Raw genomic sequence first — 57,089 nt, 5'->3', positions numbered from 1 at the left:
TGCCACCCTGAAGCGCCAGCCGGACTGGGTCGGGGATAAGCTGCCAGAACACGCGGATATCCTGTTTATCTCTCACCTGACCGATCCGGAAGAGGCTGCGACCGGGCGGGATCTCTATTTTGGCGAGATTCCCGCGCTCTACGCTGCGCAGCAGGAGGCAAGCTGCGTAGTAGCGCTTCTGAACCATACCCAGGCGCGGCTGGAGGTGCTGACGAAGCAGTGGCGGCCCACCGGGGTGCCACGGGTCGTGCTGGGCCGTACTGCGGGCCCGGTGCAGGAATGGCGCATGGCGGCACGGTTGCGGCGGGCAGTGCGCCACTTGTCGCAGGCAGGCGCTCACGGCGATGGGGATATTGCAGCGTTTCTGACGGGGGCGCCGGTGACGGGCCCCAGCCTGACGGCGTTGCGCAGCGCAGACCAGATCGAGAAGTTGGTCCGGCGGTTGCGCCCGCGCTTTCTGGTTTTCACTTTAGAAGGCCATGCCTGGGAGCGTCTGGCGATGTCTGCTGCGCGGCGCGCCCATCCGGGTATTTACTGTATTGGATACCATCACACGGTTCTCTTTCCGAAGATGGCCGCACCCGGCTGGCGGCTTGGGGGCAGGTATGATCCCGACGCGGTTCTGACAGCCGGAGAAGTGTCTGCGGAGTGGTTTGCAGCGCAAGGCTTTCCGGTCCTGCCCCTGGGATCAGTGCGCCGCCAGTCCCAGCCGCCCGGTCTCACCTCTGACACGTTGCCAGAAAGCCCACTTTGCCTGGTCGCCCCGGAAGGCATTCTTGGGGAAGCAAAACAGCTCTTTCAGGCGGCGTTTGTGGCGGCCAGACACAGCCCGAATCTGCGCCTACGCCTGCGGCCGCACCCGGTCTTGTCGCGCTCTGCGTTAGAAGCGAAGCTGCCCGCCCTGCGGCACCTGCCGCCGAATGTCGTCTGGTCCGGCGCGGATCTGGCGCGCGATCTGGCGGACTGCGACGCCTTGCTCCATCGCGGTAGCACGGTTGCGCTGACCGCCGGGCTGGCAGGGTTGCGCCCGGTGTACTTACGCGCGGAGGGAGAGTCTGTTTCCCTTGATCCCTTGGAGGCCTGTCTGGGCGCATGGCATCAGCAAATCGGGTCCGGCAGCATGTTGTCGGAAATCTTGCAAAGCCCGGCTCCGCAAGAGGCGCGCGCGGCACTGCAAAGCTATTGCGAGCGCTACCTCACCCCGCCCCGAATATCCGCGTTGCACGAGATCATCGATCTTATACACACGGGCGCAAACAGGACCGGAACCTCCCATGAAGCGCGCACTCCAGGCCGATGAGATCTGTGTGATCACCCCCACGAAAGGGCGTCCGGTTCAGCTGAACCAAATGCTGAAAACCCTGGCCGCGCAGACGACACCGCCTGGCCAGGTAATCATCGCTGATGGGGGGCGGGATGTCGAAGATCTGGTGAGGGGGTTTACCAATTGCCTGAACGTGATGTGGCTGCCCTGCCCCGAGCCCGGACAGATCGTGCAACGTAATCATGCCATGGAGTTTCTCGCGCCACAGATCTGGGCGGTGGCGTATATTGATGATGATATCCAGTTCTCCCCGGAGGCCTTCGCAGAGATCCGCGCGCATTGGAATGCGCAAGAGTGCGCTCCCGCCGGGATCAGCTTCAACCTGACGAATATGCCAGAGCAGATCCCATCGCTGTTCCGCAGGTTTTTCGCGATGAATTCGCGCCCCTTTGGTCGGGTCTGGCGGTCGGGTTACAATGCGCCGATTTCGGGCCTGGATCGGTCGATCCGCTGCCAGTGGTTGTTGGGTGGCGCGACGTTGTGGCGCCGCGATATTCTGGAAACCTATGAAAATCCTGTCGGGCCTGTCCCTTGGGCAATCTGCGAGGACCTGATCTTCAGCTATCCCATCGGCAAGACGCAGCCCTTGCTGGCATGCGCCGAGGCCCGCGCTTTGCATGTCGATGACGTACCGCCGCAGAGCTATGAGAGAGCGCGCGCGCGTACGCGCACGGCCGTGCTGTGGCGGGCCTTTTTCGTGGATCAGAATGCCGATCTGTCGAAACTGGGGTTTCTATGGATGTTGTTTGGGCAGGTCCTGGGGCGCAGTATTGGATTGTGGCGCAGAACGCCCGAGGCACGCGGACAATGGATGGGAACGCTTCAGGGTTTTGCACATTGCCTGTCCTGCAGCCTGCTTGGGCACCGGGTTGTCCCATGACACACGCCTCTTCGTCGTCCGGGCGCGCAAAGATCGCCATGATTGTCCATGCGACCTTCATGGTGCAGTCGTTCCTGATCCCGCATCTGCGGCGGCTTGGAGAGCGGTATGACCTTACCCTGATGGTACCGACCGGCGCGCCAGAGGCCCTGGCCCCGTTCGATCTGCCGGTAAGGTTCCAACCCATTCCCATCCGCCGGGACATTTCCCTTGGGACCGACCTGAGAACCTTATGGGTGATCTGGCGCCTGTGTCGCCGCCACAAGTTCGACATGGTGCATACGATCACGCCAAAAGCCGGTCTTCTGGGTATTCTGGGGGCCTGGCTCGCGCGTATCCCGATCCGGGTGCACACGTTCCAGGGCGAGGTCTGGTGCACCAGCACGGGTATGAAACGCCGCCTACTCCGCGCCCTGGATGTGCTGGTCGCTCGGTTATGCACAGATATCATCGTGGTTAGTGCCTCGGAACGTGATTTTCTTCGAACTGAGGGAGTGCTGGGGCCGGAGCAGGGGCATGTGCTGGGTGCGGGCTCCATCGGCGGTGTCGATCTGGCGCGCTTTAGGCCCGATGAGGCGGCGCGGGCCCGGCGGCGGGCTGAGCTTGGTTTCTCCGAGGAAGATGTGGTCTTTATGTATTTAGGGCGCCTGAAGCGTGAAAAGGGTGTGATGGTGCTGGTCGAAGCCTTTGCACAGCTTGCACCGCGCTACCCCAATCTCAGGTTGCTTATCGTTGGACCAGATGAAGACGGTCTTGGGGATACGATCCGCTCTGTTCTTTCGGAGACGGCGGATCGGCTGGTTCTTTTGCCGTTCACCGCAACGCCCGAGTCCGAGATGATTACAACGGATGTCCTTGTTCTCCCCAGCTTCCGGGAAGGTTTTGGCGTGGTGATCATCGAAGCCGCGGCTCTTGGGCTGCCCAGTATCGGATCGCGAATTTACGGCATTTCCGATGCGATTGTCGAAGGAGAAACTGGGTTGATGTATCCCTCGGGTGATGCCGGGGGGTTGAAAGAGGCTATGGCAAAGTTGATGGCTCATCCTGAGCGACGCCAGAAGATGGGACATGCCGCCGCAGTGCGCGTCGAAGCAGAGTTCTCACAAAGTGAGATACTGGCTCATTTTCTGGACTTCTACGCTGGACACTTGTCCGGGGATCGCGAACACTGAACCTCGTCTTTACGATTTGACGGCTTTTTTCGCTCCTCCACCCTCGCATCGTCTGGTCACGGGACATCCGCCCTAATAAGATACTCAAAACGCACAAGCGGATGTATTAATGCTGGAAAATTCGACCATTCTGGTTACCGGAGGCACAGGGTCCTTCGGCCATAGATTCGTGGCCATGACCTTGGCGCGCTATGATCCGAAGAAAATCATCATCTTCTCGCGCGACGAGATGAAACAATGGACGATGGCGCAGCGATATCAGGACGATCCTCGGGTCCAGTTTCTGATCGGCGATGTTCGTGACCCTGAGCGTCTGAAGCGCGCCCTCGATGGCGTGGATTACGTCGTGCATGCTGCGGCCACCAAGATCGTGCCCACGGCTGAATACAATCCGATGGAATGCATCAAGACCAACATTAACGGGGCAATGCATCTGATCGACGCCTGCATCGATCACGGGATCGCCAAGGTGGTGGCACTGTCCACGGATAAGGCGAGCAACCCCATCAACCTTTATGGGGCAACCAAGCTGGCCTCAGACAAGCTGTTCATCGCCGCCAATTCCTACAACAACCAGCATAAGACTATGTTTGCGGTGGTGCGCTATGGTAATGTGATGGGCTCGCGCGGGTCGGTCATTCCCTTCTTTCAGTCCCTGAAAGACGCCGGCGAGCTGCCGATCACCGATCCCCGGATGACCCGCTTCATGATCACCCTTGAACAGGGGGTGGAACTGGTATGGCACGCCTTTGAAGACACCAGGGGCGGCGAGATTTACGTCAAGCGCATCCCCTCCATCGGCATCGAGGATATCGCACGGGCGGTGGCGCCCGAAGCCTCGCACAAGATCATCGGCATTCGCCCAGGCGAGAAGATCCACGAACAAATGATAGGGCCGGAAGATGCGCCCTTCACCTATGCCTATGACGGGCATTATAAAATCCTGCCGGCGATTCACGGCTGGGCCAGCTCGGTCGAGCGCATCGGCAATGGCAAACTGGTTGCCCCGGATTTCACCTATTCTTCTGACGTCAATGATGAATGGATGAGTGTCGAGGAGTTGCGCGGCTGGATTGAAGAAAACACCGGTTCGATCGGGCGCATGTGACCTGAATGCCCCGCCGCCTGCTTATCACCGGGGGAAGTGGCCTGTTGGGGTTGAACTGGGCTTTGGCTAAGCGACAGGAATGGGAGGTAACCCGTGTCGAGCATGCACGGCAGTTGCAGCTGTCCGGCACGAAAGCCATGCAGATCGATCTGAGCGATACCGCTGCGATCCGGCAGGGCCTAGAGCAGGCCGCGCCCGATCTCGTAGTGCACACCGCCGGGCTTACCAACGTCGAAACGTGTGAGGCAGATCCAGATCTGGCGATGGCCCTGAATGCCCAGGCATCTGGGAAGATCGCCGAAACATGCGCACGCCTCGGGGTTCCGCTGGTGGCGATCTCGACCGATCACCTGTTCGGCAAGGCACCGGGCCCCTACACCGAAGCGTCCGAGCAAACCCCCCTGAATGTCTATGCCGCGAGCAAGGCTGCGGGGGAACGTGCCATTCAGGAGGCTTTCCCCAAGGCCCTGGTCGCCCGCACCAATTTCTTTGGATGGGGACCTTCCTTCAAGCCGTCCTTCTCGGATGTCATCCTGCACGGTCTGCGCAGCGGCCAACCCCTTTCGCTGTTTGACGACGTTGTATTCAGCCCCATTCTGATGGAGCGTCTCATCGAGGTTGCACATCGTCTTGTCGACCAGGGGGCGCATGGGGTTTTTAATCTAGTAGGAGAGGAAACCGTGACCAAACACCTGTTCGGCTGCCGCCTTGCGGACCATTTCGGGCTGCCGCGCGAACTGATTTCGGCGGGAAAGCTTTCGGCCAAGTTGGATCTTGTCACCCGACCGCATGACATGGGACTCACGACCGGCAAGCTCAGAGCCGCACTTGGAGAACCGGTCGGTGATCTCGACGCGTTCTTCAGCGCACTGAAACGCGCGGAGACCGCGCCGCTCACACAGGAAATACAAGCCCTATGATACCTTACGGCAAACATCATATTGACGAGGATGATATCCAGGCTGTGGTCGATGTGCTGCGGGGTGACTGGCTCACACAAGGCCCGCAGGTTGACATGTTTGAGGCGGCGTTCAAAGCCTATACCGGCGCGGAATACGCTGTGGCCGTGTCCAGCGCGACCGCAGGTCTGCACTTGGCCGCGATGGCGGCGGGCTTGTCGGCGGGCGATACGCTCGTGACCTCTCCTATCACCTTTGTCGCCACTGCCAATGCCGCGCGATATACGGGCGCGAATGTGGCTTTTGCTGATATCGACTCGGCGACGCTGAACATGTCGCCCGAGGCACTTGACAAGGTGCTCAGCCAGACACCGGGTGCCAAGATGGTGGTGCCGGTCCATTTCGGCGGCCTACCCTGCGACATGGAAGCCATCTCGGCTGTCGCCAAGCGCCATGGTTGCCTTGTGGTCGAGGACGCGGCCCATGCCCTGGGCGGAACCTACGCAGATGGCAATATGGTAGGCGAGGGCGGGTTCTCGCACATGTCTGTATTCTCATTCCACCCGGTCAAGGCCATCGCAGCGGGCGAAGGCGGCATGATCGCAACCAATGACGAGGCGCTGTACCGGCGTCTGATCCGGCTGCGCAGTCACGGGATGAACAAGCTCGACGATCCGTTTCTAGATTTGGATCTGGCGTTTGACAGCAACGAGCGCAACCCGTGGTATTACGAGATGCAGGAGTTGGGGTTTAATTATCGCATCACTGATCTGCAATGCGCTTTAGGAACCAGCCAGCTGGCCAAGTTACCCGATTTCGTTGCGCGACGCCGGGCCCTGGCGGCGCGCTATGACACAAGGTTTGCGGAGTTCTCGCATATCAAGCCTGCGCAGCCGATGGCGCGCGATCGCTCGGGTCTCCATCTCTATGTCGCGCGCTTCGATTTCCACGCTTTGTGTATGACCCGGCGCGAAGTGATGCTACATCTGCGCGCGCAGGGGATTACGACGCAGGTTCACTACATCCCCGTGCCCGCGCATCCCTATTACCGCGCGCAGGGCTTTGATCCCCAGGATTATCCGGCCAGCTGGGGCTACTATCATGAATGCCTGAGCCTACCGCTATTCTATGACCTGACGGATGACCAGCAGGATCACATCGTCGGCGTCTTGAAGGGTCTTGACGGGTGAAGCTTGCACTAGGGACCGTTCAGTTTGGGCAAGACTATGGGGTCGCCAATTGCTCTGGTGTGCCGGATGACGCGGCCCTTGCCGAGATCCTGGAGCTGGCTCGCACGCACGGGGTCGAGATCCTTGATACCGCGATCCTCTATGGTAGCGCCGAGACCCGTCTGGGGCAGATGGCAATCACGGATTTCGGGATCGTCACCAAGCTGCCCCCACTGGATGCAGACTGCCCGGACATCGGAACCTGGGTCGCGCGCCATATCGATCAGAGCCTCACGCGTTTGCGTCGTGACAGGCTGGACGGGCTTTTGTGCCATAATGCGGCCGATCTTTCGCATCCGGCGCTTGCCGCCGCATTCCGCGCGGCCAAGGCTAGCGGAAAAGTCCTGCGCACCGGGGTATCGATCTATGATCCGGAAGACCTTGCGCTGCTGATCGACATGGAAGCACTGGATCTTGTGCAAGGGCCGCTGAACGTTTTCGACCAGCGCATTATCTCCAGCGGGTGGCTGGCCCGGCTCGCGGAGCGGGGCATCGGCTTCCACGCCCGGTCTGTATTCCTGCAGGGAAGTCTTCTGATGCCAGCCGAAACCCGGCCCGCCTATTTTGCGCGTTGGGCGGAACATTTTGCGGCCTGGGAGGCCTGGGTGGCTGAAACCGGGCGCAGCCCGCTCGCAGCGGCGCTGACCGCGCTTGGACAAATCGCAGGGGTGGAAGTCGTGGTTCTGGGGGTTGAGCGCGCCGTGCAACTGTCCGAAATCCTGGCCGCGATGGCCCAAGAGCCGCTGCCTTTGCCCGGGCACCTGTCCAGCGCCGATACCAATCTGATTTGTCCCGCTAACTGGAGCCTCCCGTGACGGTTATTGCCATTGTCCAGGCCCGGATGGGGTCTTCGCGCCTGCCCGGAAAGACGCTGATGCAGGTGGGGGACCGCCCGTTGATTGATCTGTTGCTGGAGCGTCTGGGCAGGGCCAAACATGTCGACAAGATCGTAGTTGCGATCACAACGGCCCCTCCGGATGACGCGCTGGCGGCGCATTTAGGCACACTACGTGTGCTCTGCGCGCGTGGCTCGGAAGAGGACGTTCTGGAACGCTATTGGCAGGCCGCCCGTCAGGCGGGTGCACAGCCTCGGGATGTGATTATCCGGGTGACCGGAGATTGCCCGCTGGTTGATCCGGCGCTCGTGGACCGACTTGTCGAGGCCTATCTCGGGCAGGATGCCGACTATGTCTCGAACGTGTCCCCGCCGAGCTTCCCCGACGGTCTGGACCTGGAGATGTTTTCCTTTGCCGCGCTCTGCCGCGCCCAAGACGAGGTAGAAAGCGCCTATGACCGCGAACATGTGACGCCTTATCTGCGCGAAAGTGGTGCCTTCACCACCCATAACGTTTCCCATGCCGAAGACCTGTCGGCGCTGCGCTGGACCGTTGATGAACAGCACGATCTGAATGTCATCCGGAATGTGGTGGATGCCTTTGCCCCGCGCACCGACTTCACCTGGACCGAGGTGCTGGAGCTGACGCGCCAGCGCCCGGACTTGTTCAAAGCCAACGCGTTTATCACCCGCAATGAAGGTGCCGACATGGGCCGTGGTCAAAAACACTGGAAACACGCCAAGAGCTTGATCCCGGGCGGCAATATGCTGCTGTCTAAGCGGGCCGAGATGTTCCTGCCCGATCAGTGGCCGGCCTATTTCAGCCGCAGTCAGGGCTGCATAGTCTGGGATATGGATAACCGGAGGTTGATCGACACGCTCTTGATGGGGGTCGGGACCAACACGCTGGGCTATGCCCATCCCGAAGTCGACGCCGCTGTGCGCGCAGTCATCGATGCCGGTAACATGACGACGCTGAACGCCCCCGAGGAGGTGTGGCTGGCCGAGGAATTGTGCAAGATGCATCCCTTTGCTGATATGGCGCGGTTCTGCCGGTCCGGCGGCGAGGCCAACGCGGTGGCCATTCGGATCGCGCGCGCGGCTTCGGGCCGCGATCAGGTGGCCCTATGCGGCTATCACGGTTGGCATGACTGGTATCTGGCCGCCAATCTGGGCGACGAGGAAGGACTGGACGAACATCTTCTGCCAGGCCTGAAACCCCGTGGGGTGCCGCGTGATCTGCGGGGCTCGGTGCATCCGTTTCGCTACAACAGGATCGAGGAACTGGAAACCTTGCTGGCAGCCCACCCGATCGGGGTGATCAAGATGGAGGTTTCGCGCAATGAGGGCCCCGGTCCGGGCTATCTGCAAAGGATCCGCGCGCTGGCCGATCAATATAGGGCAGTGCTGATCTTCGATGAATGCACCTCGGGGTTTCGGGAAACCTTTGGCGGGCTACACAAGAAGTTCTGTGTTATGCCCGATCTTGCCGTTTTCGGCAAGGCGCTTGGCAATGGTTATGCCATAACCGGCGTGATCGGGCGGCGCGAGGTGATGGAAGCGGCGCAATCGAGCTTCATTTCCTCGACCTTCTGGACCGAGCGGATCGGCCCGGCCGCAGCTTTGGCGACACTGAAAGTAATGGAGCGCGAACGCAGCTGGGAGCAGATCACCGCCATCGGAGCCGAAATTCGCGCCGGATGGATTGCGGCGGCCGCCCGTCACAGTGTGCCGATCAAGACCAGCGGGTTGGACGCTTTGTGCGGCTTCTCTATCGTCTCGCCACATGCACAGGCCTATAAGACGCTGATCACCCAAGAGATGCTGAAACGCGGCTATCTGGCGGGCGATACCTTCTATGCTAGCCTCGCGCATACGCCGGACATTCGCGCCGCCTATCTATCGCATATGGACGAGATGTTTGCGCTTGTGGCACGGTGCGAAAGCGACGGGCGCGACCCGGTCACGCTGCTGGCCGGGCCGGTTGCCCATAGCGGCTTCAAGAGATTGAACTGATGTATGGTGATTTACTTGTCATAGCTGCTCATCCTGATGACGAGGTTCTGGGTGCGGGCGGCCTGATGGCACGCCACGCGGCAGCAGGCCAGAAGGTTCAGGTGGCCTTTCTTGCCGACGGCGTCGGATCGCGCCACAACGCGGATATCGGTATTGAGGAATTGGCCCGGAGGCGCGCAGCCTGTGATGCTGCCTGCGCCATCCTTGGAGCCGAGGTTCTGGAGTATGGCAGCTTCCCTGACAACGCAATGGATCGGGTGTCGGTGCTCGATGTGACCCAGTCTGTCGAGGCGCTGATTGCGGCTCACAAGCCGCGCACAGTCGTGACCCATCATATCGGCGACGTAAATGTCGATCACCAGATGCTGCACAAGGCGGTTGTCACCGCCTGCCGTCCCCAGACCGGGCATCCAGTCCGTCAGGTGATGTTTTTCGAGGTGCCGTCGAGCACCGAATGGCAGGTACCCGGCAGCGCGCCGGCGTTCGCGCCCAATTGGTTCTGCGACATTACCGAGACCTTGCCTGCCAAACTGGCGGCGATGCGAGCCTATGCCGAGGAACTGCGCGACTGGCCTCATCCCCGGTCCCAAGCAGGGATCGAAGCCCTGGCGCGGTGGCGCGGCGCAACTGTCGGTGTTGAGGCGGCCGAGGCCTTTATTCTCGGTCGATACCTGGATTGAACTCGTCGCTGCGCCTCGCCTTCCGGGTCGATGGGTCGCCCGAGATCGGAGCGGGCCACCTCATGCGCTGCCTAACCCTTGCGCGCGGAGCGCTGGCGCGCGGCGATCAGGTCCTGTTTGCAAGCAAGCCCCTGCCCGACGAACTTCGAGCAAAGATTGTAGCACAAGGCATCCGCTTTCTGGACCTGCCCCCCGAGGTTTCTGAAGATGATGACGCGGTTGCGTGTCTGGCCGATCGCGGCTTTGCACAAGCCAATTGGGTCGTTCTGGATCATTATGGGCTGGGGACAACCTGGCAAGAGAGGGTGCGTGTGCCCCGGAGACGGCTCTGTGTTTTCGAGGATATGCCCAATCGCGTGCATCACGCCGATCTACTGCTTGATCCGACCTATGCGCCGCAGGACGCTGACCGGTATCGAGGTCTTGTGCCGGAAACCTGCCAACTATTGCTGGGACCGGCCTATGCCCTGGTTCGACCGGAGGTTCTGGAGGCACGGACCGAACGTAGACCTCCCCCGACCGCGTCTGCGGAATGGCGCATCTTTGTGTGTCTGGGCGGCGGGGAAACCGGGCGTGAGACGCTGCGCGTACTTCAGGCATTGGATACTGTCTCGACAAACGTCACCGTGGTGATGGCCCAGCCAAGCGTTCATCAGACCGAGATTGGTCAGTCCCTGCGGGGCAAGCGGGGGTGGGTGCTGCATCTAGCCCCGGATCATTTTGCTGCCCTAATGGCCGGAAGCGATCTGGCGATCACCGGCAGTGGCAGCATTACCTGGGAGAAATGCGCGCTTGGACTGCCCAGCTTGGCGGTCTGCTTGGCGGACAATCAACGCGATATCTTCACCGGGCTTGAAGCGGCAGGCGCACATCTGGCCTGTCCGCTCGATCCGCCCCGGTTACGGGCTGCCATGGAGGGGCTTACGGCGGATAAACTGGTCGGGATGGGTCAGGCCGCGCACGCAATTTGCAATGGGCGCGGTGTGGCGGCTGTGCTAGAGCACCTGCGATCTAACTGACCCTGTCCCGAGACCGCTCGTTTGCGCAGAAAAAGACCTTGACCATGTTCCAAATTTCCAATGCCACGATCGAAACCGGCGGCGCCCCATTCATCATTCTTGAAGCGGGGATCAATCACAATGGAGAACTGGCGCGGGCGAGAGGCCTGATCGATGCGGCCAAGGCTGCCGGGGCGGATGCGGTAAAGTTTCAGACCTTCAAGGCCGCCCAGTTCGTCGCCAGTGCAGATCAGATGTTCACCTATCGAAGCCAAGGGAAAACCGTCACCGAAAGCATGCTGGAGATGTTCCAGCGTTACGAGTTTTCGCCCGAAGAATGGGCAGCACTGAAGGCCTATTGCGACGCCTCCGGCATCACCTTCATGTCCACGCCGCAGAATGTGTCCGATCTCGATTTGCTGCTCGAGATCGGTATCCCTGCGATCAAGATCGGCTCAGATGACTTCACCAACCTACCGCTGCTTCGCCATTATTCCCAGACTGGACTGCCGATGCTGATTTCCTGCGGCATGGCCGATCTCGACGAGGTACGGGACTCTCTGGAGGCTACCCATGCGCTGTCTGGGGCCCCGGTGGTCTTGTTGCTTTGCACCTCGCAATATCCAACGCCGCCGGAAGATGTGAATATCCGCAAGCTTGCCACGCTGCGCGCGACCTTCCCACACGTGATCCTGGGGTTTTCGGATCACACCCAAGGCTGCACCGCGGCGGTTCTCGCGTTGGGGCAAGGGGCCGTGGTGTTCGAGAAGCATTTCACGCTGGATCACGATCTGCCCGGTCCCGATCACTGGTTTTCGGAATCACCCGAAAGCGCGGCGGCGTGGATTGCCGCGATCCGGGAGGCACATCGGATGCAAGGCCAGGCGGAGGTCGAGCCGACCCCAGCCGAGCGCGAGATGCGGGTGCTGGCGCGTCGCAGCGTGACTGCCTTGCTGGACATCCCCGTCGGGGCATCCCTGACCCTCGAAAATCTCGGGCTACGCCGTCCCGGGGATGGATTGCCCCCCAAGGCCCTCGACCAGTTTCTGGGCAAGACCGCCACCCGGCCTATCGCATCAGGGGCACAACTGTGCTGGGATGACATCATATGAGTGCTCAGGCCGATCTGAAAGCCGCCTTCGCGGAAATGACCGGGTTTCAGGAGAACCGCTTTCACCCGCTGGTATGGATCGGCGGGACACCCGAGATCGCCGAGGATGTCTTTATCGGCGGGTTCTCCGAAGTAAATGCCAAGGGGGCCCGCGTGCGCATCGGCAAAGGATGCGACATTGCCTCTTTCGTGTCGATCAATTGTGCGGATTCGCATCGCAAATGCATTGGCCTGTCAGACGAGATCGACCGGGCCGATATTGAACTAGGCAATCATGTCTTTGTCGGCTCGCACAGCTTCATCAAGGGTGGGGCCCGGATCGGTCATAATTCGGTGATCGCGGCTGGCACGATTGTCGGGGCGGGCGACATCCCTCCATACTCACTCGTGTTTGGCAATCCGGCGCAGATCAAGCCGGGCTATTACGCCCCCGGCCATAATGACGTGTCCGACCAGCCCTGATCATGCGTGTTTCCATCCACCAACCCGCCTATCTGCCCTGGCTTGGCTATTTCGACCGCATCGCCCGCTCGGATGTCTTCGTCTTTCTCGACACCGTACAATTCGAGAAAAACAGCTTCACCAACCGCAACCGCATCAAAACGCCCAACGGACCCTTGATGCTGACCCTACCGGTCAAGCAGCGGGGTCACATGAGTAGCACGCTCCAGCAGCTCGAGATTGACAGCCGCCAGCCATGGCGGCGCAAGCATCTGGCCAGCATCGAGGCAAATTATCGCAAATCTCCACGCTTTGCAGCACATTGGCCGCGGTTGCAGGCGCTTTACCCCGAAGATGCGCTGAACTTTTCGGACTTCTGTTTCGATCAGTTGTGCTTCTGGTGTGCCGAATTGGGGATCACGACGGAACTCAAGCGCGCTACGGACCTGGGGGTGACAGGGGAAAAATCCGAACTGGTCGAGAATATCTGCAAATCGCTTGGGGCGACTTGCTACATTTCAGGACCGTTCGGGCGCGATTATTTGAACATCGACAAATTTGATCATCAGAATATTAAAGTGGAGATCCAAAATTTTGCTCATCCGGTGTATCCGCAATTGCATGGCGATTTCGCAGCTGCCATGGGAATCGTGGATTACTGGCTGAATGATGGGCGGGTCTGGGCAAGGACGGAGTGGGCAGCACCATGAGCTTTTCACAGGAGTGGGACGTGAACTATCGCGCCGGGCGGCATTACAGCACCTGGCCCTGGTCGGATCTGATCAGCCTGACCTATCAATACGCCGCCCCGCGCGATGGCTATACAAGGGTTCTAGAACTGGGTTGCGGCGCTGGCGCGAATATCCCGTTCTTTCAATCGCTGGGCACCGAATACGCCGCCGTTGATGGCAGCCCAGCCATCATCGAGATGCTGAAAGGCCGCTTTCCGGAGCTATCCGAGCGTCTGGTGGTGGCAGATTTCACCGTCAATCTGCCTTTTGAGAGTGTTTTCGACCTGGTGGTGGATCGCAGTTCGCTCATTTCCAACACGACCGATGCGATGATCCGGGGCCTGACGCTGGTCGCTGAACTAATGCGTCCTGGCGCCCGCTTTATCGCCGTGGACTGGTTCTCTACCCAGCACGAGGGTGCCAGTCTGGGCGCGGCTGTGGATGCCAACACGCGGGTGAACTTCCCCGTGGATTCCGATCTCGCCGGTATCGGGACGATTCATTTCTGCGACCGCCCCCATATTGAGATGTTGCTTGCGGCTGCGGGCCTGAAGCTGGTCATGCTCAGCCACAAGATCTCGCGAACCGAGTTCCCCGAAGGCGGCCAGGTCCGCGCTTGGTGGAATTTTGTCGCCGAGAAACCCGCAAACTAGCCCAGGCTTCCATGGCGCAGATCCATATCATCGGCGGCGGCATCACGGGATGCGTCACGGCCATGACTCTTGCGGACCAGAGCCATGACGTAACCCTTTTCGAGATGGCCCCGCACTTGGGCGGCTCCCTGCGCGATTTCCGGCCCGACAGGACTTCGGGGCTTTGGGGGTTTCGGGCCTGCCAGTATCTCAACCCGGCCGAGCCATGGCTGGCTGATCTGCTCGAAGACCTCGACTGCGAAATGATCCGCTTCGATCATACCTATGGCAGCTATACTGTCTTTGATGGGCAGTCGCATTTCCGGGACGATATTGCGCTGCCGGTCCTGCCGGAGACCGGGGCCCCCCTCCGGCCGTATTCAGACCCTCCGAGAACGCTGGCCGACCGGTTCAGCGCCTACCCCGACAAGATCGCGGAGTTTCTGGCAGGAACGGTCGCGCGCTGCGGGCACGCTTCCGAGGCGCTCAGCACAGAGTGCGCCGCATCGCTGCAACTGCCTGCCGTGTTTATTGAGGGCGATTGGGCAAACATGCTAGCCGCCAAGACTGCAGACCCGCTGACGGATCAATTGATCGCCATGCCGCGCGCCGCTTTCGGGGCAGACTATGCCGACATCGAGGCGGTGCTTCCCAAACACGGATATGATCCGTTCTTCGACGTATTGGCGGGGCTGCTTGCGCGCAAGGGAGTGCGACTCTCGCTTTCGACACCAGTCAGCGCCCGCAGAAAGCCCGACGGGACCGGCGAGTATGGGGCTTATATCAACGGCAACTGGCCGGAGGCGGATTGCACTGTGTGGTGCTGCAATCCGGTGCCCTTGGTGCTGATGTCGGGTCTGGGGCGCCTCAGCAACCCCGCCAGCCGGTTCGTGCATCTGCATGCCGGTCTTTCGGGCCTGTCGCTGGAGGGCCCGCGTTATATCCAGGTTTTCGATCCCAACTCACCACTCTACCGGCTCTATGTGTTTCCTACTGAGTTCGGTCCGCGTTGCTGCCTGGAACTGCACGCGCATCTTCTGACCTCTGTGGCCGAGGCTAGAACTGAGGCACAGGGAATACTGAAACATATCTGGCCGGGTTTGGAGATCGGGGTGCCGCAGAGCGATCCGGTGAGCGCGCATTACCTATTCTCTCACAATGACAGTCTTCTTTTTGATGCGCTCGAGGCGGATCTGGTCCATCAGCGCATCATCCCCGGCGCCTGGCGCGTTTTCGGGCGAGACTCAAAAATTCACGCGATCCAGTCGGATCTTGAAAAGTCTGGGTTTTGAGCCTGTGATGCGATGGCCACGGAAATCACCAACCGTTCCCTTCCAGGCTTGCCATGCCCACTTACGCAGAATAACAAATGAATAGAGTATTTCGAAACAGAATTGGCGCAACCAATTGAGTTACTGTACGGAAAAATGGGTACCTTATGCTGGGGCTGCTCTTCTAACAGTCGCCTACTTAAGTCCACAGGGGCTAGGCTATCGATTTTCTGTCGCGCAGCTCGACCTTCAGCGTATAGCAATTCTTGCAGTGGTCGCGCTTGGGGCCTACACCCTCATAAGAACATACCTGAAAGGGCAAAGAATCAGCCTTCCTAAGGCAGGTGGCTTACTGCTCGTTGTATCATGTCTTTTTCTTGTATCGGCCATACTATCCTCTAATCCGAAATCAGGTATTTTATTCTCGTCTCAATTCATAGTCATGTGGTTCATATTTCCGATCTGCCTCTGGATCGTCTTTGAAAACTCCCGGCCTATTTTTGTTCAGAGGGTGCTTCTTATGCTTCTCGGAGGTTTTCTGGCCTACAGTAGCTTTGAAATAGTTTCGGGAACCTATGCTGTTAAGCCGTGGATGAGAACCAGCTTTTGGGGAATTGAAGGTTATGAGTGGCTCAATCAGCGTGTAAACATCCGAAATGGGGCCTTGCTGATTCAAGGCCCTTTTATGTGGAACCATGGGATGGCAGCAGCACTATGCACATTGGTGGGCGTTGCCTACTGGTTTAGCGAAAGGAGAACTGTTCTCGGGCAGTTAATATTTGGACTCTTTGTTATCTGCATTATTGCAACAGGTACCCGGGCGGCACTCACAGCGGTGATCGCGACAACTAGTTTATACATCATGTTTTCTCGCAACTGGAGAGTTATTCCAACCATAGCACTCGCATTGTTTGCATATTATCTATTCTTAGGATTAAGTAACGAAGGCTCTCTTGTGTCACTCTTAACGGGTTTTGTTAGACAGCCAGATCTGATGTTTACCGGCTTGCCCAGCGAAACCGGTTTTTCAGGGCTGCCTTCCATGCGTTTCGACGATATCAGCGCCCAATGGAGCAGCCATTCTGCTCTTACTGAGTCTGAGATAGCTACTGCGGCAAGACATCTTGATGCTGTAACTTTCGGAATATGGTCAGAAGATGTGCTGGAGCAACGCTTGATTGGACTTGGTACGCTCGGCGAGCGTGCAGCAGGCTTAGTATTAAACGTGGCCAATTTTCAGAGCTGGGCATTTTCTGGTTACGGTTGGGGCGCATTTCAGCGCCCTTCGCAGTATCCTTCTGACGCAATTCAATATAATGATCCAGGTCTCTGGTTCTTGATTTTGTTTGAGACAGGCCTGCTTTCCAGTGCTCTTTTGGGTTGGTTACTCGCACATGCATTTTTTTCGGGACTGCGGAATACTCAAGTTAGGCCAATCACGTTCGGCCTTTTAGCTGCATTTATCTTCGGATTGAGTTCTTGGGAGATCTGGTCGTTGCCCTTAGTCATATTTATGTCCATTTGGATCCTAAATACACCCAAAAAGGCAGAAGAGATTTCCGACTAGTGGATTGAATCCCACATTTGGAACCCTCATTTTCTGGCCGAGATAGTCGCCAGCGAACAACCCGTTCTGGATTCACTCTTCAAGTGCGACATCGAACTTTTTAGCGAATGCCTTGATGGGCATCTGGAAGCCGAGGCATCTTCTTGATGCTGAGTGGAGCATCCAGTCGATGTCCTAGATGTCCGCGTGCTTGCAGCGCGCCAGGCTGATCATGCGGTATCCACCGCGCGGATCAGACGGTACAGCGCAGCGTCATCGATGCTACTCCGTTCATAGAGGCGTCATTTGCGGCGTCGCTATGTACGTATCCTAGTGCCTCACGCCGAAACGTGGCAAGCGGTGCCCGCCGGGCGGTTACCGAAAATTCGCCGCCATTGTCATAGGTAATCGTCCGCCGCGCCGCCGCCGGAGAACCGCTCAGCGCCCCGATGACGGCGTCGCCAGCGTCCGTAAACGCGACGCTGAACCCCTCTTGCCGCTGGTGATTCCTCATGCCTCGGAACTACGCCATCAAGGTATGTCCGGAACTCCGGTTTCGCTTTCCCCAGACGACAATCTATCCTCCCAGACACGATGAATAACAAAATCTTACGTGTGGGGATCCCCGAGATGCAGGTTCTGGGCGAGCCGCCTCAACAATCTAGTTTTTCAAGTCCGCAGAACCCTAATCTCTGCCACACCCAGAGCCGCCATCGCGCGGCCTGCGATGTCCTGCGCGGTCAGGCCGGCGGCGGCGTACATCTTCGCGGGGCTGTCCTGGTCGATGAAGCGGTCGGCCAGGGTCATGGTTCGCACCTTCAGCCCTTGGTCCAGCAAGCCGTCCCCTGCCATGAAATGCAGCACCTGCGCGCCGAAGCCGCCGGTTGCGCCTTGCTCGACCGTAATCAGCGCCTCGTGGTGCGTGGCAAGCTGGCGGATCAGGTCGTGATCCAGCGGCTTGGCAAAGCGGGCGTCGGCGACGGTCACGGAGATGCCGCGCGCTTCGAGATCCTCGGCGGCACGCAAACATTCGGGCAGATGCGCGCCGAAGGACAACAGCGCGACCTTGGTGCCTTCGCGCAGGACGCGGCCCTTGCCGATCTGCAGCACTTCGCCGCGCTCCGGCATCGTGACGCCGGATCCCTCGCCGCGCGGATATCGGAAGGCGATGGGGCCATCGTCATGCGCGGCGGCGGTGGCGACCATGTGCATCAACTCGGCCTCGTCCCCGGCGGCCATGACGGTGAATCCGGGCAGGTTGGACAGGTAGGCGATGTCGAAGGCGCCCGCGTGTGTCGCGCCGTCGGCGCCGACAAGCCCCGCCCGGTCGATGGCGAAGCGCACGGGCAGGCCCTGAAGCGCCACGTCGTGCACGATCTGGTCGTAGCCGCGCTGCAGGAAGGTGGAGTAGATCGCGCAGAACGGGCGCAGGCCCGCCGCGGCCATACCTGCGGCGAAAGTCACGCCGTGCTGTTCGGCGATGCCCACGTCAAAGACGCGGGCGGGAAAGCGTTTGGCCATGATGTCGACACCGGTGCCGGACGGCATGGCGGCGGTGACGGCGACGATGCGCGAATCCCGCGACGCCTCGTCCGCCAGCGCGGCGCCGAAGACCTTGGTAAAGGCGGGCGCGTTGCTTTTCGATTTGGACTGCGTGCCCGACACCACGTCGAATTTCGCGACGCCGTGATACTTGTCGGCGGATGTCTCGGCGGGGGCATAGCCCTTGCCCTTGACGGTGCAGGCGTGGATCAGCACGGGACCGGTGGCACGGGACCGCGCGGCGCGCAACACGGCCAGAAGCTGGCCCATGTCATGCCCGTCAACCGGGCCGATGTAGTCAAAGCCCAGTTCCTCGAACAGCGTCCCCTGCCCGCCCGGCATCCCGGTTACGAGCTGGCGGGCACGGCGCGCATGATCGCGCAGGGGGCCGGGCAGCGCCGCTTCGAAGCCTTCGGCCATCTTGTGCAGCGGGGTCTCTGCCCAGAGGCCGGACAGGTAGGTCGACATCGCGCCGACGGGTGGGGCGATGGACATCTCGTTGTCGTTCAGGATCACGAACATGCGGCGCTTTTCGGCGCCCGCGTTGTTCAGTGCCTCATAGGCCATCCCTGCGCTGATCGCACCGTCGCCGATCACCGCGATGGCGTCGCCGGTGGGGCGGCCCATGTCGCGCGCGACCGTGAAGCCAAGCGCAGCGGAGATCGAGGTCGAGGAATGCGCGGCGCCGAAGGGGTCGTATTCGGATTCGGACCGCTTGGTGAAGCCCGACAGCCCCCCGCCCTGCCGCAGGGTACGGATGCGGTCGCGGCGCCCGGTCAGCACCTTGTGCGGATAGCACTGGTGGCCGACATCGAAGACCAGCTTGTCGGTGGGGGTGTTGAACACCGCGTGGATGGCGACGGTCAGCTCGACCACGCCCAGCGACGACCCCAGGTGCCCGCCGGTTTCGGACACGGCGGAAATGACTTCGGCGCGCAGTTCCGTGGCCAGGCGACCAAGTTCGGCATCGGTGAGACCCTTGAGGTCGGCGGGACCGGCCACACGGTCGAGCGTCGGGGTGTCGGGTCTGCTGGTCATGCCGTGGGCTCCTTGAAATCAAAATGCGCCGCAGGGTGGACCCTGCGGCGCCAGTTTCCTGTAGCCAACAGGAAGGGAACCGGGGTGTGGAAGACCCCGACGCCCAGTCCCTGGAAAGGACCGGACAGGGTTGCGGGCGGCGCGTGCTCTCAGGCGTGCGCCGCCCGATGCGTCACTGATCGGCCTGCCGGCCAAACGGCGCCTCGATGGGCGGCATCGGTGCCGGAGCCTCCTTCGACGCCTCTGGCAGGATCGTTCCGACCGCGTAGAGGATCATCATGAAGGCCATGATCGCCACCAGCACACACCCGGCATAGGCCGCGCCAAGCGCCATCTGGCTGAAGGCCCAGGCCCGAAGCGAGGGCTTCTGGCGGCCTTCGAGATACCATTCTTGTTCAGACATCTCTCATCCTCCTCAGTAGGTCGGGCCGTAGCCGTGGTCCTGTGCCCAGACGTACCAGTTGTCCACGACCGTTCCGGTCAGCAGGATACCGATACCCCCGGTCAGGGTTGTCAGGACGGCGAACCACCACGCCCAGCGGTGGATACCTTCCATCGTGGCGTTGAAGCCCATGGTCCAGCGCCAGAACAAGGCGGCGCGTTCCGTGGCCGTCCCGCGGTCGACGATCTGTTCCAGTTCCCGGTCGCCGCCGAGGCGCGTGACCGCCAGGATCGTGGCCCCGTGCATCGCGAACAGAAGTGCCGATCCGTAGAGGAAGGCGATCGAGAGCGCGTGGAACGGATTGTAGAACAGGTTGCCGTAGGTCAGCGAGAACAGGTTCGTCCAGTCGAGGTGCGAGAAGACACCGTAGGGCACCGCCTCGGACCAGCTGCCCATCAGCACCGGCCGGATCAGGCCAAGGACGAGGAACAGCCAGATCGCCGACGCGAAGGCCCAGGCGACATGCTTGCCCATCTTGAGTTGCGAGGCGAGCACATAGGACCGCACCCACCAGGCCATCACGCCGATCAGAAGGAAGAACGAGGCGATCAGGTAATAGCCCCCTTCCGCCATCGGCGGGATCGACAGCCCGTATTCCGGCGCCGGTGGTTCCAGCGACATGAAGAACAGATCGCGCAGGAACACGGCCGGGTTGTAGCCCGCCAGATCCCAGAACCAGAAGCCGACCATGAGGAACCAGACGGACCCGGCCATGAGCGACAAGACACCCCAGGGACCAAGATAGAGCGGCCCCAGCTGTGCGTTTCCGAGCCAGCCGAGAAGCGTGGAATAACTCGCCCCCTTGCCCCGCTCGTTCAGATCCACTCCGTCCTCGACCATGCCCAACTCGGGCGGGCCTTGGACCTGAACCTGGGTAAAGATGTTCTGATATTCAGCCATTGTCAGATCCCTCCCTCAAAGGTCCGCCCACCAGGGCAGGTTAAGCCACCAATCCCACCAGACGACCCACTGGTCGAACCAGATGGTGCCCGAGATCACGATGCAAACCGCGCTCCAGAAGGCGGCGTTGAGCGCCAGCAAAAGGCCAAGGCGGTGAATGCCCAAGGGGCCGACCGAGTAGCCGATGAAGTCACGGAAGAACGTGTCTTCGTGGTCCGGCGACCGGATGGTCTCGCCCTTTTCGGGATTGACCGCCGACAGGATCAGCGAGCCGTGCAGCGCAAGCGCGAGACAGGTGGTGAAGAAGAACGTCACCGCGATCATGTGCGCCGGGTTGTAGTGGAAGTTGCCGTAGGTGTAGCCGGTGTTGGACACCCAATCGAGGTGGGTGAAGATCCCGTAGGGAAAGGCATAGCCCCAGGCCCCCATCAGGATCGGCCGGATCACCGTCAGCGTGGTGTAGGCGAGGATCGCGAAGCCGAAGGCGAAGGGCACGTGATACCCGATGCCCAGTTTCCGGCAGATCTCGATCTCGCGCAGCATCCAGCTGATGAAGGCGCCATGTGCGCAGATCGTGATGACCTGCCACAGACCGCCCTCGGCCAGCGGTGCCGCGCCCAGCCCGTATTCCAGGTTGGGTGCGGGGATGTTGATGAGGAACGGGTTCCATTCCCCCTGCATCGCCGCGCCGTAGAAAATGAGAATGGTGCCGAGCAGCGCAAAGAACGCCGTCGTCACCCCGAAGAAGCCGACGAAGAACGGCCCGACCCAGAAGTCGAACAGGCTCCCCCCGACAAGCGTGCCGCCCGGCACGCGGTATTTCCGTTCGAAGCTGAGCAGTGCCATGCTTCCCTCTCCGCTTGTTGGAGGCGCTTGGGGCGTCACACCCGGGGCCTTCGTTCATCCTTTGGGATTGTCACGGGCGGGGCGAACCCGCCCGCGACTGTTTCTTGCCATCGAAGGGCTCTGATCACATGCCCGCTGCGCGTTCGGCAGCGGTCTGGAACCAGTTGATCCCGTTCGAAAGCACGACGAGATGGATCATCGCGGCCAGAAGAAAGAGGAAAACCCCTTGCGCCACGAAAACGCGACGCGGATCAAAGATCAGCCAGATCTTGTAGAACTTGCTCATGCTTCAATCCCCCTCAGAACCACGGACGCCAGATGTACGTCGCGATATGAGCCACGATGGCAATGGCTGTGAAAAGCCAGAGCCCGCTCATGTAAACCGAGTGCAGTTCCTGTGCCTGCTCGTCGGTAAGACCTGTAAAAGACAGGTCAGTCCTATCAGCCATTAACTCTCCTCCGGATCGCCAGACTGACGCCGCGAACCCCGCGGCCGGGTCCCCGCCCGGCATCATGCCGGACAGGCAATCCGCGATCCCGGCTAGGGAAGGCGAATTTCGTGTCAGCCCCGTATTCCGGGACTGGAATTCTGTCGGCCGTCAGGCCGAGAAGATCGTCGCGCCCGCAGGCACGACCGGCCTTCAGGCCGAAAAGATCATCGGCGTGATGATCCGCGCCTGGGTCCAGGCGCGGGCCATCGGGCCCTTGTCCGGCAAGCCGCCCTGCTTGAGCGCCGAAAGCGCCCAGGTCAGCGTTGCCAGCGGCAGCGTCGCCAGGAAGATGATCCCGAAGTAGACGGCGAATTCGGTCTTGGGCGCGCCGGACCGGCGGGCTTGGGACGGTGCGTCCACGGTATAATCGGCCATCTCAGGTTCCTCCTTGAGTGATCTGTGCGCCGCGCAGTGCCGCGACGGTTTCCTTGACGACCCGCTCGGCCCCCTGCGACAGAGCGCGCCGTTCGGCGGCATCGCGCAGGGTCTTGGCAGCGGAAATGCGGGTCAGAATGGGGTGTTCGGCCACGATCCGGTCGAGCTCGGCCTGGGCGTCCTCGTCCCAGGGGAAATCGCGGCGCAGCGTGGTCGGCGTGGCGTCGGCGGCGTCCATCTCGGTGCCCAGCGGCAGGATGTGGAACAGCGCGTCGAACAGGCCGTTGCAGACTTCTTGCAGCACATAGGTCGCCCCGGCGTAGCCCATGAACGGCGTGCCCGTGGCGCGGCGGATCGCGGCGCCCGGAAAGCCCGCCGGAATGAACGTCGGCTGCGGGCCGTGCCCGCCCTTCGTCTCGGCGAGGTACATCTTTTCGTTGATCGACCCGAAGATGATGAGCGGCCGCTTGTTACGGATGAAGCCGCGCACTTCCTCGTTGTCGGTCTTCTTGCCGCGCATCCGGGCCACCGCAAAGGCGCAGGGCAGGCCCAGGTCGCTTTCAAGGAAATGCCGAACACCGCGCGCATAAGTCTCTGACGCCACGATGCCGAAGCTGGCGGTGGCGAAGAAATCCTGCGTGACGGACCGCCACAGATCCCAGACCGGCTTGATCGTGGAATGCTTTTCCTGGGCGATGAACGGCTCGGGATCGAGGCCCAGCATCTCGCCCAGGGTGCGCAGGAATTTCGTGGTCGAGTCGATGCCGAAGGGCGCCTGCAGATACGGCTTGCCCAGCACTTCCGACAGGCCCCGACCGAATTCGCGGTACATCACGACGTTGACGTCGGCGTTCACGAGGTTGCGCATCTCGGCAAGGTGCGCGCCCATCGGCATCACCATGTTGATCTCGGCCCCGATGCCTTCGACAAGGCGGCGGATCTCGGCCAGGTCGGACGGCATGTTGAACACGCCGTACATCGGCCCAAGGATGTTCACGCGGGGCTTTGCGCCCTCCTCGCGCTTCTTCTCGGGCGGCATCCGCCCCTTGGTCATCCCGAATTCGGTGAAGATCCAGGTCATCGCGCGGTCGGCGCATTCCCACTGGTCCTCGTCGATGGTGCGCGGCAGGAACCGTTGGATATTGGTGCCCTGCGGCGTGACGCCGCCGCCGATCATCTCGGCGATGGAGCCGGTGACGACGACCGCAGGCAGCGCGGGGTCAAGCGTGTCCCACGCCCGCTTCATCGATTCCTCGGTGCCCGAACCCATCTCGCCTTCACCAAGCCCGGTGACGACGATCGGCAACTCGTGCGGCGGCAGGGCGTCGGTGTAGTGCAGAACGGACGTGACCGGCAGGTTCTCGCAGCCGACAGGGCCGTCGATCACGACCTGAAGGCCCTTCACGGCACAGAAGGCATAGATGGCGCCCCAGTAGCCGCCAGCGCGGTCATGGTCCTGGATCAGCATGGGGAACCCTCCCCGCCGATCCGCGCCCGGAATGGCATCGGTGCGGGCACGCGATTGGCTGCGCCAATCTCTTTCGCCCGCCCGGCGAGAATATGTATTCTCGCCGTCCTCATATCATCTGCTCCGCTTTCGCGGCGCGCGCCTGCTTGTCGAGCTTCTTCTGGTGCTGCGCGCGGAAATCGGGGCGCAGGTTCGGCGTGCCGTCCCAGACCCCGGCGGTGTCGCCATGGCCGACGCCCTCGAAAAACGCGCGCATCTTGTCCATGCGGCCCTTGTTGGCGATGGCGGCATTGACCACCTCGGCCACCGATCCGGCGCCCGCGACACCCATCAGGGGCCGCGCAGAAATCAGGTTGGTGTAGTAGAGCGAGGGAATGCCAAGCTCCTTGCCCTTCTGGACGACCGGCGTCGTGCCGATGGCCAGGTCGGGCTTCACCGCCTCCATCGCCGACAGGTCATCCTCGAGCGAGGCGCGATAGACGACCTTGGCGCCATGCGCCTCCAGCCACTCGCGATCCGCTTCGGACGATGTCGTCTTGGGGCAGGCCGTGCCGACATATGGCACCGTCGCGCCGCTTTCGATCAGCAGGCGCGCGACCAGAAGTTCCGATCCCTCATAGCCCGAGATCGTAACGGTCCCGTCGATCCGGGCGCCGGACAGTGCGCCCTTGATCGCGGGAAGCGCGGCGTTCTGTGCCGCCGCGATGGCGTCCGCGGAAATCCCGAAAGCCTCACCGATGGCAGCCAGCCAGGCGGCGGTGCCGTCATATCCGACAGGTGCCGAGCCGACGACGGGACGGCCCGCGCGGCGGAACACCCTCTCGGACGCGGTATAGAAGGGGTGGATCGCCGCCACCGCGCCGCAGTCGAGCGCGGCATACAGCTCGCGCCATTCGCGGCAGGGCACGACTGGACCCGCGGCCAGGCCCATCGGATCGAGCATGCGCCCGATCATCACCGGGTCGGCGGGGAACATCTCGCCCAGAAGTGTGACTGTGGGCCGGTCGGAAACGCCGCCAACGGGCGCGGGAACCGGGCCAGCCTCGGCCTCGGCGCGGGCATAGTCGAGCATTGCGCCCGCCAGCACGTCCTTGGCCTCGGCGTGGGTCGGAATACCGAAGCCCGGCACGTCGATGCCGATGATCCGCACACCGTCGATTTCCTTGGGCAGCAGCCGCAGCGGCACGCCGGATGCAGTGGGCACGCAAAGGTTCGTCACGACGACCGCGTCATAGCGGTCGGGATCTGCGATCTCGTGCACCGCGTCGCGGATGTCCTCGAACAGCTTGCCGGTGACCAGCGATTCCGAATTGAACGGAACGTAGCCGATCGACCGGCGCGCGCCGTAGAAATGCGACACGAAGGACAGGCCATAGACGCAGCAGGCCGACCCCGACAGGATCGTCGCCACCCGGCGCATCCGCAGACCGACGCGCAGCGAGCCAAAGGCGGGGCACATGGATTGCGGCTTGTCGTGGGGGCCAAGCGGATAATCGGCGCGGTACTGGTCGAGGATGCCCGACTGGCCCGCCTTGCGCGCGGCGGCTTCCATCTCGGCAGCGCCAGCGTGGCAGCCAAGTCCGTCGCCACCGGCGGTGGGCGCGGGTGCGCCATCACTTTCGATCACACGGCCTTCCGTCACTTCAGCCTCATGGGCGGTGTCATATTTGACCTCACCGGTCATACGGTGCACCGGCCTTGCTCTGACATCGTCATCTCATGCCTCGTCATAGATCACCTCCAGGCTTTCCTTGACGGTCTGATACTTGCCGCGCATGTCCGCGTCGGTCGCAGGTTCCAGCGTGACGCCAGCGCCGGTGTCCGATCCGTCGAACAGGTCGAGAAGACCGTCTTGGGTCAGCGGCGTCGGGCGCACCGGCGGCGCGACGGACACGGCATCGCCAAGCTCGGCGAACAACGCGCCCCACTGGCTCTCCATCGTGCCGACGATCTGGTAGTTGGCGGATTTCTTGCGCAGGTCATCGTCCTGCGGGATGGCGGCCAGCACCGGGATCCCGGCGAGCTTGGCAAAGGCCTGCGCCTCGCCCGAATGGTCGTCCTTGTTGATGACCAGCCCTGCGACGCCGACGTTGCCACCCAGCTTGCGGAAGTATTCCACCGCCGAGCAGACGTTGTTGGCGACATAAAGCGACTGAAGATCGTTCGACGCGACCAGGATCACCTTTTGCGCCATGTCGCGGGCAATGGGCAGGCCAAAGCCGCCGCAGACCACGTCGCCCAGGAAATCGAGAAGGACATAGTCGAAGTCCCAGTCGTGGAAGCCCAGCTTTTCCAGCAGCTCGAAGCCGTGGATGATGCCGCGTCCGCCGCAACCGCGCCCAACTTCCGGCCCGCCAAGCTCCATCGCGAAGACGCCGCCGCGCTTGAAGCAGACGTCACCGATCTGCACCTCTTCCCCGGCCAGCTTTTTCTTGGTCGAGGTTTCGATGATCGTCGGGCACGCCTTGCCGCCGAACAGAAGGCTCGTGGTGTCGGATTTCGGATCGCAGCCGATCAGCAGCACGCGCTTGCCCTGCTCGGCCATCATGTGGCTGAGGTTGGCGAGGGTAAAGGATTTGCCGATGCCGCCTTTGCCGTAGATCGCGATGATCTGTGTCTTGCTCTTCGGCTCGTCGGTGTGAAGGTCCGCGAGATCCTCGTTGGCTTCGTCGCGCAGGCGCTGGTCGAAGTCCTTGAGGGTCGGCTCGCTCGTTTCCGAGCGGAGGTTCGGAATGTCGAGGGTCATGCGTGGCCTTTCCAGTCGAGTATCATTTTCAGGCAGCCGGGGTCGTCGAAGGCCGTCGCATAGGCGGCTTCGGCGTCTGCTGCGGGACGGGTGTGCGTGATGAGACCGGCAAGCGACAGCGCCCCCGCCTCGATCAGTTGGCGGGTCGCGGTCAGGTCGTCGCGCGTCCATTCGGCGGCGACGCGGAACCGCGCCTCTTTCATGAAGGCGGGCGGGAAGGTGAACGCCAGCTTCTCGGTATAGAAGCCCGCCAGAACGATCTCGCCACCCTTGGCGATGCGGGTGACAAGCTGGTCGATCAGGCCCGCGTTGCCACTGGCATCGTAGATCGACCGGTAGTCGCGGCGCTCGTCCGCGTCGGGGTGAATGACCTCATAGCCCATCGTGCCGGTGGCGCGGCCGGCGTCAATTTCCCAGACGGTGGGCGGCTTGGCCCCGGCGGCAACGGTCAGGCGCGCCAGCAGGCGGCCAAGAACACCGTGGCCGACGATCAGATCAGGCACGGCCTTGTCGATTCCGGCCATCGCGTGACGGGCCGTGGCGGCCAGCGCCAGAAGCGCGCCTTCGGGGCCCATACCTGCGTCGATGCGCGCCACGCGGTCGGCGGATGTCACCAACCGCTGTGCCGCGCCGCCGAACAGGCCGCGTGCGCCGTCGTAGCAATTCGCTCCGGGGACGAAGACGTGATCGCCCACTTTGAAGGATGATCCCGGTGCGGCCTCGACCACTTCGCCGGCCGATTCGTAGCCGGGGACAAGCGGGTAGCCCATGCCAGGGAAGGGCGGCATCGCGCCGGACCAGAACAGTTTCTCGGTGCCGGTCGAAATGCCCGAATGCGTGATCTCGACCACCAGGTCGCCGTCGCCGGGAGGCGTCAACTGAAGCGAATCAACCTTCAGTGCGCGGGGTCCGGTTAGAATGACGGCGTTGGTCTGCACGTCGCATCTCCCTGTGATGCGTGGTCCCGTTCTGCGGAGACTCAGTCGCGATAGTGTGTCGCAGGTGTCAGTTTAAACTTACACTTCTGCATGTCAATGCTTCTAGACATTGATCCATGTCATTGTAGCGTTACAGGTGCCCGGGCCGTCACGATGCTGGTCACGAAAGGGCGGCGCGGGCGCGGCGTGGCGATCCGCTCGAACCCGGCGTCCTGCAACAGGGCGGCAATCTGCGCCTGAGAGCGGACCGTCCCGGTGCGCATCGCCATGCAATACAGCGCGAAATAGGCGTCTCCGGCCCGCTCTGGGCGCTGCCCGCCCGACATCGGTTCGGACACGATCAGCAGCCCACCGGGCGCGATCGCTCTGCGCGTAGAGGCAAGAAGCGCGCGCACGGTGTCGTCCTGGTGGTCATACAGCACACGGATCAGGCTGATCGCGCCGGACCCTTCTGGCAGCGGATCGTCCCGGAATGACCCCGGCACGATCCGCGTCCGGTCTGTCAGCCCCGCATGATCAAAGCGTGCTCGGGCGCCCGGCACGACAGCGGGCAGGTCGAACAGTGTCAGATCAATCTGACACCAGCGCTGGCCTACCGCCGTCAGGAACGCCCCGGTGCCGCCGCCGATATCCATCAGCGACCGCACTCCGGCCAGCGACACCGCATCGAGCGTATCCTCGGCCACCAGCGCCTGGCTGTCGGCCATGAGGTCCGAATACCGCTCTGCCGTCTCGCCATCGCCAGCTGCTGCAGCACCAAAGACATAGGGCCAGAACCCCGCCAGTTCGGTGTCCGTCTCGCCGCGCAGGAAGGCGACCGGATCGGCCAGGTCGCGGTAGAGCACGGCGTGATGCTGGATCATCGCCTCTAGCCCCGGCACCCCCAAAAGCGCTGCGCCCTTCCGCGCGAGCGCATAGCGTCCGTCGCGGCGCAGGTGCAGCAGCCCAAGCGCGGCCCCCGCCTGCATCAGCACGGCCAGCCTTTCGGGCGCGACATTCACCTGACCGGCCAGCGCGGCGGGACGCGCGGGCGCGTCCAACAGGCGGTGCAGGATGCGCAAATCGACCAGCGCCATCAGGACCTGGCTGTGCACGAAGCCCGCAACAAGATCGAACAGCGCCTCGCCCTCGGCCCGCGCGATGCGGCGGGTCAGCGGAAAGCGGGCAGCCCAAGACTGGAAGCGGCGCGAGGCGACAAGACGGTTGATGCGCCCGCCAAGGGACAGGCGCGGGGCGCGGCCCTGGGCGACATCGGTCATGTCAGACTTGCTGGCGCACGCGCGCGGGAATGAAGCGCGCGGCATAGGCGCGGACCATCTCGGCCAGCTGCGCCTCTCCGGGGCAGGACGGGATCGACGAGATCGCCCCCGCAAGGATGTTGTCGAGGCGGGCGATCGCTCCCTTCACGCCAAGTTCCGCCACCGCATTGGGACGGGCGTGCACGGCATCCTGACCGGCAGGCTTGCCAAGTTCATCCGTACCGCAAAGCGCATCGCGCAGATCGTCGGCGACCTGGAACGCCTCGCCGATCTGGTTGCCAAGGTCTTCCCAGGGCTCGGGGTCTTGTCCCGCTGCCGCGGCGCCCATCTGGGTCGCTGCCATGAACAGCGCGCCGGTCTTGGCGCGGTGATAGGCGGACAGGTCGATCTGCGATTCGCTTTCCCACCCCTGCCCCGCGCAGATGCCACCCGGCATCCCGGTGCGGGCGGACAGAAGGCGCACGAGGTTCAGTGCCCGGTCGGGTGCGGCGGACCCGGCGCGGGCCAATACATCGAAAGCCATCACGATCAGGCTGTCGCCAGCCAACACCGCCAGCGGCTCAGAATAGGCGCAGTGCAGCGACGGCTTGCCCCTGCGCAGGTCGGCGTCGTCGAAACAGGGCAGGTCGTCATGGACGAGGCTGGCGCAGTGGATCAGCTCGAGCGCCGCCGCAGCGGCATCGGACAATTCCGGCCTGTCGTCGCCACAGGCCTTTGCGACCGACAAAAGGATCGTCGGACGGATTCGCGCGCCGCCGGGCGTGACCGCATAGTTCAGCGCACTGGCAAGCTTCGCGGGCGCGGCGCCGCTTTGCCCCAGCGCGATGGCCGTTGTCATTGCGGTCTCGATCCGGGCTGTCAGCGGCATGTCGGCTCTCTTTCAGAGGCAGCGATGTCAGGCAATTTGGACACCAATGTGTAAATCATACTGGACAGTCAGGCAGGCCGAGTCAACAATTCCGGCATGGGAGACGCGCGGCAGGACAAGGTTGTGGTGATCGGCGCCGGAATGGGCGGGCTTTGCGCTGCGATGCGCCTGTCCCATGCCGGGCTGGACGTGACGGTCATCGACCGTGCCGCTGCGCCGGGTGGCAAGATGCGGCAGGTGCCGACCGCCGCAGGGCCAGCAGACGCCGGGCCGACCGTCTTGACGATGCGCCCGGTGTTGGAGGCGGTGTTCGAGGCGGCTGGGGCGTCGCTGGACGACCATGTCACGCTGACGCGCGCGGAGCGGCTTGCCCGGCATTGGTGGCCGGACGGATCGACGCTGGACCTGTTCGCGGACGCGGCGCGATCCGAGGCTGCCGTGGGAACGTTCGCTGGCCCGAAGGCCGCCGCGCAGTTTCGCAGATTCTCGGCCCGCGCCGCCGCGCTGTTCGACGCCTTCGACGGGTCCATGATGCAAAGCGCGTCGCCCTCGGTGGCCGCCTTGGCGTGGCAGGTGATGGCGCGACCCTCGCTGATCCCTCTCACCCTGCCCGGCCGCACGCTTGCAGGCTACCTGCGCGGCGCCTTCGACGATCCGCGCCTGCGGCAGTTGTTCGGGCGCTACGCCACCTATGTCGGCGGCTCTCCCTACGCCTCCCCTGCCCTGCTGGCGCTGATCTGGCAGGCCGAGGCGGCGGGCGTGTGGTCGGTCAAAGGCGGGATGCACGCGCTGGCACGCGCGATGGCCGGGGTCGCAGAAGCGAACGGCACACAGTTCATCTACGGCGCCGAGGCGACCCGGATCGAGGTGCAGGACGGGCGCACCGCTGCCGTTCACCTGGCCAGCGGTGAACGCCTGCCCGCTGGCACCGTCCTGTTCAACGGCGATCCCGCGGCGCTGGCGAATGGCCGCCTTGGCGACACCTTGCGCAAACTGCTGCCTTCGGCCGCGACGCACCCCCGCAGCCTGTCGGCCTGCGTCTGGACCTTTGCCGCCGCGCCGCGCGGCGCCGCGCTCGATCATCACAACGTCTTTTTCGGCGGCGATGCGCGGCGGGAATTCGGCCCCATAGCCAAGGGGCACCTTCCCGAGGACCCGACGCTTTACGTCTGCGCGATGGACAGGGCGGGCGGCGCGGTGCCGGACGTGCCTGAACGGTTCGAGATCATCATGAACGCCCCTGCCGGGCTGACCCTGTCCGAGGAGGACCAAGACCGATGCCGCAGCCTGACCTTCCGCTGTCTTTCGGACCGGGGGCTGACCTTCGATCCGGTGCCGGGCCTCGAGGCGCTGACGACGCCCCTAGCGTTCGACGCGCTGTTTCCGTCGAGCCAAGGCGCCCTTTACGGGCGGAGCCCGCACGGGATGCTGTCGGCGCTGCGGCGGCCCCGGGCGCGGACGGCGCTGCCGGGGCTGTACCTGTGCGGCGGCGGGACTCATCCGGGGGCGGGGGTGCCGATGGCGGCACTCTCCGGCAGGCACGCGGCAGAGACGATTCTGACGGACCGAACTTTCACCTCGCCGTCCCGCCGAACGGCTATGCCTGGTGGTATGTCGACGGGATCAGCGACTGCGGGACATACGCCGTCTCGGTGATCGCCTTCATCGGGTCGGTGTTCTCGCCCTGGTATCGCTGGTCGGGCCGCAAGGCGCCCGAGAACCACGTCTGCATCAACGTCGCCACCTACGGGCCGGGCGGGCGGTTCACCATGACGGACAGGGGCCGCGCCGCACTGCGCACTTCGCGCGATGTGTTCGAGGTCGGCCCCTCGCGGCTGCACTGGCGGGGCGGGCAGTTGCAGATCGACATCGACGAGGTGTCTTCCCTGCCGCTGGTCAGCCGGGTGCGCGGGCGGATCACCGTCACGCCTTCGGCGCTGACCACGGTCGAGCTACCATTGACCAGCGCCGGAACCCATGTCTGGCGCCCTTTCGCGCCCACGGCCCGAATCGAGGTGGACCTTGGCAGACGCGGGGAATGGAGCGGGCACGGCTATTTCGACGCCAATTTCGGCACCCGGGCGCTTGAACAGGATTTCAGCTATTGGACCTGGGGGCGTTTCCCGCTGCGTGACGGGTCGGTGTGCCTATACGATGCGGCACGGCGCGATGGCAGCACACTGGCCGCCGCGATCCGTTTCGATGCGCGGGGCAATGCGGTGCCCTGCGCTGCGCCCCCCAAGACCCCCCTGCCCCGCACGATCTGGGCGCTGCGCCGCGAGACGCGATGCGATGCGGGCCACGCGCCCCGGCAGGTCAAGGCGATGCTGGACGCGCCGTTCTATTCCCGCTCGGCGGTGGAAACGGTCCTGGACGGCGAGCGCACGGTGGGCGTTCACGAGGCGCTGGACCTGGACCGCTTTCGCGGGCCTTGGCTGATGCCGATGCTTGCGGTCCGGGTGCCGCGACGGGCGGGGTGGGCGTTTCGGGAGTAAGGGCCGCGCTTAAAGCGGCGTCTCGACCGGCCTCACGTCGGGATTGCGCCGCCAGACCGAGAAGTTCAGGGCACCGGCGACTGTGACCCAAGCGATATAGGGAATCAGCATGTACCCGGCGATGGGATCGAGCAGCCAGAAGGCCCCTGCAGTCGCCACGACAGACAGCCACAAGAGCGACAGCACGACCATTCCGCCCCGCAGGCGGTGAAGGCCGAAGAACACCGGCGTCCACAGCGTGTTAAGCGCGATCTGGAGCGCGAAGATCGACAGCGCGAAGCCCGAGCCGGGCAGGATGGCAACGCGCGCCGCCGACCCTGCGATCAGCAAATAAAGCGTCGTCCAGGCGACAGGAAACAGCCAGTTCGGCGGCGTCCACGGCGGCTTGGACAGCTCGCGATACCATTTGCCCGGCGGAAACATCGCGCCGGTCGATCCCGCAGCAAGGCAGGCGGAGAGGAATATCGCGAAAAACGCCCAATACATGAAACCGTACCTATACGGCCGGAGGGGCAGTTCCAGAGCGGCGTGCGCGATCTTCCATTTCCAGTTGCGCAAATAGCGCAAGCAGTGCGCCAGAGCGGCCATCGCCCCAGGCCGGACGGCGTGCTTTCTGCGCGGCAGCCTCGACCAGGAAAAGGGTTTCGGGCGCGGGCCGTGCGTGCAGCACGGCGGACCGGGGCATCAGGGTCGTAACGCCAGCGCGCAGGGTCGACAAGCCAAGCCAGCCGATCTTTTGCGACTTGGTCGTCCGGCTGCGCCAGCTGATCGTGTCGTATCCGTTGCGGCGGATCGCACCGCCGATTCCGGCATAGATGTGTCGTGCGGCAAAGATCCCGGGGCGGCAATCGGCGGGCAGCGCGGCAACCCCCGCCTCGGACCGCAGATACAGCCGGTCGGCCTCTGTCAGCAGGCGGCGCACCATGGCGCGGACGTCATCGGTGGGCAGCGGATCGGCAAAGAACGCCTCGGGCGCCATCCCGGCCTCGTCGAGCCATTCGAGCGGCAGATAAATGCGGCGCGCGCGCGCATCCTCACCCACGTCGCGGGCGATGTTGGTCAGCTGCATCGCAAGACCCAGATCACAGGCCCGCGCCAAGGCATCGGCGTCGCGCACCCGCATCAGCACCGCCATCATCGCGCCCACGGCAGAGGCGACGCGCGCGCAGTAGTCGAACAGATCGGACAGGGTGTCATAGCGCCGCCCCGCCGCATCCCAGGCAAGCCCTTCCAGCAGCGCCTCGGGCAAGGCGCGCGGCATCTCGAACTCTTCGACCACGGCGGCAAAGGCGCGGTCGGCGGGGGTGTTCCGGGGGCGGCCCTCATAGACCAGATCCAGCCGGTCACGCAGGGTCAGGACGGCGTGCGCCTTTTCGTCGTTCTCGTCCACGGCATCGTCCGCCAGACGGCAGAAGGCATAGAGCGCAAGCGCCGGGTCACGCACGCGGCCGGGCAGCAGGCGCGAAGCGGCATGAAAGCTGAACGATCCGGTGCGAATCGCCTCTCGGCAGTGAAGAAGATCAGCAGCGGGGATCATTCGGCGGCCAACCGTGGCGCTTCGGCGGCAGGGGTCCAGTTGGCATCGGGCACCAGCTTGCCCAGCACTTCGGCTGAAGAGATGACACCGGGCAGCCCTGCGCCCGGATGCGTGCCCGCGCCGACGAGGTAAAGCCCCTTGGCCTCTTCGCTGACGTTGTGCGGCCGGAACCACGCCGATTGCAGGATGCGCGGCTCGAGCGAGAACCCGGAGCCATGCGGCGACAGGTAACGGTCGCGGAAATCGGGTGGCGTGAGGGTCATGCTGGCGTCGAGGTGACCCGACAGGCCCGGCAAGAGCTGGTCTTCCAGCACCGCTGCGACCTTGGTGCGATAGGTCTCGCCTATCGCCTCCCAGTCCACAGGATCGTCAAAGCCCAGATGCGGCACCGGCGAGAGCGCGTAGAAGGTATCCCCGCCCTCGGGCGCGACGCTTGGGTCGCTGACGGACGGACGGTGGACATAAAGGCTCATGTCCTCGGACAGCTTGCCGTTGATGAAGATGTCCTTGACCAGACCCTGATAGCGCGGGCCGTTCAGGATGGTATGATGCCCGACTTCGGGCCACATATCGCGCGTGCCCTTGGTGCCGAAGTACCAGACGAACAGGCCCATCGACCAGCGTGAGCGCTTGAGCCTGGCCCCGGTCCAGCGGCGTTTGCGGTGGTTGCGCAGAAGGCGGTCATAGGTGTGCCCGGCATCCGCGTTCGACACCACGACATCGGCGGGAATCACCTCGGCCGACTTGCCCGCAAGGCGCACGCCCTTCGCGGTGCCCGCCTCGATGAGGATCTCGTCGACCTCGGTGCGGGTGACGACGCTGCCGCCCTGATCGCGGATCACGTTCGCCATCGCCTTGGCGATCGCCGCAACGCCTCCCTGCGCATAATGCACCCCGAATTCCTTTTCGAGATGGCTGACGAGGATATACATCGACGTGACGTTGAACGGATCGCCGCCGATGAACAGCGGGTGAAAGCTGAACGCCATGCGCAGGCGCTCATCCCGGAACCGGCGCGCGGCATGGGCATAGACCGACCTGTCAGCGCGCATCATGGCGAAAGTGGGCAGCACCTTGGCCAGCCCCAGAAGCGTGTCCATCGGGCGGCGGCCCAGATCCTCGAACCCGAACCAGTAGCGCGCTTCGCTGTCCTTGAGGAATCGCTCGTAGCCCTTGGCATCGCCGGGCGACAGGCGGGCAACCTCGGCGCGCATCTTGTCGGTGTCTTGCCGGGCGGTGAACGACGACCCGTCGGGCCAGCGAATCTCATAAAACGGGTCCATCGCGGTCAGCGTCACGTCGGCGTCGAAATCACGCCCGCAGGCCGCCCAAAGCTCGCGGAACACCTGCGGTACGGTCACGATGGTTGGACCAAGATCGAAGCGATAGCCGTTCTGCGTGATCGACGATCCGCGCCCGCCGGGCATGTCCAGCTTGTCGATCACCGTCACGCGGTAGCCCTTGGCGCCAAGGCGCATCGCCGAGGCCAGCCCGCCCAATCCGGCGCCGATCACGATGGCATGGGGCTGCTCGTCATGTGTCATTCCGGGCCACGCGCATAAGTGTCAATCTGGATTTACATTCGGCCGGATCAGGGGCCTGCGTCAAGGCCAAGATCTGTGGATCAGTCTTTCAAACCCCGAAACGTCATGTCAGACTAGGTTGACAGTTTTGGAGACTCGCGGGTGCAGATCGCCACACTCAGCCTGTATCGCTTTTCGCGATTCGCCACCCGTGCCTGGGTTCTCGGGCAGATGGGGGCCGCGCGCCTGTCCCTGCGGGGACAAGCCGGGCTTGGCACGTTCAAGCTGTGCGGTACGGGCACCGGCGAGGGGTTCACCCCGGTGCCGAACTTCTCGGTCTGGGGCATCCTTGCGACGTGGGACAGCACAGAGGCCGCAACCCGCGCCACGAAGACCGCAGCACCCTTCTCCCGCTGGGCGGCGCAATCGACGGAATGCTGGACGGTGATCCTGTCTGCCCTGTCCGCGCGCGGCCGCTGGGCCGGAACAGAGCCGTTTTCCCCCGGCGATGACCCCGGCGGCGGCCCGCTTGCCGTGCTGACCCGCGCCACCCTGCGGCCAAGCGCGATCCCCAGGTTCTGGGGCGCCGAGCCGCCGATTTCCGGCGCCATCGGCAGCAACCCGGACGTGCTGTTCAAGATCGGCGTCGGCGAGGTGCCCTGGGTCCAGCAGGCGACGTTCTCGATCTGGCCCGACGCCGCGTCGATGACGCGTTTCGCCCATGCAGACGGCCCGCACGCCCGCGCCATCCGGCAGGTGCGCGACGGCGGCTGGTTCCGCGAAGAGCTGTATGCGCGGTTCCGTGTTGTCGGCACCCACGGCGCGTGGTCCGATGCCCCTGCCCTGTTCAAATCCGCGCGCCCGGAGGCCGCATGACACAACCCTTCCCCTTCTCGGCCATCGTCGGCCAGGACGAGATGAAACGCGCCATGGTGCTGACCGCCATCGACCCGCGCATCGGCGGCGTTCTGGTGTTCGGCGATCGCGGCACCGGCAAGTCGACCGCTGTGCGGGCCTTGGCCGCGCTGTTGCCTCCCATAGAGCAGGTGGAAGGCTGCCCGGTGAACTCGGCCCGGGTCGAGGATTGCCCCGATTGGGCTGAAACAGGGTCGAAAAAGATCGTCACGCGCCCTACCCCCGTGGTCGATCTGCCGCTTGGCGTGACCGAGGATCGCGTCGTCGGCGCGCTCGACATCGAACGCGCCCTGACCCGCGGGGAAAAGGCGTTCGAGCCGGGGCTTCTGGCCCGTGCCAACCGCGGATACCTCTATATCGACGAGGTGAACCTGCTGGAGGATCACATCGTCGATCTGCTGCTCGACGTCGCCCAGTCGGGTGAGAACGTGGTGGAACGCGAAGGCCTGTCGATCCGCCACCCGGCGCGTTTCGTGCTCGTCGGATCCGGCAACCCCGAAGAAGGCGAATTGCGCCCGCAGCTGCTGGACCGCTTCGGCCTGTCGGTCGAGGTGAAATCCCCCACCGACATGGAGGAACGGATCGAAGTGATCCGCCGCCGCGACGCCTATGAACGCGAGCCTGAGGCATTCCTCAAGACATGGCGCGGCAAGGACACCAAGTTGCGCAAGCAGATCCTTGCGGCGCGCGGCGTCCTGCCTGACGTGGTCGCCCCCGATACCGCCCTTCGTGACTGCGCCGAGCTGTGCGTCGCGCTGGGGTCAGACGGGTTGCGGGGCGAGTTGACGCTGCTCAAGGCGGCCCGTGCCCACGCGGCCTTCCTTGGAGAATTACGGATCGATCGTTCCCATATTCGCGCCGTCGCAGCCTCGGCTCTGCGTCACCGGCTTCGCCGTGATCCGCTGGACGATGCCGGATCGACCACCCGCGTGGCCCGCGTCGTGGACGAGGTTCTCGCCTGACCGCCGGGCTGGAGACATGGGCCCGCGCCCGGCTGGCTCTGGCGCTGCTGTGCGTCGATCCCGTGGGGCTGACGGGCCTTTGGTTGCGCGCCCGCTCCGGCCCAGTGCGCGATACCTTCCTCGAAGGTTTGGGTGCGCTTCCCCTGCCCCGCCGGAAACTGCATCCCGGCATCGGCGATGACGCGCTGTTCGGCGGCGTCGATCTAGCCGCGACCCTGTCCGCCGGGGACATTCGGCGCACGCGCGGATTGCTGGATACACCCTCGGCACTGATCCTGACCATGGCCGAACGCGCCACGCCTGCGCTTGGCGCCCGGTTGGCACAGGCGCTGGACGGCGGCACGCATTGCCTTGTCGCGCTGGACGAATCGGCGGACGAGGACGAAGGTCTGCCTTCGGCGTTGACCGACCGGCTGGGCCTGTTCGTCGCGCTGGATAACGTGGCCATCGGTGATACCGAGATCGAGACCGAGTGGGATATCGAGGTGGCGCGCGCCCGCCTGAGTCGCATCATCATCCCGGCGGATGCCATCGCCGCGCTGACCACGACCGCGGCCTCCCTTGGCATCGACAGCCTGCGCGCTCCGCGCCTCGCCCTCGCGGCCGCCCGCGCCCATTCTGCGCTCTGGGGCCGGGACATCGTGAGCGACGAGGATCTGTCGATGGCCGCGACACTGGTCTACGGGCACCGCGCCACCATTGTCCCCGCGGGGACACCCGAGGAAGATGAGCCGCCGCCGCCCGAACCGGACCGACCCGACGACAGCGTCGAGGAAGAGACGCAGCAACAGGACGGCATCCCCGACGAGTTGCTGATCGAGGCCGCGCGCGCCGCGTTGCCGCCCGAATTGCTGGCCCGACTTGCTGCGGGGCGCGCGACGCGCATGTCGAAGACGTCGAGCGGAACCGGCGCCGCGCAGAAGGGCAACCGTCGCGGTCGCCCCCTTCCCTCTCGCCCCGGCAAGCTGGACGGACAATCGCGCATCGACCTGATCGCCACACTTCGCGCCGCCGCGCCCTGGCAAACGGTGCGCCAGGCGATGTCCCCGCGGGGACAGGGGCTGCATATCCGCCCATCCGACATCCGCGTGAAGCGGTACGAGAGCAAGTCCGACCGCTTGCTGATCTTCACCGTCGATGCGTCTGGCTCTGCAGCAATGGCGCGTCTGGCCGAGGCAAAAGGCGCCGTCGAGTTGCTGCTGGCGCAGGCCTATTCCCGCCGGGACCATGTTGCGCTGATCTCGTTCCGGGGCACGGGGGCGGAATTGCTGCTGCCACCTACCCGCAGCCTTGTGCAGACCAAGCGTCGCCTTGCGGGCCTGCCCGGCGGGGGCGGCACGCCGCTTGCCTCTGGCCTCCAGGTGGCGCTCGAACTTGCCATGCAGGCACGGGCGCGGGGCATGACGCCCACCGTTGCGGTGTTGACCGACGGTCGCGCCAATGTCGGCCTCGATGGTCAGCCGGGGCGCGCGCAGGCGGCCGAGGATGCCAGCCGGCTCGCGCGGTCCCTCCGGGGACAAGGTATCGCCGGGCTGCTGATCGACACCGGCAATCGCCCTGCGCCCACGCTCGGCCAGTTGGCCGCCGAGATGGACGCGATCTATCTGCCGCTGCCGCGCGCGGATGCGGACCGTCTGTCGCGCGCCGTCGGCGCGGCGCTGGACTGACATGCGCTGGCCCGAGGATCTTGCCGGATGGCCGCACGCCGATGCCTCCCGGCGCATCGCCTGCCGACCGCATCGCTGGCATGTGCAGGTGATGGGCGACGGCCCGGTGTGCCTGCTGCTGCACGGCGCAGGCGGCGCGACGCAAAGCTGGCGTCGCCTGATGCCGCTTCTGGCGCCGCACATGACCTGCATCGCGCCCGATCTGCCGGGACAGGGCTTCACCCAGCTTGGCACGCGCTGGCGCTGCGGGCTCGATGCGATGGCCGAGGATCTGGCCGCGCTGCTGGCGCAGGAAGGCTGGGCGCCGGACCTGATCGTCGGACACTCGGCGGGCGGTGCGGTTGCCTTGCGGCTGGCCGAGATCCTGCCAACTGCCCCCAAGGCGATCGTCGGGATCAACGCCGCGCTTGGGTCGTTCAAGGGCATCTCGGGCGTGCTGTTCCCGGTGATGGCGAAGATGCTGGCGTTGAACCCGTTGGTGCCGACGCTGTTCTCGCGGTTTTCCGGCGGCGAGGCGCGGGTGCGCGATCTGCTGGAAAGCACCGGATCGGTGGTCGATGCCGAGATGCTTCAGCTGTATACGAGGCTGGTGCAGGACCGAGCGCATGTCGACGGCACGCTTCAGATGATGGCGCAGTGGAAGCTGGACAGCCTGCTGTCCCGCCTGCCGCAGATCAAGGTGCCGACGCTGTTCCTTGTCGGCGAAAAAGACGGCACTGTCCCCGCGGGGACATCCCGCGACGCGGCGGCGCGGATGGCACATGCGCGCGTTGAAAGCCTTGGCGAGCTTGGGCATCTGGTGCACGAAGAAGCGTGCGAGGCAGTGGCGAAGGCTATCCTGACCTTCGCCGCAACTCACCCCTAAGACGGCAATGTCCCCGCAGGGACATCCGCCAACGAAAAGGGCCTGACCGCAGCGATCAGACCCTGTTTCATCTCAACTCTGTCTGTTCAGTCGTCGAGCGCCTTGAAGAACGCCGTCACCGCAGCCTCCAGCCGCGCGCGATCAACGGCCGTGAAATCCCGGTCCAGCCGCAATTCGACACGCCCATCCGCCGCCGTGCATTTCGCCTGACCCTCGGGTCGGCTGACGCGAAAGGTGGTCTTGGCAGAGGTCCGCGCTTCGGGCTTCGGCGTCTTTAGCGCGACCGGCTTGCGGTCGGCGTAGTCTCGCAAAATCGCAAGCTCTCGCTCGGCGCTCCGGTCCGGCTCTGCGTCCAAGGCACGGGTCAGCGAGTGCGACAAGGCGCGGTTGCCCTCCATCGCCTTGACGAGGTCAGTGCCAAGCGCGCGCGGCAAAGCCTCGGGGTGTTTGAGGTGCGGGCCGATGGCGCCGATCAGCACGGCGAAGGTGCGAATGTGAGACCGTTTCTGCCGTGATGCGGACTTGTACAGCACCTCGACCGCCTCGTGTACGTTCTCCATGACCTGGCGATTGTCCTTGAGATAGGACCACGCCAACTGCGCCATTTCCGCGAAAGAGATGTCGCGCCGCACGAGGTTCTCGTCGACCATCCGGCGATAGAGCGACTGCATCGTCTCGCCGCGTGCCACCAGACCGGCAGGGATCGTCGCATAAATCTCGTCGCCGGTTTCGGCATGAAGCTCTCGGTAGGCGGCGAGACGGCGATAGCCCTGGATCAGCTCGAACCCCCCTTCCGCTTCTTCCACCCGGATCGGGTTGGACAGGCCCACGGCCTTGATCGACGCCTTGAGATCATCAAGCTCGGGGTCGCGCGCATCACTCCGGTCACGCGTCAGCTTGGAGGCGCGCACGGCGTCCAGCGGGATGCGGTCGACGATCAGGCCCAGCTTCTTCAGCCGGACAAACTCATGCGCAAGCTGGTCGTTCTCCTCGCGGATCGCAGCCTCGGCGGCATGCCGGTCGCTTAGCGCCTCTGCGGTTTCCGAGATGGCCGAGGCCATCGGGCCGCGCCGCGCGCCGGGGCCGGATGGGGCAGGGGGCTCGGGCACGCCTGCCGGAGCTTCTGCCACCGGGTCTTCGGGAAAATCGATGTCGAACACACGACGCTTGCCGCTCATGCCACGTCCTCCAGCTTGTCCCAGGCGACCAGCGCGTGGGTCTTGAATTCATCATAGGCCTTGTCGAACGATCCCCGCGCCCGCCGCCACGTCTCGCGCGTCATCTCGCGGTAGTCGATCTCGTAGATCGAGGACAGGAACCGCCCCGACTGTTCGACCGCGCGGGTCATCTCGATCGGGTTGTCCGTCACCCTGTCGCCGAACACCTTTTGAAAGGCTGCATACATCGCGCGGTGCAGATCGTTGTTCGGCTCGTACCGTGTCAGCAGAAAGCGGACGTCCTGGAATGTCTTGGGCACCTTTGTCCCCGCGGGGACATTGCCGATGCGCCCCAGATCCTCGAGCGCCTCGGCCAGCTGACCGATGAAGGAGGTGGTCGAATCGTATTCCCAATAGCCGGGGCCGGACGGGATATAGAGCATGTCCGCCGCGAAGACCGCGTTCATCGATTGGTAGCCGATGGCGGGCGGGCAATCGAAGATCACCAGATCATAGGCATCGGGCGGGATCGCATCGAGATAGCGCGACACGGCGGCGAAGAACGACCATTCGGGATTGAGGTAGCGATACTGCGCGCTGGCGAATTCGACGAAGGCCGCGTTGGCACAGCTTGGAATGATGTCGATGGTCGGCCAGCTGGTCGGCTTGAGGAAGTCCGACACCCGCAGATCGGCCAGCCCCATCTCGGTGATCGACGACGGCAGCTTGCGCTGGGGCAGGGCGCTGCCCGATTCGGCACCGCGCGCGCTGGCATTCATACGCTCCGTCTCGCGGATCAGGTCACGCGCCATGATGCCCCAGACGGTGTATTCCTCGGACACGTCCGCCAGCCCCATGGAATGCGACAGCGTCGCCTGCGGATCGAAGTCCACCGCCAGCACCCGGTAGCCATCAAGCGCGGCGGCATGGGCGAAGTGCAGCGCGACCGTCGACTTGCCCGCGCCGCCCTTAAAATTGGCGATGGCAGAGCGGAAGGCGCGCTTGTTCGCGGGGCGCTTCGGCATCAGCGACTGCCGATTGACCTTGAGCCTGCGGCGCAGCTCGTTGATCTCGTCCAGCGAATACCAGCGCTGGCGACCGTCCTCTTCCACCAGCCCCTGCGGCAGCGACGGGTCGGACGCAAGCCGCCCGCGCAATGTGGACTGGTTCACCTGAAAGATCAGCTCCGCCACTTCCCAGCTGGAAAACCGACGCAGCGTCTTCTCCATCTCGGGGGAATAGGTCTGCTGCCGGATCCATCCCTGCATCTTGAGCGACTGCTGCTGCATCGCCGCAAGGTCCTCGTGGGTATACATGCTGCCCCTTTCGAAAATCTGACGTCCCCGAAGGGACGCTAATTCTTGTCTGTTTTTCATTTACGCCGGATTTGCAGAAAACGCAAAAGCGAATATCCTCGAAACGTTGAGGCTGTGTCCCCGCAGGGACATCAAGAAACAAGGGTGCCAACCGATTCGCGGGCAAGCGCGGCCAAAGGGTCACCGACCTGCGCACGGCGACCAGATATAGGGTGACATCCTGGCACCCGCCGCCACAGATTGGGGGACATTTCTGACATATTAGGGGACACACAGATCGTCACCCAATACCATTGATACCGATTCAATACTCTCGGATTTGATTTTCAGATCGCCCTGGCAGGCTCCACCCTTGACAGAATCGAATTACCGGACGCTAATTGGCAGCGTCCGGGAAAGAGCGCTTGGAATGACCTCTTTCCCGGATCAAAGACAACGGGACACCAGATCCTGACCAGAGGCAGCGACCGTAACAACGGCGCAGGAACACGAGGGGCAGCACCATGCATGCCATTTCACCGGTCGGCAAAGGCGCCGCCGCGAAGAAGTATGATCTGATCACCGCGCTTGGCGCCTATGCCTTGTCTCGCGGCAAGTCCGAACAACGTCTCGTCCTGCGTCTGACCACTCTCGTCACGGCGCGCTACAACTGGCAGCGCGACCAGCTTGCCGTCGGCCAGCGCGAGATTGCCCGGCTGTGGTCCTGCGACGAACGGACCGTCAAACGCGAGATGGCCAAGCTGCGCGCCATGGGCTGGCTGCGCGTCCACCGGCAAGGCGCACGGGGCAGGGTGACGGAATACGGGCTGGCGATCGACAGCATCCTGGCCCAGACCTCCGGCGACTGGTCGAGGGTCGGTCCCGATTTCGAACAACGGCTGTCTGCGCCCGAGGCCACCGACAATGTCGTGCCCTTGCGCGGCGGTCCGTTGGTGACGGCGCCGAAGGTGACGGACGGCGACGACTGGTCGCTCGTTCAGGGCATCCTTCACGGACAGGATCCGGCGACCTTTGCGTCCTGGCTGCACGCGCTGAAACTAGAGTACAGGGCAGGGGGCCGCCTGACCCTGCGCGCGCCCAGCCGGTTTCATGCAGCCTACGTCGAGACTCACCTCAAGGGTCTGGTGCTGGCCGCCTTTTCGTCAGTCGACCCTGCCGTGTCGCAAGTCAGCATCATCGCCTGAGCAGACGCTCGCGCACAGGCTTCTTCGGCGATGCCGTCTCTGGTAAGCTTCGGTGACGTCGAGTAAGGCATGGACGGTGATGAACGGTAGCCCCCTCTTGAAGTCGCTAGGAGACCTGCCCCGCGCAACCAAGCGCTGGATCATTTTTTCCAGCGACCTGATCCTTATCGTCCTGTGCCTGTACGGCGCTTTCGCCCTGCGTTTCGGGGTCTACTATCCGTTTCCGCGGTTCATCCCAGAGGCGTGGGTCCTGCTGGTCCTCGTACCGCTCGCCGGTATTCCGGTGATGCACTGGCTGCGCCTGAGCCACATAAGGCTTCATGCAATGGAGCCGTCCGCGCTGATTAACATCGCGGCCGCTGGGGGTCTGATCTCCGCGATGGCAATGATATTCAGCTACTACCTGCAAATTCCGTCACCACGATCGGTCCCAATCATTTTTGCGACCCTGTTCTTCATGTCCGCCACGCTGATTCGCCTCGGCGCCGTTTGGGTCATTGCGTTTATCGGGAAGAGCAGACAGGAACGGACCCCAGTCCTGATCTACGGTGCAGGTGCCGCTGGGATGCAGCTTGCCTCGTCGCTGATGCGGTCGCGAGAGGTTCGGCCTGTCGCCTTCGTCGATGGCAATCCCAGCCTCAGGGGGCTTCTGGTCGGCGGTCTGACCGTTCATCCAACGTCCCGCATCGGCCAGTTGGTCGCCGAGCATGGGGTGCGCGTCATTCTCATTGCGATTCCGTCGCTGAACGCTGCGCGCCGCGCCGCAATCGTGCAGGAGCTGTCGCGTCACAACGTAGAGGTGAAGGTTCTGCCGTCCTATATCGACCTGATGTCGGGCAAGGGGCTGGTGGAATCGCTGCGAACCGTCACGCCTGACGATCTCCTGGGCCGCGACGGCGTTGTCCTCAACCAGCCCGAAATCGCCAAGGCCTATGCTGGCCGCGTGGTGATGGTGACCGGGGCAGGGGGGGCCATCGGGTCGGAACTGTGCCGCCAGCTTCTTGCCTGCAATCCGTCCAAGATCGTTCTGTTCGAACAGGGCGAATACGCGCTCTACGCCATCGACGCCGAGCTTCGAAAGCCCGCGGCGGACACCGGGGCTGTCGTGGTCACGCGGCTTGGGTCGATCACCAACAAGGCCCGCGTCACCTCTGTCTTGCGCGATGAGGGTGTCGAGATCGTGCTTCATGCGGCTGCGTACAAGCATGTCCCCATCGTCGAGGACAACGAGTTGGAAGGCTCGCGCAACAACGTTCTCGGCACGCAGGTCGTGGCCGAGGCCGCGCGCGAGGCACGGGTCGAACGCTTTATCCTGATCTCGACCGACAAGGCGGTGCGTCCGACGAACATCATGGGCGCGACCAAGCGGATGGCCGAACTCGTGGTGCAGGACATCCAGACGCGGTCTCCTGTGACGAAATACGCGATGGTGCGTTTCGGGAATGTGCTTGGCTCGTCGGGATCGGTGCTGCCGCTGTTCCAGCGCCAGATTGCGGCTGGCGGGCCGGTGACGGTCACGCATCCCGACGTCACTCGTTTCTTCATGACGATCCCCGAAGCCGCGCGCCTCGTCCTGCTGGCTGGCGCTTATGCTCATGGCGGCGACGTCTTCGTCCTCGACATGGGCGAGCCGCGCCGGATCATGGATATCGCGCGTAAGATGATCGAGCTGTCGGGATGTACCGTGAAGGAATCCGGCGCCGAGGATGGTGACATCGAGATCGTCGTGACGGGCCTTCGCCCAGGCGAAAAGCTGTACGAGGAACTGCTGATCGACGACGACAGCCTTGTTGCGACACCGCATGCCAAGATTCTGCGGGCTGCCGAGAAGAGCCTGTCGCAGATCGAGGTTGCGGCGATGCTCAAGGAGCTGGAGCGTGCGATCACGGACGGCGATTCAGAGCGCTTGAGGAGCCTCATCGAGAGCCGCGTCGATGGCTATCGCCGACCGTCCGAGGCGCTGCTGACTGACAGCAAGGGGGCTTGAGCCTTCCCGGCAGGTCAGGATCGCCCGCAACCGGCTCGCCTGCTTCTTCACACCGGTTCCCGGCTTGCCGGGCCTTGTGCCGGACCGATGGACGCAAGGCCGGTGAGGATCAGTGCGATCAGGTCGGCCTGCCTGTGGGTTCCGGTCTTGTCGAACAGGTTGCGCAGATGAAACGCCACGGTGGTAGCCGAGATTGCCATGTCCTGCGCGATCTCGTCGGCTCTGCGTCCACCTGTCAGGGCGCGGGCGACTTCGGCCTCCGTCGGCGTCAATCCGAACAGGTCGGATAACACAGCGTTGGACACCTCTGGACGGCGCGTAGGGTCAGAGATGAAGACAACGGCCAGATGCTCAGGTGAGGCAGCGTCAGTCGACTGGGGAAGCGAACAGATGGTCAGAAGAAGATTGTAAGAGTTCGACCGCCTCGGGACGGAATGGCTGGCGAGATAGTCCTCTCCGCGCGCGGCGGCGGCGCACGCGGTGTCCACCAGCGCCTTCAACCGGGTGTTTGAAACCTGCGTGCCTGCGCGTAGTGCACTGCCGATGACAACCCCGTCTTCGGCGTCGTGCATTTTCCTGGCGGCCCGGTTCGCGAACCTTACGCCAGCGCCTGATACGACCACGACACCAAAGGACAACATGTCAAGAATGCCCTCGATTCCGTGGCGCCGCGCTGCGATGGGGCCATTCAGGGCGTGGCGAAGCGAAGCGACATCCTGCGCGACCTTGGCCGCCATCCGCTCTACCTGCCCAAGACGGGCCTCGATGGTGGCAAGCAGCAGGTCATAGTCGATCGGTTTGACCAGATAGTCATCTGCCCCCGCCAGTTTTCCGGCGATCACCGCCTCGCGTTCCCCAAGAGCCGTCAGAAAGATCAGGGGCACGTCCGCCAGTTCACGACGTTGCCTGCGAACCGCGTCCAGAAACCCGAACCCGTCCATCTGCGGCATCGAGATATCGCACAAGACAAGATCCGGGCGCAGTGTATCCAGGATCGCAAGCGCCTCGCCTCCGTCGGATGCCCCGATGGCCTCGAAGCCCGCGGCGGTAAGTTCTTCGACAAGATCCTGCCGCAGGTGCTGCTCGTCCTCGACGCACAGGATGACCTTCCTGATGCCATTGGGGGATGTCTTCGGCATTGGCTGCCTTCCTCAAGGGCCGGCTGAAGACCCGGTCAGGGCGCAGCAGAACGCTCGCTTACGGAACGTAGGCCACCACGACCTTAGCACCCGGTGACATCGAGTTGAACAGAGGCATCGCCGTCGGCCTTCTCGCCGTTGGAATACACGGCCGCCGCCATGTCGGCGGTGATCGAGCCAGCCGAAAACTCGACCCCGGCCGGGCCTCCGCCCCCTCGCAAGAGCCAGGCCGAACGATCATCGTTCACCGAGGCCTCTTGCGCGGCTTCGGGGTCAGCCCCGGAATAGATCGTGAACTGGCTTGGCGCAAAAGACGTGGCGAACAAGACCAGAAAAAGATGCGCGCCGTCGGGGCCGGTGCCCGGAATCGACATTCTCAACTGGTTCGCGCCATTCCGCCCCATCAGCATGCAGTCGCCGCCAAAGCTGTATTCAGCACCATCCACGATGACGGTTGCCTGTGCATTCTCCGAAAAATCGACAGAGGTTTGCGCCCATGCCGGAAGGGACATGGCTGCAACGAGCGCGGATATTGCCACCACTCCAGTGAAAACAGATCTTCCCATCCGGCCTCTCCCTCGTAGCATCGGTCGAGACAGTTTCTATTCGAACTTGCGCCGTTTCTCCCCCTGCAAACGAACGGGGACGATCCCGCCCCGCGCCCATAGAGTGCCTGGCAGACTGCACGCAGCCAAATCGGAGGTGCGATCCATGTGGGATTTCTCGGTCGGACGCGCCTTCGGGCTGATGCTCAAGACGTTGCCATTCGTGCTGTTGCGCGTGGCGGTCTATTTCGGGGCGGCGTTGGCCTATGTGCTTGCTACCGGGGTCGGCGCAGGCATCGGCTGGGGCATCGGCGGCTTCGGTGACGAAGGGTTCCGGGCCAGCACGACCATGTGGGGCGGCATTGCCGGTTTCGGCCTGACTGCCGCTGTCATGTACCTGCTGCGCGAATACATCCTCTACATCGTAAAGGCGGGCCATATCGCCGTGCTCATCAAGCTTCTCGACGGTGAGAAGATGCCCGAAGGACGCTCTCAGATCACCTATGCCCGTGAGGTCGTGACAGGCCGCTTCGCACAGGCCAGCGTGCTTTTCGGGGTCGACCAACTGGTCAAGGGTGTGCTGCGCGCCATCACCGGTCTGGTTCGCGGCCTTGTCACCATGCTGCCCATACCGGGCGCACGGCAAGCGGTCTCGGTTCTTCAGGCATTCCTGCGCATCGCCGTCGGGTTCATCGACGAGGTCATCCTTGCCTATGCGATCCGCACAAAATCCGACAACGCCTGGGCATCGGCACAGACCGCGCTGATCCTTTACGCCCAGAACTACAAGCCGATGCTCAAGAATGCCGCCTGGCTGGCGTTGATCGTCTATGGCCTGTCCTTCGTGGTGTTCCTGGTCTTTCTCGCGCCAGCCGCGCTGGCCGTTCACCTCATTCCCGGCGCCTGGTCGGCGGGGGGCATGGTCTTTGCGCTTCTGTTTGCCTGGGCGGTCAAGGCGGCCTTGCTCGAGCCTTTCGCGATCGCCTGCATGATGGACGTCTACCTGCGCACCATCGAGGGACAGGCCCCCGATCCGGCGTGGGAGGCCAAGCTTGAGAACCTGTCGCGCAAGTTCCGGACCCTCAAGGAAAAGGCGCAAAGCTATCAACCGCCCCGCGCCGAGCCAGAAACGCCGGGCGCGACGGCATCCGATGACGGCACCATCCTGAAGTCTCCGCCGACCGGTCGGTCTGCCTGACGCCTGCCTTCTTGTCCAAGGCCGCCGCGACACGGTGAACTGGCGTGGACCATTTCGAGCACGCGCATTTGGTGCAGTGGTCGGGCCAGCCGCGTGCAACAGCAGCGATGGTGAGCGTGTGCGGCCCGGCGCAAGCTCGTAGTCCGGCGCGTCGTTGCGCGTGAGCACCCTGCCGACCATGAACTTCCCAAGTTGTGAGCACCACGCCGGGCCCGGCGCGGCTGCGTCCCTCGCCCTTTTGCCCATGATGATTGATGGAGGACTGGACCTGCCATCGGCCTTCACGCCCGTGCTTGTGCGCATCGCACTGATATTTCGCGTTCTTCTGACGCCGAAGCCGAGCACAGCCCTGGCGACGCCCCCAAAAAATCGGTGGAAGCCGCCGCGCAGAAGTTTAATCTATATTAATGCCAATTTTGTGATAACATCGATTATATTGCCGCCGATTTGAGAATGGGAGAATCTCGACATGAACAAGCACCTCGCGCCCTTGGTTGCCCTTGCGCTGGCAGGACTGCAGATCGCAAGCCCGGCCTCGGCCGCCGAAATCGAAGGGCCCGCCGTTTTCTGGAAGATCTCGATGTATGGCAACCCACGGGCCTTGACCTCCGGCATGGAGGCGCTGGCGGAAAAGGCTGCCGAAGCCACGGACGGCAAGTTCCAGATCAAGATTTTCTATGCCGATCAATTGGGTAACTCGCGCGAGAACCTCGACGGGCTCAAGCTGAATGCCTTCGAGGGCGCGGGCATCTGCAATTTCTACCATCCCGGCAAGAACCCCGCCTGGATGGTCTTCTCGCTGCCGTTCCTGCCGATCGGTGACCCGGAAGTTCACAAGTACGTCTTCAAGAAGATGTTCGATCATCCCGCCATCGTCGCGGACATGGCGAAGTGGAACGCGATCCCATACGCGTCCGGCCTGCTGCCACAATACGAGATCATGGGCACTGGTCCTGCCCCCACCACTCTGGACGGATGGAAGGGTAAAAGGGTCCGTGCCGGCGGCGGTCTTGGCGATGCGATGGAAACCATCGGCGCGATAAACCAGACGCTGTCTGCCGCCGAAACACTGACCGCGTTCCAGAACGGCACCGTTGATGCCGCCGCCTTTCCCATGACCTACGCCCATGTCGCGTTCAAGATCAATGAAGAGGCCGAATGGTACACGTCCAACATGGCGCCCGGCACGTCGGAATGCGGTTGGGTGCTCAACAAGACTGCGTTCGAGGCATTGCCGACCGCGTATCAGGATTTCCTGATGGATAACCGCGATCTGGTCCTGGACACCCAACAGGCTGCCTACGCCGCCCAGGACGAAGGCAACCTCAAGCTGTTCGAAAGCACGATGGAAAAGATCACCTATTCCGACGAACAGATCGCGGAGTTCCGCGAAGTTGCTGGCCGCCCCGTCTGGGACAAGTGGATCGAAGACAACAAGGACACCTTCGACAGCCAGGCGGTCTTTGACGCGATCTTTGTTTACGCCGAAGAGGCGCAAGCGGCGACCAACTAGGCGCGACTGCCCCGCAGGGACAAATCCCTGCGGGGCTTCCTTCGATCCCAACACCGGATATCTCGCAATGAAAAGCGACGCACGCAGCGGCCCGATCAGTCGCTGGGACAGAACATTGATACCCGTTGAGGATGCAGCGAATTTTGTCGCGGCGTTCTTCATCTTTGCGCTGATGGTGCTTGGCATTGCCCAGATCGTGCTGCGCACCGTCTTCAACGCGCCGCTGTCCGGCTACATCGATCTGGTCGAGCTTTCGATGGCGGGTATGGCGTTCTTGGGGGCGGCCTATACGCAACGCATGGGTGCGCATATCCGCATGGAATTGCTGCTGGGCAATCTGAAGGGCCGACCGCTCTGGGCCGCTGAAGTGGTCGGCACCTTGCTGTCCATGTTCGTAGTGGGGGTGCTGATTTACTACAGCTTCGAGCATTTCCAACGGTCCTACGAGTTGGGCGATACCACCATCGACGCCGAATATCCGGTCTGGCCGTCGAAACTGGTGGTGCCGGTCGCCTTTTCCATCTGGTTCATCCGGCTGGGCATCCAGCTTGCCGGGTCGATCCGACTGCTTTTCAACCCGTCGCTCGCCCCTGAAGGCGTGATCCTGATAAAGGACGCCGCCGATCAGGCTCGTGATGAGGCCATCAGCGCCGACGCCACCGACGACGGAGGCAGATGACATGCTGATCGGGATCGGATTCTCGAACCCGCTTCTGGTGGGCCTGATCGGGATAGGGCTGCTGCTTGTGCTAGTCGTCATCGGCGTGAGGGTGGTCTTTGCCGTAGGGCTGATCGGCCTTCTGGGCCTGGTGGAACTGCTGGGTTGGGGCCCTGCGGCAGGGATCGTCGGCATCGTGCCGCACGCCAAGTCGTCCACCTATGCGCTCAGCGTGCTGCCGATGTTCATCTTTATCGGCTTTGTCGCATTTCACGCGGGCATGACCGAACAGCTGTTCGATGCGGCGCGCAAGTGGCTGGGATGGTTGCCCGGAGGTCTTGCTGTATCCACGGTGTTCGCAACTGCGGGTTTCGCAGCTGTGTCGGGTGCCTCTACCGCCACCTCGGCAGTATTTGCCCGCGTCGCGATCCCCGAGATGCTGAAATACGGGTATGACCGCAAACTTGCCGCAGGGGTTGTTGCTGCCGGTGGTACGCTGGCGACGCTGATCCCTCCTTCGGCCATCCTGGTGATCTACGCCATCATTGTCGAAGAGTCCGTAGGCCGCCTGTTGCTTGCGGGCTTCCTGCCCGGCCTTGTCTCGGCCATCATCTATGCGGGCATCATCATATGCTGGGCCAAGTTTCGACCCCACGAAGCCCCCGCAATCAAGGGGTTCACCTGGACCGAGCGGATGGTGTCCCTGCCGCCGCTGTTCCCGATCTTCTGTGTCGTGGTCATCATCATTTCCGCTGTCTATCAGGGCTGGGCGACCCCGACCGAGGCGGGCGCGCTGGGGGCCGGTGTGGTGTTTCTTGTTGCGATCCTCCGCGGCACTCCTTTGCGCGCCATTCGCGGATCGTTGATGGAAACCGCGAAACTGACGGTAATGATCTTCTCGCTGATCTGGGGTGTGACGATATTTGTCCGCTTCCTTGGCTTCTCCGGCGTGGCCGACGCCTTTACGGCCTGGATCGTGGCACTTGATGTCCCGCCGTTGATGATAATGATCTGCATCCTGCTGGCTTATGCCGTGCTGGGCATGTTCATGGATGCGATCGGCATGCTGCTGCTGACCCTGCCGGTCGTCTATCCGGCGGTCATGGCACTGGGCTACGATTCAATCTGGTTCGGGATCATCGTCGTGAAGATGGCCGAAATCTGTCTGGTCACACCGCCCATCGGTCTCAACTGTTTTGTGGTCAACGCGGTCAGGCCGGACATACCCTTGTCCGATGTGTTCCGGGGCATCGCGATCTTCTTCGTGGCTGACGTCATCACGATCATCGTCCTGCTGATGTTTCCCGAGATCGTCACCTGGCTGCCGGACCTGATGCGCGGATGACGTTTATTGTTGGAGCGACCGAATGAAACTTAAGACCACACTCAGCCTCGAGCTTGCGGCGGCCATCCTCGACAAGGCTCTGGAGCTTGGGCGCGCCGAAGGCATGAAACCCCTGACGGTCGTGGTGTTGGATGCGGGCGGGCGCATGGTCGCAATGAAATCCGAGGACGGCTCTGGCCTCGTGCGCTTCAGCATCGCCTTCGGCAAGGCATGGGGATCGCTCGGCATGGGCATGCCCAGCCGTCAGGCGCGGGATTACCTGTCGGCGCGCCCGGTGTTCCAGACATCGATCGCCGTCGCCTCCGAAGGCCGGTTCGTGCCGGTGCCGGGCGGCACGCTGATCCAGGATGCCGAGGGCTTTGTCGTGGGCGCCGTCGGCATCAGCGGTGATGCCAGCGAAAAGGACGAGTATTGCGGCGTGTTGGCGATCAAACATGTCGGCCTGACGCCGAACCCGCCAGAGGTTGACCCGAACTGGCGCAATGCCTCGATGTCGGACAAGCACTGACAGGTTCGAGGCCGCGACATCTTTCTTGACCGCGCGCAAGGAGCGCCGCCTAAAGCGCGATCTGTCCTTGCCTGCCGTTTCGATCTTGGCGGCTCTGACGGCCAGGTCCTCGTGTCCATCGGATTGACCAACTGGAAGCGGGGGGCGGACGTAGACAGGGCCGCCCTTGTCTGGTTTCCTGATGGGCATTCTGCAAGGACACCGGGGCAAGGTCGATGCCGGACAACATGCTTGCCGGAACTGATCCATATGACGGGGGCACTGGAGCAGCGCCGCGGGGACGATGGGCGTTGGCGAGACTTGGCGCCGCGTGCGCCCTGGCCCTGCTGTGCCCGGATCTGTCTGCTGCCCAATCCCGCGAAGACGCGCTTGAGCCTCCGACCGGTGAAGTCGTTCTTGCCCTTCGCGGAAACATCTCGCGGACCAACCGGGAGGGCAGGGCCGTCTTCGACGAGGCCATGCTCGCCGCGCTTCCCGCGACAGTTCTCGAGACGACGACCGTGGTCACCGATGGTGTGAAGCGGTTCGACGGGTTCCTGATGCGCGATCTGCTGGATCACGTCGGTGCCGTGGGCGAGACGGTGACGGCGACCGCGCTCAACGACTACGTCATCGACATCCCGATGGAGGATTTCGAGCGGTTCGATGTGCTTGTCGCCACCCACATGGATGGCCAGCGGTTGTTGCCCAGCGACAAGGGGCCGCTCTGGATCGTCTATCCGCGCGACGATCATGCCGAGCTGCAGGATATTCGCTACGACTATCGCTGGGTCTGGCAACTGATCGAGCTGGATGTGAAATGACCCGGCGGCGCGACCTTGCGGCCTATGCCGTGGCAGGGACCGCCATCGTCGCATTCGCCATCCTTCTTGCCTTCGCTGTCCTGAGGCTGGCCGAGACCGAAGCCGAAATGCGTGAGAACGAGGGCGACAACATGCTCTGGGTGATTTCCCGCGCCCAGTCTGCCGTCCTGCTTCTGGATTCCGCGGTTGCCCGGCAGGCAGGCATTCCAGAGGTCACGGCGGATGTCGAACGCCGCTACAACGTCGTGCACAGCCGATTGACGCTGCTGTCGGAGGGGCCGCAGCTGCGCTACATCCAGTCGCTTGGCCTGGCGGATGACATAGACGCCGCCGCGCGCGCCACACGGGCGCTGGAGCCGCAGATCCTCGGCCTGTCCTTCGGCGCCACCGAAACCGCAGCGTCGATCCATGAAACGCTTGCGCCGCTGATCGCGGCCCTCGGGGTTGCGGGCAACCGGTCCATGGTCCGGCAGTGGGAGGCAACCGGCGCGCGGGTGGACCGGCAGCGTCTTGCCATCAACCAGGTCATCATATCCATCGTGGCGATCATCGCCTTGGGCGCCTTTCTGTCGTTCACCTTGCTGCGCGCGATGGTCGAGCGTCAGAGGGTGCGGAACGTCCTGTCCCGTGAACGCGAAACCGCTGAGCTCTATCGTGGCTTCATGGCGCTGATCTCGCACCAGTTCCGAACGCCTCTTGCGGTGATCGATTCAGCGATGCAGCGCGTGCTGCGCAGTGGCGGCAAGATGCCCCGTGACGCGATCGAGGAAAGGGCCAGGCAGGTCCGAGCGGAAATCAGGGGTTTGACCGGCCTGCTCGATGCCACGCTTGATGTCGTCCGGCTTGAGGCGGGCAATGTCACCGCCGCGCCCGCGGATTGCGAGATCGACGACCTTCTGAAGCGTGTGAAACAGCGTCAGTTGACGGAGACGCCCGCCCGGACGCTGAACATCAGGATCGGCGACGAGGTGCCCGCGTCGTTCACGACCGATCCGGTTCTGGCCGAGCAGATCCTGACCAATCTCATCTCGAACGCGGTCAAGTACTCGCCCGAAACCGAGCCCATATCGCTGACCGTCAAGGCCGAGAGCAGGCAGATCCGTTTCGCGGTCGAGGATCGCGGGATCGGGGTGCCGGACGACGAACAGGACAAGCTGTTCAGCCGTTTCTTTCGCGCCAGCACGGCGCAGGGCATGCCGGGCACGGGCGTGGGGCTGTCGACGTCCTATCAGCTTGCGCGGCTTCTTGGCGGCGATCTGGAGTTCGTCAGTCGTTCCGGCATCGGGTCGGTCTTTACCCTGAAGCTTCCCGCTGAATGGGCAGAACCGCATGTGGCGCCAAGCGCCGAGCGGTCCTTTGCGTAAGGCCGGTGAGGCTGCGCCTCGATCAGTTGTCGACCCCTGACAACTCAAGCCTCTGGTTCATCGTCATGCCATCGACGGACCATGACGATTGCCCCCCGTACAGCCACCCTTGCCGCCCGGCGAACAGGCGGATCGTGAATTCGAATTGTCGACCCTCCTGAGAGGTTGCGATCCCCGTTCCGCTAAGCCGGAGAAGCGAGTTGATGTCACACCCTTCGAGCAGGCTCATGTCTTCGCTGTTGGGCATCTCGAGGATGTCGGAGTCGGACCATGTCCAATCCGGTTCATCCGCTGCAACCGGCAGCAGGTCGATGGGTTGGGTGTCATCGGCGTAAAGCACCAGCACGCCGTCGATCATCGCAAGGGTTGCGCGGTACTCCTGGACATTCGGCATCGGAATTTCGACCCCGCCAGAGGACAAGGCCCCCGGCCCGGTCATCACCATGTAATCGCCGACGAGATCCTCCAGCGAGGGTTGGTATTCGCAAAATACCATGGCATCCGCATCTTGCGCCGCAACGGGGATCGGCAGGCAGGGCGCAGCGAGGATCAGGCTGGACGCGATCGCCTTGCAGACAGTCTGAAGTCGGCCCTCCATTGGCCATCTCCTTCGCGGTTATCGGCTCATGGTCACAGGCGCCTTCGCGATGGCGCGCGTGCCGCCCTGGTTGACCTCGAAGATCAGCATTCCGGTGCCGGACTCGGGGCTTTGGAACTTGACCAGCAGGGTCATCGTCATCTCGCCAGAGCTTGGAGTGACAGCGCAGCCGAAGTCCTGGGCCACGAACAGAGGCCCTGCCAACTCGACGTTTTCCAAAGCGTCGATCATGTTCTGAGCGCGGCCGCCTCCCATCAGGTCGGCGATCTCCTGTTTGTCCTTGCCCGTCAGGCAGACCGCTGTCGACTTGATCGCCGACTGCGTCAATTCATTGGATACGCCCGGCAGAAACAGCGCGAGGACCGTCGTACCGGTTTCGACGAAGCCCGGCGATTCAAGCGAATAGGTGTTCGTCCCAACCATCAGCGGCAGGGCGTACCAGTCGCAGTCCGTCCCGATGTTCAACAGGTTCTCCTTGTCCGCCGCGCTCACCATCTCCTGGATTTGCGGCACCAGCGACTCGTGGGTCGGGAACATGATCAACTGCTCGTTCGGCCCGTTTCCGGTCAACTGCGAGGTACCGGTTTCGGGATCGTAGGCCATCGTCAGGCGCAAGGGCGCGTGCGGAGGCAAGGGCAGGGCCCCCATGACCGGAACGATCATCACGCCGGGCCCCTGTTGAACCGACCATGTGCCATCAAGCCCTACCAGCAGGTCGCGGGGTGCTGTGGGGCAGGTTTCCCGGCTCGACTGGGCGTTGGCCTGCGCTGCGGCGAGGATTAACCAGAGGACGAAGAGAAAGGGCTTCCAAAGCATTTTGGGGACCTCGCTGTTATTCCATAACCACATCGGACTTAAGGTCGATGCCGAGTGTGTCGTTTGGTGTGCTAGGGTCGACCGCAAGCACAGGCAGGGCGGCGAAGACAAGCCCGGCAACAGCGAAGGTCAGCTTGCGCATGGAAACGCACTCCCTTGTGGCCCCTTGTGCGGTCTCATCCGCCGACGGCCACGATAGAGCGCCCCAGGACGCTCTGGCTGCTCAGATCGAGGAACCGCACCTCGTATTGGCCAGCTTCATCGGGCAGGGTGATTTCCGTTTCGGTTTCCGTGCCGACCGGGTGGGCCAAAATCCACGTAAAGTCGGGCGCGTCTGCACGGGCCAGGGCAACGCGCCGGTCGGCGTCGTCCGGCGCTATGGTCCACGAGACGGTGATCGTTTCGCCGGGCGCTGCGGCCTCTGGTGCACTCAGCCCTGCGCCATCGTCGAGAGGCGCATCTGCGGCCACAACTTCCAACGGCACGGCGGCAATGATCCGGCGGCCTTCGTCCAGCCTGTAGCGTACTTCGTAAAGGCCCGGCTCTGACGGTGCCGTCAGCGTGGTTTCACTGTTGGTGCGGGCGGGAGAATAGCTAAGCTCTTCGTCGGCGTCCGCGCCCGCCGGGGCGATTAGCACCAGATCGCGAGGGTTGACGGACGGCTGCCAGGACACCTGAACCTCGGCCCCGGCGCGAACCAGCGCAGGCGCCGTCAACGTGACCTCGGCGGGTATCACCTCGAACGGCGCTGCTGCCAGAATGACCCGCCCCGCGTCCTGCCGATAGCGCACCTCATAGAGCCCGGGCTGGGCAGGCGCGGTCAATTCGCCCTCGGTATTCGTGCGGACGGGAACGTAGCTTTCCCTCGCCTCGTCGTCCGAGCCAGCCGGAGCGATCAGCACGATATCGCGCGTGTTCAGCGCCTCGCTCCAGGTAACATCGAACACGGTTCCGGCGACCACTTGGGCGGGCGCTGTCACGCTGACTTCGGCGGCGACCACTTCGACAGAGGTAGACGCCAGAATGACCCGCCCTTCATCCTGCCTGTATCGCACTTCGTACAGCCCGGGCTGGGCAGGCGCGGTCAACTCGCCCTCGGTATTCGTGCGGACAGGAACGTAGCTTTCCCTGGCCTCGTCGTCCGAGCCAGCCGGAGCGATCAGCACGATATCGCGCGTGTTCAGCGCCTCGCTCCAGGTAACATCGAA

The 57,089-nt window shown here is 63.3% G+C and carries 55 protein-coding genes (1 of these 55 running past the window's edge); 31 read left to right on the top strand and 24 right to left on the bottom strand.

From position 1 onward, the window contains the following. The 16 genes from KTJ87_RS17440 to KTJ87_RS17365 all read left to right on the top strand — a co-directional run. A protein-coding gene (locus KTJ87_RS17440) for a hypothetical protein (RefSeq protein WP_267140436.1) crosses the window boundary here: on the top strand, positions 1–1,300 show its 3' portion. 134 nt of this gene lie to the left of the window's left edge; the window shows 1,300 of its 1,434 coding nt (coding positions 135–1,434); the start codon falls outside the window, past its left edge; the stop codon is at positions 1,298–1,300. Next, complete coding sequence (locus tag KTJ87_RS17435; RefSeq protein ID WP_267140435.1) at positions 1,275–2,204, top strand: glycosyltransferase family 2 protein; 930 nt, start codon at positions 1,275–1,277, stop codon at positions 2,202–2,204. The genes KTJ87_RS17440 and KTJ87_RS17435 overlap by 26 nt, the downstream gene beginning before the upstream one ends. Continuing rightward, positions 2,201–3,376 carry a glycosyltransferase family 4 protein gene (locus KTJ87_RS17430; RefSeq protein ID WP_267140434.1) on the top strand — a complete coding sequence of 392 codons (1,176 nt, stop codon included), beginning with the start codon at positions 2,201–2,203 and terminating at the stop codon, positions 3,374–3,376. Before KTJ87_RS17435 ends, KTJ87_RS17430 begins: the two co-directional genes overlap by 4 nt. Positions 3,377–3,485: 109 nt before the next feature. Next, positions 3,486–4,484 carry a UDP-N-acetylglucosamine 4,6-dehydratase (inverting) gene (pseB, locus tag KTJ87_RS17425; RefSeq protein WP_267140433.1) on the top strand — a complete coding sequence of 333 codons (999 nt, stop codon included), beginning with the start codon at positions 3,486–3,488 and terminating at the stop codon, positions 4,482–4,484. 5 nt (positions 4,485–4,489) lie between these two features. After that, positions 4,490–5,404: an SDR family oxidoreductase gene (locus tag KTJ87_RS17420; RefSeq protein WP_267140432.1), complete on the top strand. Its 915-nt coding sequence runs from the start codon at positions 4,490–4,492 to the stop codon at positions 5,402–5,404. Then, complete coding sequence (gene pseC, locus KTJ87_RS17415) at positions 5,401–6,573, top strand: UDP-4-amino-4,6-dideoxy-N-acetyl-beta-L-altrosamine transaminase (protein ID WP_267140431.1); 1,173 nt, start codon at positions 5,401–5,403, stop codon at positions 6,571–6,573. Before KTJ87_RS17420 ends, pseC begins: the two co-directional genes overlap by 4 nt. After that, complete coding sequence (locus tag KTJ87_RS17410) at positions 6,570–7,427, top strand: aldo/keto reductase (RefSeq protein ID WP_267140430.1); 858 nt, start codon at positions 6,570–6,572, stop codon at positions 7,425–7,427. Before pseC ends, KTJ87_RS17410 begins: the two co-directional genes overlap by 4 nt. Beyond that, the gene (locus KTJ87_RS17405) at positions 7,424–9,463 is read left to right on the top strand and encodes an aminotransferase class III-fold pyridoxal phosphate-dependent enzyme (RefSeq protein ID WP_267140429.1); all 2,040 of its coding nucleotides are present in this window, start codon (positions 7,424–7,426) and stop codon (positions 9,461–9,463) included. Before KTJ87_RS17410 ends, KTJ87_RS17405 begins: the two co-directional genes overlap by 4 nt. Further along, entirely contained in the window at positions 9,463–10,143 is a 681-nt protein-coding gene (locus tag KTJ87_RS17400; protein WP_267140428.1) for a PIG-L deacetylase family protein, read from the top strand. Before KTJ87_RS17405 ends, KTJ87_RS17400 begins: the two co-directional genes overlap by 1 nt. Next, a complete protein-coding gene (gene pseG / locus KTJ87_RS17395; protein ID WP_267140427.1) occupies positions 10,140–11,162 on the top strand; it encodes a UDP-2,4-diacetamido-2,4,6-trideoxy-beta-L-altropyranose hydrolase in 1,023 nt (340 codons plus the stop codon). Before KTJ87_RS17400 ends, pseG begins: the two co-directional genes overlap by 4 nt. A gap of 44 nt (positions 11,163–11,206) precedes the next feature. Then, on the top strand, positions 11,207–12,253 hold the full coding sequence (locus KTJ87_RS17390; protein ID WP_267140426.1) for an N-acetylneuraminate synthase family protein: 1,047 nt from the start codon (positions 11,207–11,209) through the stop codon (positions 12,251–12,253). Then, complete coding sequence (locus KTJ87_RS17385) at positions 12,250–12,714, top strand: acyltransferase (RefSeq protein ID WP_267140425.1); 465 nt, start codon at positions 12,250–12,252, stop codon at positions 12,712–12,714. Before KTJ87_RS17390 ends, KTJ87_RS17385 begins: the two co-directional genes overlap by 4 nt. 2 nt (positions 12,715–12,716) lie before the next feature. Next, positions 12,717–13,403 carry a WbqC family protein gene (locus tag KTJ87_RS17380; protein ID WP_267140424.1) on the top strand — a complete coding sequence of 229 codons (687 nt, stop codon included), beginning with the start codon at positions 12,717–12,719 and terminating at the stop codon, positions 13,401–13,403. A 20-nt stretch (positions 13,404–13,423) separates the two neighbouring features. Next, positions 13,424–14,077 (top strand): class I SAM-dependent methyltransferase, encoded by a 654-nt coding sequence (locus tag KTJ87_RS17375; protein WP_267140423.1) that lies wholly within the window; start codon positions 13,424–13,426, stop codon positions 14,075–14,077. 11 nt (positions 14,078–14,088) lie between these two features. After that, positions 14,089–15,348, top strand: a complete 1,260-nt coding sequence (locus KTJ87_RS17370) for an FAD-dependent oxidoreductase (protein WP_267140422.1) — start codon at positions 14,089–14,091, stop codon at positions 15,346–15,348. A 115-nt stretch (positions 15,349–15,463) separates the two neighbouring features. Then, complete coding sequence (locus tag KTJ87_RS17365) at positions 15,464–16,894, top strand: hypothetical protein (RefSeq protein ID WP_267140421.1); 1,431 nt, start codon at positions 15,464–15,466, stop codon at positions 16,892–16,894. A gap of 648 nt (positions 16,895–17,542) precedes the next feature. On the opposite strand, the gene dxs is transcribed toward KTJ87_RS17365, so the two are convergent. The 13 genes from dxs to KTJ87_RS17300 all read right to left on the bottom strand — a co-directional run bounded on the left by dxs (position 17,543) and on the right by KTJ87_RS17300 (position 29,786). Then, on the bottom strand, positions 17,543–19,453 hold the full coding sequence (gene dxs / locus KTJ87_RS17360) for a 1-deoxy-D-xylulose-5-phosphate synthase (protein ID WP_267140420.1): 1,911 nt from the start codon (positions 19,451–19,453) through the stop codon (positions 17,543–17,545). Positions 19,454–19,625: 172 nt separating this feature from the next. Next, entirely contained in the window at positions 19,626–19,856 is a 231-nt protein-coding gene (pufX, locus tag KTJ87_RS17355) for an RC-LH1 core complex protein PufX (RefSeq protein WP_267140419.1), read from the bottom strand. Positions 19,857–19,868: 12 nt separating this feature from the next. After that, on the bottom strand, positions 19,869–20,795 hold the full coding sequence (pufM, locus tag KTJ87_RS17350; RefSeq protein WP_267140418.1) for a photosynthetic reaction center subunit M: 927 nt from the start codon (positions 20,793–20,795) through the stop codon (positions 19,869–19,871). A 15-nt stretch (positions 20,796–20,810) separates the two neighbouring features. Continuing rightward, complete coding sequence (gene pufL / locus KTJ87_RS17345; protein WP_267140417.1) at positions 20,811–21,641, bottom strand: photosynthetic reaction center subunit L; 831 nt, start codon at positions 21,639–21,641, stop codon at positions 20,811–20,813. Positions 21,642–21,765: 124 nt separating this feature from the next. Further along, complete coding sequence (gene pufA, locus KTJ87_RS17340; RefSeq protein WP_267140416.1) at positions 21,766–21,927, bottom strand: light-harvesting antenna LH1, alpha subunit; 162 nt, start codon at positions 21,925–21,927, stop codon at positions 21,766–21,768. 13 nt (positions 21,928–21,940) lie between these two features. Next, positions 21,941–22,090, bottom strand: coding sequence for a light-harvesting antenna LH1, beta subunit (pufB, locus tag KTJ87_RS17335; RefSeq protein WP_267140415.1), 150 nt, complete (start codon positions 22,088–22,090; stop codon positions 21,941–21,943). A 192-nt stretch (positions 22,091–22,282) separates the two neighbouring features. Further along, on the bottom strand, positions 22,283–22,507 hold the full coding sequence (pufQ, locus tag KTJ87_RS17330) for a cytochrome PufQ (RefSeq protein WP_267140414.1): 225 nt from the start codon (positions 22,505–22,507) through the stop codon (positions 22,283–22,285). 1 nt (position 22,508) lies between these two features. Further along, the gene (bchZ, locus tag KTJ87_RS17325) at positions 22,509–23,975 is read right to left on the bottom strand and encodes a chlorophyllide a reductase subunit Z (RefSeq protein ID WP_267140413.1); all 1,467 of its coding nucleotides are present in this window, start codon (positions 23,973–23,975) and stop codon (positions 22,509–22,511) included. Positions 23,976–24,084: 109 nt separating this feature from the next. Beyond that, positions 24,085–25,659 carry a chlorophyllide a reductase subunit Y gene (gene bchY, locus KTJ87_RS17320; RefSeq protein ID WP_267140412.1) on the bottom strand — a complete coding sequence of 525 codons (1,575 nt, stop codon included), beginning with the start codon at positions 25,657–25,659 and terminating at the stop codon, positions 24,085–24,087. Between the two features lie 33 nt (positions 25,660–25,692). Continuing rightward, positions 25,693–26,721 (bottom strand): chlorophyllide a reductase iron protein subunit X, encoded by a 1,029-nt coding sequence (locus tag KTJ87_RS17315; RefSeq protein ID WP_267140411.1) that lies wholly within the window; start codon positions 26,719–26,721, stop codon positions 25,693–25,695. Continuing rightward, positions 26,718–27,659: a chlorophyll synthesis pathway protein BchC gene (gene bchC / locus KTJ87_RS17310; RefSeq protein ID WP_267140410.1), complete on the bottom strand. Its 942-nt coding sequence runs from the start codon at positions 27,657–27,659 to the stop codon at positions 26,718–26,720. Before bchC ends, KTJ87_RS17315 begins: the two co-directional genes overlap by 4 nt. A gap of 119 nt (positions 27,660–27,778) precedes the next feature. Beyond that, a complete protein-coding gene (locus KTJ87_RS17305; protein WP_267140409.1) occupies positions 27,779–28,918 on the bottom strand; it encodes a methyltransferase in 1,140 nt (379 codons plus the stop codon). Between the two features lies 1 nt (position 28,919). Beyond that, a complete protein-coding gene (locus tag KTJ87_RS17300; RefSeq protein WP_267140408.1) occupies positions 28,920–29,786 on the bottom strand; it encodes a polyprenyl synthetase family protein in 867 nt (288 codons plus the stop codon). 96 nt (positions 29,787–29,882) lie between these two features. Here KTJ87_RS17300 and crtD point away from each other — a divergent pair, with 96 nt between their 5' ends. Together crtD and crtC are read left to right on the top strand one after the other, a co-directional pair. Beyond that, positions 29,883–31,442 carry a 1-hydroxycarotenoid 3,4-desaturase CrtD gene (gene crtD / locus KTJ87_RS17295; protein ID WP_267140407.1) on the top strand — a complete coding sequence of 520 codons (1,560 nt, stop codon included), beginning with the start codon at positions 29,883–29,885 and terminating at the stop codon, positions 31,440–31,442. Then, on the top strand, positions 31,409–32,281 hold the full coding sequence (gene crtC / locus KTJ87_RS17290; RefSeq protein WP_323371853.1) for a carotenoid 1,2-hydratase: 873 nt from the start codon (positions 31,409–31,411) through the stop codon (positions 32,279–32,281). The genes crtD and crtC overlap by 34 nt, the downstream gene beginning before the upstream one ends. Before the next feature lie 9 nt (positions 32,282–32,290). On the opposite strand, the gene tspO is transcribed toward crtC, so the two are convergent. Genes tspO through KTJ87_RS17275 form a run of 3 tightly spaced genes read right to left on the bottom strand, consistent with a single transcriptional unit; the run spans position 32,291 to position 35,362 of the window. Further along, on the bottom strand, positions 32,291–32,767 hold the full coding sequence (gene tspO, locus KTJ87_RS17285) for a tryptophan-rich sensory protein TspO (RefSeq protein ID WP_267140405.1): 477 nt from the start codon (positions 32,765–32,767) through the stop codon (positions 32,291–32,293). Between the two features lie 10 nt (positions 32,768–32,777). Then, positions 32,778–33,818, bottom strand: coding sequence for a 15-cis-phytoene synthase (gene crtB / locus KTJ87_RS17280; RefSeq protein WP_267140404.1), 1,041 nt, complete (start codon positions 33,816–33,818; stop codon positions 32,778–32,780). After that, on the bottom strand, positions 33,815–35,362 hold the full coding sequence (locus KTJ87_RS17275) for a phytoene desaturase (protein WP_267140403.1): 1,548 nt from the start codon (positions 35,360–35,362) through the stop codon (positions 33,815–33,817). The genes crtB and KTJ87_RS17275 overlap by 4 nt, the downstream gene beginning before the upstream one ends. A gap of 141 nt (positions 35,363–35,503) precedes the next feature. Here KTJ87_RS17275 and crtA point away from each other — a divergent pair, with 141 nt between their 5' ends. Genes crtA through bchO form a run of 4 tightly spaced genes read left to right on the top strand, consistent with a single transcriptional unit; the run spans position 35,504 to position 39,750 of the window. Next, positions 35,504–36,217 (top strand): spheroidene monooxygenase, encoded by a 714-nt coding sequence (gene crtA / locus KTJ87_RS17270; RefSeq protein ID WP_267140402.1) that lies wholly within the window; start codon positions 35,504–35,506, stop codon positions 36,215–36,217. Further along, positions 36,214–37,218, top strand: a complete 1,005-nt coding sequence (bchI, locus tag KTJ87_RS17265) for a magnesium chelatase ATPase subunit I (protein WP_267140401.1) — start codon at positions 36,214–36,216, stop codon at positions 37,216–37,218. Before crtA ends, bchI begins: the two co-directional genes overlap by 4 nt. A gap of 8 nt (positions 37,219–37,226) precedes the next feature. Then, positions 37,227–38,885, top strand: coding sequence for a magnesium chelatase subunit D (locus KTJ87_RS17260; RefSeq protein ID WP_267140450.1), 1,659 nt, complete (start codon positions 37,227–37,229; stop codon positions 38,883–38,885). Position 38,886: 1 nt separating this feature from the next. Then, complete coding sequence (gene bchO, locus KTJ87_RS17255; protein ID WP_267140400.1) at positions 38,887–39,750, top strand: alpha/beta fold hydrolase BchO; 864 nt, start codon at positions 38,887–38,889, stop codon at positions 39,748–39,750. A gap of 86 nt (positions 39,751–39,836) precedes the next feature. On the opposite strand, the gene KTJ87_RS17250 is transcribed toward bchO, so the two are convergent. Further along, positions 39,837–40,928, bottom strand: coding sequence for a ParB/RepB/Spo0J family partition protein (locus tag KTJ87_RS17250; RefSeq protein WP_267140399.1), 1,092 nt, complete (start codon positions 40,926–40,928; stop codon positions 39,837–39,839). After that, a complete protein-coding gene (locus KTJ87_RS17245) occupies positions 40,925–42,223 on the bottom strand; it encodes an AAA family ATPase (protein ID WP_267140398.1) in 1,299 nt (432 codons plus the stop codon). Before KTJ87_RS17245 ends, KTJ87_RS17250 begins: the two co-directional genes overlap by 4 nt. A 503-nt stretch (positions 42,224–42,726) precedes the next feature. Here KTJ87_RS17245 and KTJ87_RS17240 point away from each other — a divergent pair. Together KTJ87_RS17240 and KTJ87_RS17235 are read left to right on the top strand one after the other, a co-directional pair. After that, positions 42,727–43,407, top strand: a complete 681-nt coding sequence (locus KTJ87_RS17240) for a hypothetical protein (protein WP_267140397.1) — start codon at positions 42,727–42,729, stop codon at positions 43,405–43,407. 79 nt (positions 43,408–43,486) lie between these two features. After that, positions 43,487–45,394, top strand: coding sequence for a polysaccharide biosynthesis protein (locus KTJ87_RS17235; RefSeq protein ID WP_267140396.1), 1,908 nt, complete (start codon positions 43,487–43,489; stop codon positions 45,392–45,394). Positions 45,395–45,441: 47 nt separating this feature from the next. Here the strand turns inward: KTJ87_RS17235 and KTJ87_RS17230 are convergent, their stop codons facing one another. Together KTJ87_RS17230 and KTJ87_RS17225 are read right to left on the bottom strand one after the other, a co-directional pair. Beyond that, complete coding sequence (locus tag KTJ87_RS17230) at positions 45,442–46,533, bottom strand: response regulator (RefSeq protein ID WP_267140395.1); 1,092 nt, start codon at positions 46,531–46,533, stop codon at positions 45,442–45,444. An 83-nt stretch (positions 46,534–46,616) separates the two neighbouring features. Continuing rightward, on the bottom strand, positions 46,617–47,045 hold the full coding sequence (locus KTJ87_RS17225) for a hypothetical protein (RefSeq protein ID WP_267140394.1): 429 nt from the start codon (positions 47,043–47,045) through the stop codon (positions 46,617–46,619). Positions 47,046–47,244: 199 nt separating this feature from the next. Here KTJ87_RS17225 and KTJ87_RS17220 point away from each other — a divergent pair, with 199 nt between their 5' ends. The 7 genes from KTJ87_RS17220 to KTJ87_RS17190 all read left to right on the top strand — a co-directional run bounded on the left by KTJ87_RS17220 (position 47,245) and on the right by KTJ87_RS17190 (position 54,467). Further along, positions 47,245–48,276, top strand: coding sequence for a hypothetical protein (locus KTJ87_RS17220; RefSeq protein ID WP_267140393.1), 1,032 nt, complete (start codon positions 47,245–47,247; stop codon positions 48,274–48,276). 469 nt (positions 48,277–48,745) lie between these two features. Then, positions 48,746–49,789 carry a TRAP transporter substrate-binding protein DctP gene (dctP, locus tag KTJ87_RS17215; RefSeq protein WP_267140392.1) on the top strand — a complete coding sequence of 348 codons (1,044 nt, stop codon included), beginning with the start codon at positions 48,746–48,748 and terminating at the stop codon, positions 49,787–49,789. Between the two features lie 67 nt (positions 49,790–49,856). Further along, complete coding sequence (locus KTJ87_RS17210) at positions 49,857–50,468, top strand: TRAP transporter small permease subunit (protein WP_267140391.1); 612 nt, start codon at positions 49,857–49,859, stop codon at positions 50,466–50,468. Between the two features lies 1 nt (position 50,469). Beyond that, complete coding sequence (locus KTJ87_RS17205) at positions 50,470–51,792, top strand: TRAP transporter large permease (RefSeq protein ID WP_267140390.1); 1,323 nt, start codon at positions 50,470–50,472, stop codon at positions 51,790–51,792. 22 nt (positions 51,793–51,814) lie between these two features. Continuing rightward, positions 51,815–52,300 carry a GlcG/HbpS family heme-binding protein gene (locus tag KTJ87_RS17200; protein WP_267140389.1) on the top strand — a complete coding sequence of 162 codons (486 nt, stop codon included), beginning with the start codon at positions 51,815–51,817 and terminating at the stop codon, positions 52,298–52,300. A 458-nt stretch (positions 52,301–52,758) separates the two neighbouring features. After that, a complete protein-coding gene (locus KTJ87_RS17195; protein ID WP_267140388.1) occupies positions 52,759–53,103 on the top strand; it encodes a molybdopterin-dependent oxidoreductase in 345 nt (114 codons plus the stop codon). Further along, positions 53,100–54,467, top strand: a complete 1,368-nt coding sequence (locus tag KTJ87_RS17190) for a sensor histidine kinase (RefSeq protein ID WP_267140387.1) — start codon at positions 53,100–53,102, stop codon at positions 54,465–54,467. Before KTJ87_RS17195 ends, KTJ87_RS17190 begins: the two co-directional genes overlap by 4 nt. Before the next feature lie 22 nt (positions 54,468–54,489). On the opposite strand, the gene KTJ87_RS17185 is transcribed toward KTJ87_RS17190, so the two are convergent. The 4 genes from KTJ87_RS17185 to KTJ87_RS17170 all read right to left on the bottom strand — a co-directional run. After that, positions 54,490–55,065 (bottom strand): hypothetical protein, encoded by a 576-nt coding sequence (locus KTJ87_RS17185; RefSeq protein ID WP_267140386.1) that lies wholly within the window; start codon positions 55,063–55,065, stop codon positions 54,490–54,492. A gap of 18 nt (positions 55,066–55,083) precedes the next feature. Beyond that, positions 55,084–55,881, bottom strand: a complete 798-nt coding sequence (locus tag KTJ87_RS17180; protein ID WP_267140385.1) for a hypothetical protein — start codon at positions 55,879–55,881, stop codon at positions 55,084–55,086. A 16-nt stretch (positions 55,882–55,897) separates the two neighbouring features. After that, the gene (locus KTJ87_RS17175) at positions 55,898–56,023 is read right to left on the bottom strand and encodes a hypothetical protein (protein ID WP_267140384.1); all 126 of its coding nucleotides are present in this window, start codon (positions 56,021–56,023) and stop codon (positions 55,898–55,900) included. 34 nt (positions 56,024–56,057) lie between these two features. Beyond that, on the bottom strand, positions 56,058–57,089 hold a 1,032-nt coding region (locus KTJ87_RS17170; RefSeq protein ID WP_267140383.1), incomplete at its 5' end, for a hypothetical protein.

This window comes from Anianabacter salinae, from assembly GCF_019061145.1.
Classification (GTDB): domain Bacteria; phylum Pseudomonadota; class Alphaproteobacteria; order Rhodobacterales; family Rhodobacteraceae; genus Anianibacter; species Anianibacter salinarum.
The sequence above is the reverse complement of the archived record's forward strand: the minus strand, read 5'-3'. Positions and strand labels throughout refer to the sequence as shown.

Bases quoted from the DNA above. Each gene is read 5' to 3' on its own strand.
- KTJ87_RS17435 (WP_267140435.1), top strand. From the start codon at position 1,275: ATGAAGCGCGCACTCCAGGCCGATGAGATCTGTGTGATCACCCCCACG.
- KTJ87_RS17430 (WP_267140434.1), top strand. From the start codon at position 2,201: ATGACACACGCCTCTTCGTCGTCCGGGCGCGCAAAGATCGCCATGATT.
- pseB (WP_267140433.1), top strand. From the start codon at position 3,486: ATGCTGGAAAATTCGACCATTCTGGTTACCGGAGGCACAGGGTCCTTC.
- KTJ87_RS17420 (WP_267140432.1), top strand. From the start codon at position 4,490: ATGCCCCGCCGCCTGCTTATCACCGGGGGAAGTGGCCTGTTGGGGTTG.
- pseC (WP_267140431.1), top strand. From the start codon at position 5,401: ATGATACCTTACGGCAAACATCATATTGACGAGGATGATATCCAGGCT.
- KTJ87_RS17400 (WP_267140428.1), top strand. From the start codon at position 9,463: ATGTATGGTGATTTACTTGTCATAGCTGCTCATCCTGATGACGAGGTT.
- KTJ87_RS17390 (WP_267140426.1), top strand. From the start codon at position 11,207: ATGTTCCAAATTTCCAATGCCACGATCGAAACCGGCGGCGCCCCATTC.
- KTJ87_RS17385 (WP_267140425.1), top strand. From the start codon at position 12,250: ATGAGTGCTCAGGCCGATCTGAAAGCCGCCTTCGCGGAAATGACCGGG.
- KTJ87_RS17380 (WP_267140424.1), top strand. From the start codon at position 12,717: ATGCGTGTTTCCATCCACCAACCCGCCTATCTGCCCTGGCTTGGCTAT.
- KTJ87_RS17370 (WP_267140422.1), top strand. From the start codon at position 14,089: ATGGCGCAGATCCATATCATCGGCGGCGGCATCACGGGATGCGTCACG.
- dxs (WP_267140420.1), bottom strand. From the start codon at position 19,453: ATGACCAGCAGACCCGACACCCCGACGCTCGACCGTGTGGCCGGTCCC.
- pufX (WP_267140419.1), bottom strand. From the start codon at position 19,856: ATGTCTGAACAAGAATGGTATCTCGAAGGCCGCCAGAAGCCCTCGCTT.
- pufM (WP_267140418.1), bottom strand. From the start codon at position 20,795: ATGGCTGAATATCAGAACATCTTTACCCAGGTTCAGGTCCAAGGCCCG.
- pufL (WP_267140417.1), bottom strand. From the start codon at position 21,641: ATGGCACTGCTCAGCTTCGAACGGAAATACCGCGTGCCGGGCGGCACG.
- pufA (WP_267140416.1), bottom strand. From the start codon at position 21,927: ATGAGCAAGTTCTACAAGATCTGGCTGATCTTTGATCCGCGTCGCGTT.
- pufB (WP_267140415.1), bottom strand. From the start codon at position 22,090: ATGGCTGATAGGACTGACCTGTCTTTTACAGGTCTTACCGACGAGCAG.
- pufQ (WP_267140414.1), bottom strand. From the start codon at position 22,507: ATGGCCGATTATACCGTGGACGCACCGTCCCAAGCCCGCCGGTCCGGC.
- bchZ (WP_267140413.1), bottom strand. From the start codon at position 23,975: ATGCTGATCCAGGACCATGACCGCGCTGGCGGCTACTGGGGCGCCATC.
- bchY (WP_267140412.1), bottom strand. From the start codon at position 25,659: ATGACCGGTGAGGTCAAATATGACACCGCCCATGAGGCTGAAGTGACG.
- KTJ87_RS17315 (WP_267140411.1), bottom strand. From the start codon at position 26,721: ATGACCCTCGACATTCCGAACCTCCGCTCGGAAACGAGCGAGCCGACC.
- KTJ87_RS17305 (WP_267140409.1), bottom strand. From the start codon at position 28,918: ATGACCGATGTCGCCCAGGGCCGCGCCCCGCGCCTGTCCCTTGGCGGG.
- KTJ87_RS17300 (WP_267140408.1), bottom strand. From the start codon at position 29,786: ATGCCGCTGACAGCCCGGATCGAGACCGCAATGACAACGGCCATCGCG.
- crtD (WP_267140407.1), top strand. From the start codon at position 29,883: ATGGGAGACGCGCGGCAGGACAAGGTTGTGGTGATCGGCGCCGGAATG.
- tspO (WP_267140405.1), bottom strand. From the start codon at position 32,767: ATGTATTGGGCGTTTTTCGCGATATTCCTCTCCGCCTGCCTTGCTGCG.
- crtB (WP_267140404.1), bottom strand. From the start codon at position 33,818: ATGATCCCCGCTGCTGATCTTCTTCACTGCCGAGAGGCGATTCGCACC.
- KTJ87_RS17275 (WP_267140403.1), bottom strand. From the start codon at position 35,362: ATGACACATGACGAGCAGCCCCATGCCATCGTGATCGGCGCCGGATTG.
- bchI (WP_267140401.1), top strand. From the start codon at position 36,214: ATGACACAACCCTTCCCCTTCTCGGCCATCGTCGGCCAGGACGAGATG.
- bchO (WP_267140400.1), top strand. From the start codon at position 38,887: ATGCGCTGGCCCGAGGATCTTGCCGGATGGCCGCACGCCGATGCCTCC.
- KTJ87_RS17250 (WP_267140399.1), bottom strand. From the start codon at position 40,928: ATGAGCGGCAAGCGTCGTGTGTTCGACATCGATTTTCCCGAAGACCCG.
- KTJ87_RS17245 (WP_267140398.1), bottom strand. From the start codon at position 42,223: ATGTATACCCACGAGGACCTTGCGGCGATGCAGCAGCAGTCGCTCAAG.
- KTJ87_RS17240 (WP_267140397.1), top strand. From the start codon at position 42,727: ATGCATGCCATTTCACCGGTCGGCAAAGGCGCCGCCGCGAAGAAGTAT.
- KTJ87_RS17235 (WP_267140396.1), top strand. From the start codon at position 43,487: ATGAACGGTAGCCCCCTCTTGAAGTCGCTAGGAGACCTGCCCCGCGCA.
- KTJ87_RS17230 (WP_267140395.1), bottom strand. From the start codon at position 46,533: ATGCCGAAGACATCCCCCAATGGCATCAGGAAGGTCATCCTGTGCGTC.
- KTJ87_RS17225 (WP_267140394.1), bottom strand. From the start codon at position 47,045: ATGTCCCTTCCGGCATGGGCGCAAACCTCTGTCGATTTTTCGGAGAAT.
- KTJ87_RS17220 (WP_267140393.1), top strand. From the start codon at position 47,245: ATGTGGGATTTCTCGGTCGGACGCGCCTTCGGGCTGATGCTCAAGACG.
- dctP (WP_267140392.1), top strand. From the start codon at position 48,746: ATGAACAAGCACCTCGCGCCCTTGGTTGCCCTTGCGCTGGCAGGACTG.
- KTJ87_RS17210 (WP_267140391.1), top strand. From the start codon at position 49,857: ATGAAAAGCGACGCACGCAGCGGCCCGATCAGTCGCTGGGACAGAACA.
- KTJ87_RS17205 (WP_267140390.1), top strand. From the start codon at position 50,470: ATGCTGATCGGGATCGGATTCTCGAACCCGCTTCTGGTGGGCCTGATC.
- KTJ87_RS17200 (WP_267140389.1), top strand. From the start codon at position 51,815: ATGAAACTTAAGACCACACTCAGCCTCGAGCTTGCGGCGGCCATCCTC.
- KTJ87_RS17195 (WP_267140388.1), top strand. From the start codon at position 52,759: ATGCTCGCCGCGCTTCCCGCGACAGTTCTCGAGACGACGACCGTGGTC.
- KTJ87_RS17190 (WP_267140387.1), top strand. From the start codon at position 53,100: ATGACCCGGCGGCGCGACCTTGCGGCCTATGCCGTGGCAGGGACCGCC.
- KTJ87_RS17185 (WP_267140386.1), bottom strand. From the start codon at position 55,065: ATGGAGGGCCGACTTCAGACTGTCTGCAAGGCGATCGCGTCCAGCCTG.
- KTJ87_RS17180 (WP_267140385.1), bottom strand. From the start codon at position 55,881: ATGCTTTGGAAGCCCTTTCTCTTCGTCCTCTGGTTAATCCTCGCCGCA.
- KTJ87_RS17175 (WP_267140384.1), bottom strand. From the start codon at position 56,023: ATGCGCAAGCTGACCTTCGCTGTTGCCGGGCTTGTCTTCGCCGCCCTG.